Origin of the sequence: Paenibacillus cellulositrophicus (genome assembly GCF_009363095.1) — a bacterium.
Taxonomy (GTDB): Bacteria; Bacillota; Bacilli; order Paenibacillales; family Paenibacillaceae; genus Paenibacillus_AQ; species Paenibacillus_AQ favisporus.
On sequence record NZ_CP045295.1, the window covers coordinates 5641508 to 5699178 of the forward strand.

50 protein-coding genes (2 of these 50 running past the window's edge) are annotated in these 57671 nt (G+C 52.2%); 37 read left to right on the plus strand and 13 right to left on the minus strand.

Annotation, left to right across the window (positions count from 1 at the left end):
* Nucleotides 1-345 carry the 3' end of an ABC transporter ATP-binding protein gene (locus GCU45_RS25780; RefSeq protein WP_152401532.1) on the plus strand. Its footprint begins 555 nt before the window's first position, so only the last 345 of its 900 coding nucleotides appear in the window; the start codon falls outside the window, past its left edge; it ends in the stop codon at nucleotides 343-345.
* Nucleotides 346-444: 99 nt separating this feature from the next.
* Nucleotides 445-3180 carry an endo-1,4-beta-xylanase gene (locus tag GCU45_RS25785; RefSeq protein WP_152401534.1) on the plus strand — a complete coding sequence of 912 codons (2736 nt, stop codon included), beginning with the start codon at nucleotides 445-447 and terminating at the stop codon, nucleotides 3178-3180.
* A 127-nt stretch (nucleotides 3181-3307) separates the two neighbouring features.
* On the opposite strand, the gene GCU45_RS25790 is transcribed toward GCU45_RS25785, so the two are convergent.
* Nucleotides 3308-4069 (minus strand): helix-turn-helix domain-containing protein, encoded by a 762-nt coding sequence (locus GCU45_RS25790; protein ID WP_152403334.1) that lies wholly within the window; start codon nucleotides 4067-4069, stop codon nucleotides 3308-3310.
* A gap of 285 nt (nucleotides 4070-4354) precedes the next feature.
* On the opposite strand from GCU45_RS25790, the gene GCU45_RS25795 reads away from it, so the two are divergent.
* The 9 genes from GCU45_RS25795 to GCU45_RS25835 all read left to right on the plus strand — a co-directional run bounded on the left by GCU45_RS25795 (nucleotide 4355) and on the right by GCU45_RS25835 (nucleotide 17117).
* Nucleotides 4355-5749, plus strand: coding sequence for an ABC transporter substrate-binding protein (locus GCU45_RS25795; RefSeq protein ID WP_152401536.1), 1395 nt, complete (start codon nucleotides 4355-4357; stop codon nucleotides 5747-5749).
* Between the two features lie 94 nt (nucleotides 5750-5843).
* Complete coding sequence (locus GCU45_RS25800; RefSeq protein WP_152401537.1) at nucleotides 5844-8726, plus strand: extracellular solute-binding protein; 2883 nt, start codon at nucleotides 5844-5846, stop codon at nucleotides 8724-8726.
* A gap of 12 nt (nucleotides 8727-8738) precedes the next feature.
* The gene (locus GCU45_RS25805) at nucleotides 8739-9698 is read left to right on the plus strand and encodes a carbohydrate ABC transporter permease (RefSeq protein WP_152401539.1); all 960 of its coding nucleotides are present in this window, start codon (nucleotides 8739-8741) and stop codon (nucleotides 9696-9698) included.
* Between the two features lie 13 nt (nucleotides 9699-9711).
* Entirely contained in the window at nucleotides 9712-10575 is an 864-nt protein-coding gene (locus GCU45_RS25810; protein WP_094599220.1) for a carbohydrate ABC transporter permease, read from the plus strand.
* Nucleotides 10576-10591: 16 nt separating this feature from the next.
* The gene (locus GCU45_RS25815; protein WP_152401540.1) at nucleotides 10592-12058 is read left to right on the plus strand and encodes a hypothetical protein; all 1467 of its coding nucleotides are present in this window, start codon (nucleotides 10592-10594) and stop codon (nucleotides 12056-12058) included.
* Entirely contained in the window at nucleotides 12048-12674 is a 627-nt protein-coding gene (locus GCU45_RS25820; RefSeq protein ID WP_152401541.1) for a Yip1 family protein, read from the plus strand. The genes GCU45_RS25815 and GCU45_RS25820 overlap by 11 nt, the downstream gene beginning before the upstream one ends.
* Before the next feature lie 17 nt (nucleotides 12675-12691).
* Entirely contained in the window at nucleotides 12692-15247 is a 2556-nt protein-coding gene (locus tag GCU45_RS25825; protein WP_152401543.1) for a DUF5696 domain-containing protein, read from the plus strand.
* Nucleotides 15244-16152, plus strand: a complete 909-nt coding sequence (locus GCU45_RS25830; RefSeq protein WP_076169185.1) for a carbohydrate ABC transporter permease — start codon at nucleotides 15244-15246, stop codon at nucleotides 16150-16152. The genes GCU45_RS25825 and GCU45_RS25830 overlap by 4 nt, the downstream gene beginning before the upstream one ends.
* Nucleotides 16153-16169: 17 nt before the next feature.
* Nucleotides 16170-17117: a carbohydrate ABC transporter permease gene (locus tag GCU45_RS25835; RefSeq protein ID WP_076169184.1), complete on the plus strand. Its 948-nt coding sequence runs from the start codon at nucleotides 16170-16172 to the stop codon at nucleotides 17115-17117.
* Nucleotides 17118-17237: 120 nt separating this feature from the next.
* Here the strand turns inward: GCU45_RS25835 and GCU45_RS25840 are convergent, their stop codons facing one another.
* Complete coding sequence (locus GCU45_RS25840) at nucleotides 17238-18014, minus strand: helix-turn-helix domain-containing protein (protein ID WP_152401545.1); 777 nt, start codon at nucleotides 18012-18014, stop codon at nucleotides 17238-17240.
* 177 nt (nucleotides 18015-18191) lie between these two features.
* Between GCU45_RS25840 and GCU45_RS25845 the strand changes: the two genes are divergently transcribed.
* The 3 genes from GCU45_RS25845 (at nucleotide 18192) to GCU45_RS25855 (ending at nucleotide 22789) form a co-directional block, all read left to right on the plus strand.
* The gene (locus tag GCU45_RS25845; RefSeq protein WP_152401546.1) at nucleotides 18192-20006 is read left to right on the plus strand and encodes a family 43 glycosylhydrolase; all 1815 of its coding nucleotides are present in this window, start codon (nucleotides 18192-18194) and stop codon (nucleotides 20004-20006) included.
* Between the two features lie 17 nt (nucleotides 20007-20023).
* Complete coding sequence (locus tag GCU45_RS25850) at nucleotides 20024-21559, plus strand: glycoside hydrolase family 43 protein (RefSeq protein ID WP_152401548.1); 1536 nt, start codon at nucleotides 20024-20026, stop codon at nucleotides 21557-21559.
* Between the two features lie 231 nt (nucleotides 21560-21790).
* Nucleotides 21791-22789 carry an endo-1,4-beta-xylanase gene (locus tag GCU45_RS25855; RefSeq protein ID WP_152401550.1) on the plus strand — a complete coding sequence of 333 codons (999 nt, stop codon included), beginning with the start codon at nucleotides 21791-21793 and terminating at the stop codon, nucleotides 22787-22789.
* Nucleotides 22790-22869: 80 nt separating this feature from the next.
* On the opposite strand, the gene GCU45_RS25860 is transcribed toward GCU45_RS25855, so the two are convergent.
* Nucleotides 22870-23712, minus strand: a complete 843-nt coding sequence (locus GCU45_RS25860) for an AraC family transcriptional regulator (RefSeq protein WP_152401552.1) — start codon at nucleotides 23710-23712, stop codon at nucleotides 22870-22872.
* Nucleotides 23713-23840: 128 nt separating this feature from the next.
* Between GCU45_RS25860 and GCU45_RS25865 the strand changes: the two genes are divergently transcribed.
* The 5 genes from GCU45_RS25865 to GCU45_RS25885 all read left to right on the plus strand — a co-directional run bounded on the left by GCU45_RS25865 (nucleotide 23841) and on the right by GCU45_RS25885 (nucleotide 28827).
* The gene (locus tag GCU45_RS25865; protein ID WP_152401554.1) at nucleotides 23841-25337 is read left to right on the plus strand and encodes an alpha-L-fucosidase; all 1497 of its coding nucleotides are present in this window, start codon (nucleotides 23841-23843) and stop codon (nucleotides 25335-25337) included.
* Nucleotides 25338-25486: 149 nt separating this feature from the next.
* Nucleotides 25487-25843, plus strand: coding sequence for a VOC family protein (locus GCU45_RS25870; RefSeq protein WP_152401556.1), 357 nt, complete (start codon nucleotides 25487-25489; stop codon nucleotides 25841-25843).
* A gap of 64 nt (nucleotides 25844-25907) precedes the next feature.
* Nucleotides 25908-26432 carry a P-loop nucleotide/nucleoside kinase family protein gene (locus GCU45_RS25875; protein ID WP_152401558.1) on the plus strand — a complete coding sequence of 175 codons (525 nt, stop codon included), beginning with the start codon at nucleotides 25908-25910 and terminating at the stop codon, nucleotides 26430-26432.
* 254 nt (nucleotides 26433-26686) lie between these two features.
* A complete protein-coding gene (locus tag GCU45_RS25880) occupies nucleotides 26687-28162 on the plus strand; it encodes an FAD-dependent oxidoreductase (protein ID WP_244364271.1) in 1476 nt (491 codons plus the stop codon).
* Nucleotides 28163-28230: 68 nt separating this feature from the next.
* Nucleotides 28231-28827 carry a TetR/AcrR family transcriptional regulator gene (locus GCU45_RS25885; RefSeq protein WP_152401562.1) on the plus strand — a complete coding sequence of 199 codons (597 nt, stop codon included), beginning with the start codon at nucleotides 28231-28233 and terminating at the stop codon, nucleotides 28825-28827.
* Nucleotides 28828-28951: 124 nt separating this feature from the next.
* On the opposite strand, the gene GCU45_RS25890 is transcribed toward GCU45_RS25885, so the two are convergent.
* Entirely contained in the window at nucleotides 28952-29956 is a 1005-nt protein-coding gene (locus GCU45_RS25890; RefSeq protein ID WP_152401564.1) for an aminoglycoside phosphotransferase family protein, read from the minus strand.
* 249 nt (nucleotides 29957-30205) lie between these two features.
* Here GCU45_RS25890 and GCU45_RS25895 point away from each other — a divergent pair, with 249 nt between their 5' ends.
* The 5 genes from GCU45_RS25895 to GCU45_RS25915 all read left to right on the plus strand — a co-directional run bounded on the left by GCU45_RS25895 (nucleotide 30206) and on the right by GCU45_RS25915 (nucleotide 33831).
* Nucleotides 30206-30919 (plus strand): glycerophosphodiester phosphodiesterase family protein, encoded by a 714-nt coding sequence (locus tag GCU45_RS25895; protein WP_152401566.1) that lies wholly within the window; start codon nucleotides 30206-30208, stop codon nucleotides 30917-30919.
* A 309-nt stretch (nucleotides 30920-31228) separates the two neighbouring features.
* Nucleotides 31229-31495, plus strand: coding sequence for a CD3324 family protein (locus tag GCU45_RS25900; RefSeq protein ID WP_152401568.1), 267 nt, complete (start codon nucleotides 31229-31231; stop codon nucleotides 31493-31495).
* Between the two features lie 146 nt (nucleotides 31496-31641).
* Nucleotides 31642-32184 carry a GNAT family N-acetyltransferase gene (locus GCU45_RS25905; protein ID WP_152401570.1) on the plus strand — a complete coding sequence of 181 codons (543 nt, stop codon included), beginning with the start codon at nucleotides 31642-31644 and terminating at the stop codon, nucleotides 32182-32184.
* 164 nt (nucleotides 32185-32348) lie between these two features.
* Complete coding sequence (locus tag GCU45_RS25910; RefSeq protein ID WP_152401572.1) at nucleotides 32349-32846, plus strand: RNA polymerase sigma factor; 498 nt, start codon at nucleotides 32349-32351, stop codon at nucleotides 32844-32846.
* The gene (locus GCU45_RS25915) at nucleotides 32833-33831 is read left to right on the plus strand and encodes an anti-sigma factor (RefSeq protein ID WP_167527227.1); all 999 of its coding nucleotides are present in this window, start codon (nucleotides 32833-32835) and stop codon (nucleotides 33829-33831) included. The genes GCU45_RS25910 and GCU45_RS25915 overlap by 14 nt, the downstream gene beginning before the upstream one ends.
* 77 nt (nucleotides 33832-33908) lie before the next feature.
* On the opposite strand, the gene GCU45_RS25920 is transcribed toward GCU45_RS25915, so the two are convergent.
* On the minus strand, nucleotides 33909-34859 hold the full coding sequence (locus tag GCU45_RS25920; RefSeq protein WP_152401576.1) for a helix-turn-helix transcriptional regulator: 951 nt from the start codon (nucleotides 34857-34859) through the stop codon (nucleotides 33909-33911).
* A gap of 127 nt (nucleotides 34860-34986) precedes the next feature.
* On the opposite strand from GCU45_RS25920, the gene GCU45_RS25925 reads away from it, so the two are divergent.
* The 7 genes from GCU45_RS25925 to GCU45_RS25955 all read left to right on the plus strand — a co-directional run bounded on the left by GCU45_RS25925 (nucleotide 34987) and on the right by GCU45_RS25955 (nucleotide 41506).
* Complete coding sequence (locus GCU45_RS25925) at nucleotides 34987-35505, plus strand: DinB family protein (protein ID WP_152401578.1); 519 nt, start codon at nucleotides 34987-34989, stop codon at nucleotides 35503-35505.
* Between the two features lie 214 nt (nucleotides 35506-35719).
* Complete coding sequence (locus GCU45_RS25930; protein ID WP_152401580.1) at nucleotides 35720-36574, plus strand: class I SAM-dependent methyltransferase; 855 nt, start codon at nucleotides 35720-35722, stop codon at nucleotides 36572-36574.
* A gap of 154 nt (nucleotides 36575-36728) precedes the next feature.
* On the plus strand, nucleotides 36729-37355 hold the full coding sequence (locus GCU45_RS25935; RefSeq protein ID WP_152401582.1) for a hypothetical protein: 627 nt from the start codon (nucleotides 36729-36731) through the stop codon (nucleotides 37353-37355).
* Between the two features lie 70 nt (nucleotides 37356-37425).
* Nucleotides 37426-38430: a phosphotransferase enzyme family protein gene (locus tag GCU45_RS25940; protein ID WP_152401583.1), complete on the plus strand. Its 1005-nt coding sequence runs from the start codon at nucleotides 37426-37428 to the stop codon at nucleotides 38428-38430.
* 238 nt (nucleotides 38431-38668) lie between these two features.
* Nucleotides 38669-39700 (plus strand): ROK family protein, encoded by a 1032-nt coding sequence (locus GCU45_RS25945; protein WP_152401585.1) that lies wholly within the window; start codon nucleotides 38669-38671, stop codon nucleotides 39698-39700.
* Between the two features lie 11 nt (nucleotides 39701-39711).
* The gene (locus GCU45_RS25950; protein WP_152401586.1) at nucleotides 39712-40944 is read left to right on the plus strand and encodes an MFS transporter; all 1233 of its coding nucleotides are present in this window, start codon (nucleotides 39712-39714) and stop codon (nucleotides 40942-40944) included.
* 1 nt (nucleotide 40945) lies between these two features.
* The gene (locus tag GCU45_RS25955) at nucleotides 40946-41506 is read left to right on the plus strand and encodes a sugar O-acetyltransferase (RefSeq protein WP_152401588.1); all 561 of its coding nucleotides are present in this window, start codon (nucleotides 40946-40948) and stop codon (nucleotides 41504-41506) included.
* A gap of 116 nt (nucleotides 41507-41622) precedes the next feature.
* Here GCU45_RS25955 and GCU45_RS25960 read toward each other — a convergent pair whose 3' ends face one another.
* Nucleotides 41623-44199 carry an Ig-like domain-containing protein gene (locus tag GCU45_RS25960; protein ID WP_152401591.1) on the minus strand — a complete coding sequence of 859 codons (2577 nt, stop codon included), beginning with the start codon at nucleotides 44197-44199 and terminating at the stop codon, nucleotides 41623-41625.
* A gap of 252 nt (nucleotides 44200-44451) precedes the next feature.
* Here GCU45_RS25960 and GCU45_RS25965 point away from each other — a divergent pair, with 252 nt between their 5' ends.
* Nucleotides 44452-45258 (plus strand): AraC family transcriptional regulator, encoded by an 807-nt coding sequence (locus GCU45_RS25965; RefSeq protein WP_105443942.1) that lies wholly within the window; start codon nucleotides 44452-44454, stop codon nucleotides 45256-45258.
* Nucleotides 45259-45396: 138 nt separating this feature from the next.
* On the plus strand, nucleotides 45397-46194 hold the full coding sequence (locus GCU45_RS25970; protein WP_152401593.1) for a TetR/AcrR family transcriptional regulator: 798 nt from the start codon (nucleotides 45397-45399) through the stop codon (nucleotides 46192-46194).
* Between the two features lie 70 nt (nucleotides 46195-46264).
* Here the strand turns inward: GCU45_RS25970 and GCU45_RS25975 are convergent, their stop codons facing one another.
* Entirely contained in the window at nucleotides 46265-47812 is a 1548-nt protein-coding gene (locus GCU45_RS25975; RefSeq protein ID WP_152401594.1) for an MFS transporter, read from the minus strand.
* A gap of 267 nt (nucleotides 47813-48079) precedes the next feature.
* Here GCU45_RS25975 and GCU45_RS25980 point away from each other — a divergent pair, with 267 nt between their 5' ends.
* Entirely contained in the window at nucleotides 48080-49009 is a 930-nt protein-coding gene (locus GCU45_RS25980; protein ID WP_152401596.1) for a phosphotransferase family protein, read from the plus strand.
* On the opposite strand, the gene GCU45_RS25985 is transcribed toward GCU45_RS25980, so the two are convergent.
* Complete coding sequence (locus GCU45_RS25985; protein ID WP_244364273.1) at nucleotides 49004-49501, minus strand: hypothetical protein; 498 nt, start codon at nucleotides 49499-49501, stop codon at nucleotides 49004-49006. The two genes, GCU45_RS25980 and GCU45_RS25985, sit on opposite strands and share 6 nt — an antisense overlap.
* On the minus strand, nucleotides 49501-50286 hold the full coding sequence (locus GCU45_RS25990) for a hypothetical protein (RefSeq protein ID WP_152401598.1): 786 nt from the start codon (nucleotides 50284-50286) through the stop codon (nucleotides 49501-49503). Before GCU45_RS25990 ends, GCU45_RS25985 begins: the two co-directional genes overlap by 1 nt.
* A gap of 115 nt (nucleotides 50287-50401) precedes the next feature.
* Between GCU45_RS25990 and GCU45_RS25995 the strand changes: the two genes are divergently transcribed.
* Complete coding sequence (locus GCU45_RS25995) at nucleotides 50402-51043, plus strand: CBO0543 family protein (RefSeq protein ID WP_152401600.1); 642 nt, start codon at nucleotides 50402-50404, stop codon at nucleotides 51041-51043.
* 164 nt (nucleotides 51044-51207) lie between these two features.
* On the opposite strand, the gene GCU45_RS26000 is transcribed toward GCU45_RS25995, so the two are convergent.
* Complete coding sequence (locus tag GCU45_RS26000; protein ID WP_425281230.1) at nucleotides 51208-51639, minus strand: VOC family protein; 432 nt, start codon at nucleotides 51637-51639, stop codon at nucleotides 51208-51210.
* Between the two features lie 204 nt (nucleotides 51640-51843).
* Here GCU45_RS26000 and GCU45_RS26005 point away from each other — a divergent pair, with 204 nt between their 5' ends.
* Nucleotides 51844-52725 (plus strand): sigma-70 family RNA polymerase sigma factor, encoded by an 882-nt coding sequence (locus GCU45_RS26005; protein WP_152401604.1) that lies wholly within the window; start codon nucleotides 51844-51846, stop codon nucleotides 52723-52725.
* Nucleotides 52726-52827: 102 nt separating this feature from the next.
* Here the strand turns inward: GCU45_RS26005 and GCU45_RS26010 are convergent, their stop codons facing one another.
* A complete protein-coding gene (locus GCU45_RS26010) occupies nucleotides 52828-54513 on the minus strand; it encodes a glycoside hydrolase family 13 protein (protein WP_152401606.1) in 1686 nt (561 codons plus the stop codon).
* A 45-nt stretch (nucleotides 54514-54558) separates the two neighbouring features.
* Nucleotides 54559-55344: a glucose-1-dehydrogenase gene (locus tag GCU45_RS26015; RefSeq protein WP_152401608.1), complete on the minus strand. Its 786-nt coding sequence runs from the start codon at nucleotides 55342-55344 to the stop codon at nucleotides 54559-54561.
* A gap of 232 nt (nucleotides 55345-55576) precedes the next feature.
* Between GCU45_RS26015 and GCU45_RS26020 the strand changes: the two genes are divergently transcribed.
* On the plus strand, nucleotides 55577-56410 hold the full coding sequence (locus GCU45_RS26020) for an SDR family oxidoreductase (protein WP_152401610.1): 834 nt from the start codon (nucleotides 55577-55579) through the stop codon (nucleotides 56408-56410).
* A gap of 65 nt (nucleotides 56411-56475) precedes the next feature.
* Here the strand turns inward: GCU45_RS26020 and GCU45_RS26025 are convergent, their stop codons facing one another.
* Nucleotides 56476-57671: the 3' portion of a response regulator gene (locus GCU45_RS26025; protein WP_152401612.1), read on the minus strand. Its footprint extends 298 nt past the window's final position; the window shows 1196 of its 1494 coding nt (coding positions 299-1494); its start codon lies beyond the right edge, outside the window — the gene reads right to left on this strand; it ends in the stop codon at nucleotides 56476-56478.

A 57671-nucleotide genomic window follows, 5' to 3' on the forward strand; every position in this document is an offset into this window, starting at 1 on the left:
TTGAATCGGGCCATCGGCATTACGATAGTGATCGTGACTCATGATCCGGAGTTGGCCCGCAAGGTCGACCGGGTTGTTCAGATCCGCGACGGCAAGACATCGGCCGAGATGATCCGCAGGATCTCTTATTCCGATGTGCTGACGCAAATGGACGCCGACACCGCCCGGCGGGAAGCCGAGAGCCATATCGAGTATGCAGTGCTCGACAAGGCTGGCCGGCTGCAAATTCCTGCCGGTTACCTCGACACGGGGAGCTTCAAGGACAGCAACAAGGTGCGTGTCGAGCTTGAAGACGGGTGTATCGTTCTGTACCCGGCAAACGAAAGGCAGACGGTCTCAACTTAACCTGGTTTTATTTATGGAATGAAGCGATCCATTACATGGCCATGGAATGCCGTAATGAGGCGTTTTAATGGAATAGATGACATGAGGAGAGGTGGATTCATGAAGAAACATCGAATCAAACGTTCCATACTGCTGATGCTCGCGCTTGTTCTCGTATTGGCCCCTTTATCGCTCGGCACACGCCCGGGTCTGGCCAGTGCGGAGCAGGAGTCGGCCGGCCCGCTATCTGAAGGCCGCATGGGAACAGCCGGAACGAGCGATGCGGCAGCAAGCGTTCCGGTAAGCATCTCAAAAGATTTTGAGGACGGGACGCTTCAAGGCTGGTACGGGCGGGGCGGCAACGAAGTCCTGACGGTTTCCCCGAATGCAGCCCATACGGGATCTTACGGCATGCAGGTCACCGGTAGAACCCAGGGCTGGAACGGCCCGCAGCTCGACGTGACCCCAATCATGGAAACGGGAAAGACGTACCATTTATCGGCTTGGGTCAAGCTGCCTGCCGGCACGGCAAGCTCGCCGGTATCGATTGTGGTCCAACGCACGACGGATGGCGCCAATGCCTATGAACTCGTCAAATCGGTCCAGGCGAGCGACAGCGGATGGGTCAAGCTCAGCGGAGAATATACCTTGCAACACCCGATTGAAAGCCTAGCCGTTTATATCGAATCCTTCGATGTTCCGACGCTTGATTTTTACGTGGACGATGTCGTGATTGAGCGCGCTCCGGATCCGGTTCCGATCGAGATTCAGAAGGACATTCCGAGCCTGAAGGACGTGTTTGCCGGCCAATTCAAGCTGGGGACGGCTGTGCTGGTCAATGAAATCCAGAATCCGAACAGCCCTGATGCGGAGCTGGTCCGGAAGCATTTCAACAGCCTGACGGCCGGCAACGAGCTGAAATGGGACGCCACCGAGCCCGCGGAGGGTCAATTCAATTTTACGGCAGCCGATAAAATTGTAAGCTTTGCCACGGAAAACGGGATCGCCATGCGGGGCCACACGCTCATCTGGCATTCTCAGACGCCGAAATGGGTGTTTTACGACAGTGACGGCAACCTCGCCAGCAAGGAGCTTCTATATGCGCGGATGAAAAAGCATATCGATACCGTCGTCGGCCGGTACAAGGGGAAAATTTACGCTTGGGACGTTGTAAACGAGGTCATTGAGCCCGGCGATCAGAAACCGGGGGGCCTCCGCAACAGCTTATGGTATCAAATTGCAGGCGAGGAATTCATTGAGAAGGCGTTCATTTATGCACATGAAGCCGATCCGGACGCCAAGCTGTTCATCAACGATTACAACACGAATGATCCCGTGAAACGGCAATTTCTGCATGATCTGATTAAGCGTCTGAAAGCCAAGGGGATTCCGGTTGACGGAGTCGGCCACCAGACGCATATCGGGATCGAATATCCCCGGGTGCAGGAATTGGATGATATGATTCAGGCGTTCCGGGATCTAGACATCGATCAGCAAATCACCGAACTGGACATGAGCATCTATACGAATGACACGGAGGCCTATGAGACGTTCCCAGCCGAGCTGCAAATCAAGCAGGCTAACCGCTACAGAGAGATCTTCGACGTATTCAGGAAGCATTCGGATCAGCTCAGTGCCGTCATATTCTGGGGCAAGGATGACCTGAACACCTGGCTGCGCACGTTCCCGGTCGTTCGCAACAATTGGCCGCTGCTGTTCGATGAACGGCTGCAAGCCAAATACGCATACTGGGCGCTCGTCGATCCGGCGAAGGTTCCGGTTGAAACGAAGCGCACGAAAGCTCTGGAGGCCAGCGTGAAGATTGACGGCCAGGCGGAAGCGGTATGGAATGTGGCGCAGGCGGTACCGATCCAGACAGGCGGCAAAGCGGCAGCGACATATAAGACATTATGGGGCGCAGGACATCTATACCTATGGGTCGATGTCGATGATGCCACAGTCAACGGCAATGATTCCGTCGAAGTGTACATTGACGGCAATAACGGCAAAACGAATGCTTATGAAGCGGACGACAAAAAGTATACGTTTCGGCGCAGCGGCGCGAATCCGCATAAACCGGCCGAGTATAACGTGGTGAAAACGGAGAAGGGATACCGGATCGAAGCCTCGATCCCGGTCGACGGTGCGCAAACCGGAAAGGAAATCGGCTTTGACGTCCGTATTCGCGACCGGTCTGGTTCAGCGGAAGAGCTGGCGTCCTGGAACGATATTCATCACAGGCAGGATACGGATACGTCCGGGTTTGGCGTATTGACGATGGTGGAAGGTCCGCGAACCGCCAAAGCTGTAAAAGGAACGGCGGTCATCGACGGAGACATCGATGACATTTGGAACAAGGCCGAGCAGATCGTAACCGACCGCTGGGTCAGCGGATCTTCGGGCTCAACGGCCAAAGTTCGAACGCTTTGGGACGATCACCGTCTGTACGTGCTGGCCGAGGTGACCGACTCTCTGGTGACCAAGCGGAGCGCCAATGCGTGGGAGCAGGATTCGGTTGAAATTTTCATCGATCAGAACAACGCACGAGCCGCTTCTTATGACAGCGACGACGGGCAGTATCGTGTGAACTTCGATAACGAGCCGTCGGTCAGCCCCGGATCGCTCGGCGCCAATTTGACATCCGCCGCGAAGCGGACCCCGACCGGCTACATCATTGAGGCCGCTGTCGATTGGCTCGGAACACCTCCAAAGGCGGGCAGCCTCATCGGGTTTGACGTGCAGGTCAATAATGACGGAAACGACGACGGGGTTCGCGACAGCGTGGCGATCTGGAATGATACGTCGGACAGAACGTGGCAAAACCTGTCTAACATCGGACTGTTAACATTGGAATAACCCCAGTGAGTGGGGGAACGAATAAAGGCCGCTCCCGGATAAACAACCGGGAAGCGGCCTTTGGTTTTAGGGAGCAGGTGGTCAGGCTTCATCGAATATACGCCATGTACGCCGAAATACGCTTAAATCACGCTGTTATGATCAGGGTCTTTCTATATTTGTTAGCGCTTACACCAGTATACGTTTTGAACTTCTTATAGAACCAGTCCATCTCGGTATAACCGACTTCATTAGCGATTTCATACACCTTCATATCGGTATTCTCCAGCAGGAATTTTGCCTTCTCCATGCGCTGCTGAAGCAGATATTCCTTGAAGGTCATCTTCTCTTCAACTTTGAATTTCTGGCCGAGGTAAGAATAGTTGAAATGAAAAATATGGGAGATTTCCTTCAGCGTGATGTTCTGATGCAGGGCCTCTTCCACATACGCCTTCACCTTGTCGATGATACCGGCCGAAGAGATGGCGGAGGCAGCTCCCTGAACGGATCCTACCCATGGGACCGGTTGATGACCGGAATACGGCGCTTCGTCCATCTCCCGCTTCACGGTCTTCAGGCTAGCCGCGAATTCCTCCGGCGTTACGGGGTCGGGCAGGTAGTCGTTCACCTGATAATACAAAGCCTTCCGGGCAAGCTGAAACTCATTGCGCCCGCCGATCAGAACGATCGGGACACGGCTTTTCTCCCGGATACGGCCACAGAGCTGAAGTCCTTCTTCCTCCGAGGCTCTCATGCTGATCAGCACCAGCTGATGATCCTTGGCGGATAGCATCGACATCGCCTCGGCAGCTGCAGCGGCATGGCACTCCAATTCAAATTCCGCTTGGTGTCTGTCCAGCATACGCTTTATCCATTCCTTCGCATGATGATCGGGATCAACAAGCAGCATCTTATACACGATATTCCCCCCTGTTTCTTTTTCGTAAATCATTGGCTCCGGTGAAGCTGCTTATCTCTCATTATGAAAAAGAACCCGATACCCAAACAATGTGCTTTTCTTTATATTGCTATCCATTGTTTACTTATTGGCCATTTGTAATGTAAGGGGTTACAAGCAACCTATATTTTGACGGGTAGAATATCTAACTTACCACAGGTTGTTGCTCTTTCAATGTAAGCGCTACACTTTGAATGTAATTGGGATGCAAATCACTTTAACGGGGGGATTAGAGGAATGCGTATGGGAAAAATGATGCTGCTGCTCTGCACACTGTTACTTGTGCTTTCGGCGTGCAGCAGCGGCGGCTCCAAAAGTGGGTCAAGCGCCGGTACGGCGGAGACGAATACGGAGACGGGTACCGAGACTGCTGCAACCAACACCGACAATAAAGGTGCGGAAGAGAAGGATGCGGAGCAAACGTACAAGACGCCTGACATGGATTTCGACATGGGCGGAAGAACGATCAAGGTCGTATCGTGGTGGGATATGACGATTCCGGAGGATAACCCGGATAACATCCAGCGCAAAAAAAATCTGGAGGAGCTGGAGAAGAAGCATAATTTCAAAATGGAATACGTCGCGATCGATTACGGCGAATACCAGCAAAAAGTGACGGCTTCCCTGTTGGCCGGCGAACCGCTTGGCGACATCGTCAGATTGGGCAAAACCTACACGATTCCGGCACTTGTGAAACAGGACTTGTTGTGGCCCATCGATGAGTATACGAAAAATCCGGTAGCCTTTAACCAAAGTGTGACCAATCAATACATGCAATATAACGGTAGGGGTTACGGTTTTTCGGAAGGGCAGGGCAACAATGTCATGGGTATTTTTTACAACCGGACGCTCATGAGCAAGCTTGGCTTGAAGTCGCTTCAAGATTATGTCAATGAAGACAGCTGGAATTGGGATACGTTTTTGCAAGTGGCCAAAGAAGCCAACAAGGATACGAACAATGACGGCAAGCTTGACTCTTGGGGGCTCGCTAACCCGGCGCCGCTCGAATTTGCGCTTGCTTCCAACGAAACGAGCTTGACGAAGGATAACAAGCAAAACCTGGAAGATCCGAAAACGACCGAAGCGCTTAATTTTATTTCCAAGATTGCGACCGAAAAAGTGGCCAGACCAACGGAAGGCGGCGACTGGACGGAGCCGGGCCAATTTTTCCGCCAAGGCAACACATTGATGTACACGGGAGCGCTCTACGAACTTAGCGGTTTCAAGAAGGATATGCCTGACGCGGATATCGGATTTGTGCCATTCCCTAAAGGGCCAAGTGCAAGCTCGTACCACTCTTACGAAGGCCTCTATCAATCCTTGTTCATTCCTAAGGCTGTAAAGGATCCGGATAAGCTGCTCTATATTTGGGAGAAAATCAACGACATCGATTCGATGTATGACTATCCGGACCAGGCTTCCTATGAGACCTCGTTTACGGACGAAAACGACATTAACAATGCGAAGGAAGTCGCCGCCAATTTGATTGTCCTCGACCACTTCACATTCCCGAACTTGAAGTTCTATGATTTCCTCGGCGAAATCACCAGTGGAACCTCGGTGTCTACTGTGGTGGAAAAGTACAAAGCGCCGTTCCAGGCAGCCATTAATGAGGTCTACGGATCGAAATAATTTCACATGTTGAAGCAGCAGTCCCTATTAGAAATTTTTTTCTAACGGGGACTGTTATTGACATGACATGTCTCTTGCTTCAGGAGGGAGAAGCGTGAACAACCGAAAGAAGAGCTACGTCGCTGTCCTGCTCGTCCTTGCCATACTGGTGTCCATTTGGGCATTCTACCCTTCCGGTTCATCCGAAGTGCGGAGCGTTCAAGCCATGGCCGATTTTGCGGCTGTTACGGGATCGGGCGGAGATGACGGCGGCTACGATGCATATGTGAAAGCCCATTCGGATGCTAAGCGCCCGGATCAGGTTATCCGGGTCGAGGGCGAGAGCTTTACCCAAACCGACGGGCCGGGATTCGAGGTTGTCCATCCGTCAGGGGAAACCGCCGTCCTCACGCCGGAGTCGGGTTCCATCAGCTGGAACGTGCCCATCGAACAAGCGGGCCTGTACAACATCCGAATCCGGTATTTGCCGGTTGAAGGCAAAAGTTCCGCGATCGAACGCGGATTGACGATCAATCAACAGCTGCCCTTTAAGGGCGCCGACCTGGTTACGTTTGACCGGGTCTGGGGCAACCGGGACGACAAGATCGGTCGCGATGACAGAGGGAACGATCTGCGTCCGAGTCAGGTAGAGAAGCCGATCTGGCAGCTCGAATCCGTCACCGACCGCAGCGGTTATTATGACGAACCCTATTTGTTCTATTTTGACAAAGGCAATCAAAGCGTGACCTTGACGGCATTGCGTGAGCCTATGGCCATCGATTATATCGAGCTGTACCAGGAAGAAGCATTAAAGACATACGCAGAAATCAAGAGCGATTATTCAACCGAAGGGCTGCAGCCGGTCAAAGACCAATACACCCTGATTCAGGCAGAGGATGCGGTGTATAAGTCCTCTCCGACCTTGTACCCGGTTTCTGACAGATCGAGCCCGACGGTTATTCCATACGATGTGTCCAAAATTCGGATCAACACGATCGGAGGGCTGAACTGGAAGCTGCCCGGACAATGGATCGAGTGGGAATTCGAAGCGCAGGAGGACGGCTTGTACCAGATCGCTTTAAAAGAGAAGCAGGATCAGCTGCGCGGCGTCTTCGCCACGCGAAGCCTGACGATTGACGGAAAGGTTCCGTTCAAGGAGATGAAGCGGATTCCTTTTGAATTCGGCAGGGACTGGAGCATGTACGTCTTGGGAGAGGATGAGCCGTACCTGTTTCATTTGACCCAAGGCAAGCACCGGATTCGCATGACGGTTTCCCTTGGCGAGCTGGCCCCGCTGATCCAGACGATCGAGTCAAGCGTGCTGCAGCTGAACGAAATGTACCGCAAAATTTTGATGATCACGTCCAATTCGCCCGATCCGTACCGGGACTACCAATTGGAGAAGCGGATCCCGGAAATGGCGGAGGTATTCCGCAAACAAGCCGAAACGATCCAGAGCGTGGCCGATTACCTGGAACAAACGACAGGCGAGCAGAGCGACAAGGTGGCCATTTTGCACACGATGGTCAAGCAGCTCCAAGAGATGGCCAAACGGCCGGATACGGTTGCGAACCGTTTGGAGGCCTTCAAGACCAACGTCGGCGGCTTGGGTACATGGATTCTGACCGTCCGGGAACAGCCGCTTACGCTGGATTATCTGGTCGTTTCCTCGCCGGATCATAAGCTGCCGAGAGCGGACGCGTCGTTTCTGCAAGTGGTGAAGCATGAAGCCGGGTCGCTCACCGCTTCTTATACCGAAGATTACGACAGCATCGGCAATACCGGCAAGCAGAAGCGGTCGACGACGGTTTGGATTACGACGGGACGGGATCAGGCGCAGGTGTTGAAAAACCTGATCGATGATTCGTTTACCCCGAAATCGGACATTTCGGTCAATCTGAAGCTCGTACCCGCCAACATCCTTCTGCCCGCGACGCTCGCCGGGGAAGGGCCGGACGTGGCCATGCAGATCGGCGAAGACGTGCCCGTGAACTATGCCATGCGGGGGGCGGCTGCCGATTTGTCGAAATTTGCCGATTATAACGAAGTCGCATCCCGCTTTCGCGACAGCGGATTGGTGCCTTACGAATATGACGGGGGCGTCTACGCGCTGCCGGAGCAGCAGTCGTTCCCGATGCTCTTTTACCGCAAGGATATCCTGAAGGAGCTTAACCTGGAGCCGCCCCAAACGTGGCAGGATATTTACAACATGATTTCGGTTCTGCAGAAGCACAACATGGAATTTTATCTGCCGATCGAGGCCGCCAACGCGAGCCTGGTGCCGAACCCGACGTTCTCCATGCTGCTGTACCAGAACGGCGGCGAATTCTACCGGAACGGGGGCAGAAAGAGCGCGCTGGATTCCGAAATCTCCATGGATGCCTTCAAGAAATGGACGCAGTTCTATACGAGCTACAAGTTCCCGCTGCTGGCCGACTTTCCGAACCGGTTCCGGACCGGCGAAATGCCGATCGGCATCGCGGATTATACGACGTACAACATGCTGACCGTCCTCGCGCCGGAAATCAAGGGGCTCTGGGAATTTACCATGGTACCCGGCACGGAGAAGAACGGCACGATCCATCATGAAGTGGCGAGCCACACGACCGGCGTGATGATGCTAGAGGGCGCACGGGATCAAGAGGCGGCTTGGGAGTTCATGAAATGGTGGACGGATAAGGATACCCAAATCGCATACGGCCGCGAGATGGAAGGGCTGATGGGCGAGGCTGCCCGTTATCCGACAGCTAACGTCGAGGCGCTCGAGGAGCTGCCTTGGCCGGTTAAAGACTATCGTAATTTGGAGAATCAGTGGAAATGGGTCCGGGGGATCCCGCAGGTTCCGGGCGGCTATTTTACCGGCCGGCATCTGGACAACGCATTCCGCAAAGTCGTCAACGCCAGCGAGAATCCCCGCGAGGCTTTGTCGGATTATCTCTTGTACATCAATGACGAAATTGCGGTCAAGCGGAAGGAATTCAATTTACCTGAACAGTAAGGGGGGAATCGGATGCAAGCCGAAACAACCAGCCCGCCCGCCGTTTCGAGCCTCGTGCAGCCGAAAAAGCAGTCGCGGCTGGCCAACGTTTGGAGAGAGCTGAAGAAAAACAAGCATTATTACATCCTGATGAGTCCGTACATGCTGATCTTTTTTGCCTTTACGGTGGTTCCGGTCGTTTTCTCGATCGTTCTGAGCTTCTTTTATTTCAATATGCTGGAATTCCCCCGGTTTGTCGGGTGGCAGAACTACTCCAGATTGTTTTTGAATGATGACGTCTTTATGATCGCTTTGAAAAATACGCTGCTGTTTGCGGTCATTTGCGGACCAATCAGCTACATTGCCTGCTTTCTGTTTGCATGGATTATCAATGAGCTGTCCCCGAAGGTCCGCGCGTTGATGACGCTTGTTTTCTATGCGCCATCGATTTCCGGCAACGTTTTCTTTATTTGGCTCATTATTTTTTCAGGCGACAGATACGGCTATTTGAACGGCTTTTTAATTAAATTCGGCTTTATGCTGGAACCGATTCAATGGCTGACGAACGAGAAGTACATTTTGCCGATCATCATGATCGTCCAGCTGTGGCTCAGCCTGGGCACCAGCTTCCTGGCTTTTATTGCGGGCCTGCAGACGATCGACAAGTCCCTGATTGAAGCAGGAGCGATCGACGGCATCCGCAACCGCTGGCAGGAGCTATGGTTCATTACGCTGCCGTCCATGAGGCCGCAGTTGATGTTCGGCGCGGTTATGCAGATCACCAGCTCGTTTGCGGTGGCCGATATCTCGGTGGCGCTCGCCGGTTTTCCCAGCGTCAACTACGCGGGACATACGATCGTCACGCACTTGATGGATTACGGAACGATCCGCTTTGAAATGGGGTATGCGTCCGCGATTGCGACGGTGCTGTTCGCCATGATGCTCGGTGCCAACAAATTGACGCAGCGATTGCTCAGAAAGGTAGGGGAGTGATTTGGTGACGAGAATGATGGCCGCCTTTCGCATGCCGAGAAGGCTGAACCGCTCTTTTACCGTCAGCTTTATGCTGTTTGCGTTCCTGGCCGTATTCGGCGCATTCATGGCGCTGCCGCTGATCTACGCCGTTAATAATGCTTTTAAACCGCTGAACGAACTGTTTCTGTTTCCGCCGCGTTTCTTCGTGAACAATCCGACGATGGACAACTTTTACGATCTGGTGGCGTTAATGGGAAATTCCTGGGTTCCGCTGTCACGGTATATCGTGAACACACTCTTCATTACGATTGTAGGGACCATCGGCCATATCCTGCTGTCGTCCGCCGCGGCCTATCCGCTGGCAAAATACCGTTTTCCCGGGTCCAAGATCCTGTTCTCGATCGTCGTCATGTCCTTGATGTTTTCCGGGCATGTTACGGCGATTCCCAACTATATGGTGATGTCTTGGCTCGGCTGGATCAATACGCACGCATCGATTATCGTCCCGTCGCTTGCGTTCCCGTTAGGCTTATTCCTGATGAAGCAGTTCATGGAGCAGATTCCGGATGCCCTGCTGGAAGCGGCCAAAATCGACGGGGCGAACGAATACCGGATTTATTGGACGATCGTCATGCCCAATGTGAAGCCTGCTTGGCTAACGTTGATGATTTTGCAGTTTCCGATGCTCTGGGGCTCAGACGGAGGCAATTTCATTTACAGCGAGAACCTCAAGACGCTTCACTACGCCTTAGGCCAAATCACCGCGGGCGGGATTGCCCGTGCCGGCGTGGGAGCTGCCGTCGCGCTGATTCTGATGGTCGTGCCGATTACACTCTTTATCATTTCGCAGAGCAACGTCCTTCAGACGATGGCGACCTCCGGAATGAAAGAATAGAGGGGAGACTAGCACGATGCGAATGAGCATACCGAAAGTGAAAAAGTACCTCCTGGTGGCTGCCCTCTGCTGCCTGCTGGGGACGAGTATAGGCGTAAATGCGGCTCACGCCGAAGGCAGCGCCTCCTACAACTATTCCTTCTGGAATGACACGACGCCGGCTCCTGCCGCATATGAGGCCACGTCCTTGTTGAACGGCGCGCAGCTTGGCGTGGGCCCCTTCAAAAACCCGAGCGACATCCACGTAACGGCCGACAAAGAGATTTACGTGCTCGATTCCGGCAACAACCGCATCATCGTCCTCGACGAGCATTTTAAGCCGGTTAAGGTGGTGGATTCCTTTGACCACAAGGGGAAAAAAGATACGTTCAATAACCCGCAAGGGATCTTCGTGACCGACCGGAAGGAGCTGTTTATCGCCGATACGGGCAATAAACGGGTGGTTCATCTGGATTCAAACTTAAGGGTGGCGGGGGTGCTTGAAGCGCCGAAGTCCGACCTGCTGCAGGCCAATTTCGATTTTCAGCCGGTTCGGGTAGTTGTTGACACGGCGCAGCGGATCTACGTCATGTCGACCGGCGTATTTGACGGTTTTATGGAATTCAATCCGGACGGGGCGTTCACCTCGTTCATCGGCGCTAACCGGGTGACGGTTGATCCGGTGGAGCTGTTCTGGAAAAGGATGTCTACGCAGGCGCAGCGGAGCCAAATGGTGATGTTCACACCTACCGAATTCACGAATCTGGATATGGATGACGAAGGCTTCATTTACGCAACAAGCGGTGACTACTCGAATAATCCGATCAAAAAGCTGAACGCTCAGGGCAACGATATTCTCCGGCGGACGGGATATCTCAGCCTGATGGGGGATATCCGGTATTCAAAAGATGTCGGCCCTTCACGGCTCATCGATATCGATGTCACCGACAGCGAAATGTATTCGGTCCTCGACTCCAAGCGGGGCAGAATCTTCACTTACAGCGGGGATGGACATTTGATGTACATATTCGGCGGCTTGGGCAACCAAATGGGCCAATTTAACACTCCCGCGGCGATTGAACGGGTCGGGGACGATTTTCTTGTGCTGGATAAGGCATTCGGCGAGATAACGGTATTTCAGACAACAGCGTACGGCCGGATGTTGAACGAAGCGGTCCGGAGCTACTACAGGGGCGATGAGGAAAAGGCGTTTGATCTCTATCAACAGGCGATCAATATGAATGCGAACCTGGAATTTGCTTATTCCGGCGTGGGCAAGGCCCTCCTTCGGAAAGGGGACTACAAAGGGGCTATGCAGTATTTCAAGGAAAGCTATGATCAAGCCAATTATTCAAAGGCGTACCTGCTTTACCGCAAAGAGGTGATGAGAGAATACTTCCCGGCAGTCATGACCGGATTGATCGTGCTTGCCGCAGCTCTCCTGCTCTTCAAAAAGCTCCGGAAGCGGATGAGGAGACAAGGAGGTGTTACGATTGAATCGTGAGCTCGTAAAATACCCGTTTTATCTCATCGTGCATCCGTTTAACGCCTATTGGGACCTGAAATACGAACGAAACAAGCGGCACATGCTGATCGCTTCCTTGATCATTTTGTTTTTGATGATCATCACCAATGTCCTTAGCAACCAGTACAGCGGCTTCCTGGTCAAAATCACCAATCCGGATGATATGAACAGCCTGATGGAAGTAGTGTACATCGTTGTCCCGGTCTTGTTCTGGTGCGTGGCCAACTGGTCGCTGACGACGCTCATGGACGGCGAAGGGAAGTTCGTTGACATTTTTACATCGACGTGCTTTGCCCTCGTTCCGATGATGATTATCAACTTCCCGTGGATCTGGCTCAGCAATGTCATATCGCTGCAGGAGACGGCGTTTTATAACTTCTGCAGCACCGCGGCCTTCCTCTGGTCGGCGTATCTTTTGTTCGTCGGCAACATGACCGTGCATCAATACTCGCCGTCGAAAACCATCGGGACGATCCTCCTGACGATCGTGGCGATGGGCTTTATGGCTTTTATCTGCCTGCTGTTTTTCGGACTGATTCAGCAGATGATTTCGTTCGTTCACGTCATTTATCAGGAAATCATGCTGAGAAACTAAAGAAAGGAGGAGAAACCATGCGCAAAGCCAGAATCGCCCTGTGGCTCCCGGTACTGATCGCGGGGATCGCGCTAGCCGGCTGTGCCGATTCGAACGCCGCCCGCTCCGGGGCCAATGATGCACCGGCTGCAGCCCAATTCACCAAGGGCCAGCCTTTGAAGGCGGCTTTCACCGACGCCCGCGCAGCCGGCATGAAAGGCGTAGCCGAAAATGAACGACTGCGGCTGTTCGTGGATGAGAGTACGGGCGCTATCGCTGTGTTAAATAAGGAAACCGGAGAGACGTGGTACAGCAACCCGCCGGAGCAGGGCAAGGACCCGCTCGCCTCGGGGGTGAACAAAGCCAACCTTTCTTCCCAGCTCAAGATCGATTATTACAACAATTTCGGCCAGGTGAATTCCATCAATACGTTCACGGACAGCGTCTCGCATAAGCAGATCAAATTCGAACCGATCCCAAGCGGGGTAAGGGTCACGTACCAGTTCGGAACCGCCGTGAAGTCGGCGGCCGATTTGCCGATGATGCTCAGCAGCGAGCGGATCGAGGCGATGCTGGGCAAGCTGGACAAAACGGGTCAGCGGGCTCTGAAAATCGCCTATAAAGAAGATCCGGATAAAAAGGTCTATGTCCGTAACGACAGCGCCTTAAATGGACTGCAGCTCGATCGCGCCTTCAAGGCATTTGACGATGCCGGATATACCGAAGAGGACCTCATGAAGGACATGGAGGAGCTGCATTTTACACAGGAGAAGCCGGAACCTCGGATATTCCTCGCATCGATCGAATATGCTCTGGACGGCGGCAGCCTAGTCGCCAAAATCCCTTCATCCGGTATTCAATATCCGAGCGCATATCCGATCGGGAATATTTCCTTCCTCAGTTTTTTTGGCGCCGGCAGTTCCAAGGAGAAGGGGGCGATCTTCGTGCCGGACGGATCCGGTGCGCTCATCCACTTCAACAACGGGAAAAAGCAGTATCCCGCTTACCAGCAGCCGGTGTACGGGGAAGACCTGACGATGAAGACGACCGAGGATGCCAAGACCGAGCAGGCGGTCCGGCTGCCGGTGTTCGGCATCATCCGGGAAAGCGGCGCGATCCTCGGCATTATCGAGGAAGGCGCATCGGCTGCGGCCATTCATGCCGATATCAGCGGAAAGCTGAACAGCTATAACTATGTATATCCCAGCTTCAATGTCATGAACAAAGGAGAAGTGACACTGCAAGCGAACGGCCAGGAGCGTACGCTCCCCAGGTTCCAGGAACAGGCGATGAAAACGGATTTTACGGTCCGGTACGCGTTCCTGAACAAAGAGGAGGCTTCTTACCAAGGCTTGGCCCGCTACTACCAGCGTTATTTGGAGCAGCATGGAGGTCTCCCTAAGCCAGAAGAGGCTGCCGCAGGTACGACAGATACGCCGTTCTACCTGCAGCTGGTCGGCGGCATCGCCAAAGAAAAGCATGTCGCCGGCATTCCTTACCGGACGATCGAGCCTCTCACGACGTTCGAACAGTCGGAGGATATCATCAACCAGATGAAGAGCCGCGACATCTCCAACATCAAACTGAAATTTTCGGGCTGGTTTAATGGCGGATTGGATCATGAGGTTCCGGATCATATTTCGGTCGATAAGGCGGTCGGCGGCAGCAATGGTTTGCGGGGATTCTTATCGTTCACGCAGGATCAAAGGGTTTCTTTCTTTCCGGATGTTGCCGTTTTGACCGCGAATACGGGAAAGGGATTCAACGAGAACGCGAATGCTGCGAGAACGCTGAGAGGCGTTCCTGCCGCTCTCTACCCGCTGGATCAGGCGCTCAATCGGAGGGACCGGGATAAGCCGCCTTCTTATGTTGTATCACCTCGGCTTACTGTTCCCTATACCAAGTCGGTGCTGGAGAGCTTGAAGGGGTATCAGACCGGCGGCATTTCACTCCGGGATCTCGCCGATCAGCTCAACAGCGATTACCGCAAGCACAATCAACTGGATCGCACGCAGTCCGAGAAACTATCGGTTCAGGCGCTGGGCAGCATCTCGCAGCAAAATTTGAAGGTCATGGCGGACGGCGGCAACGCTTATGCGCTTCCATTCTTGTCGGATATTACGAACGCACCGATGTCCGGCAGCCGATTCAAGATCGAGGACGAAGAGATCCCATTCTATCAAATGGTCATTCGGGGGTCCGTCGACTACACGGGAAGCCCGTTTAACTTGTCAACCTATACGGATGAACGGCAGTATATCCTGAGATGCCTCGAATACGGAGCGGGCGTGTACTTCGAATGGATCCATGAACCGAATGACAAAGTAAAGGATACGGATTATAACGACTTGTATGCCGTCCATTACAAGCAGTGGATCGACCAGGCTGCCGAAATGTACCGCGAGGTGAACGATGTGCTGAAGAACGTCCGGAACGAGCCGATCACGGGCCATGAGAAGCTTGGCGAAGGCGTGTTCAAGACCGTGTACGGGAACGGCATATACGTCATTGTGAACTATAACCGTACGGATGTGACGGTGGACGGCCAAACGGTGAAAGCCGAGAGCTATTTGACGGGTGGTGTGCAATCTTGAAGTCGATCATGAAAATCGGCGCGAAGCGGCGGACGTACGCCGAACAGAAGGCGCTTTGGGGTTTTATCTACGTTTTGCCGTGGCTGCTCGGATTCCTTCTCTTTTTCCTGATACCCTTAATTTCCTCATTAAGGTACAGCTTCAGCTCCATCGAAGCCAATGCTAACGGCATGAACATCAGCTTTATCGGCATCTCCAATTACGTGGAAGCCCTTACGGTCAATACGAGCTTTAACCGTACGCTGACGACCTCGATCGTAAACATGGTCATCAACGTGCCGCTCATTGTGATCTTCAGCCTGTTTTTGGCTGTACTGCTGAACCAAAGGTTTGTCGGCAGAGCCATTGCCAGATCGATCTTTTTCCTTCCGGTCATCCTGGCGTCTGGAGTCATTGCGAATTTGGAGACGTCCAGCCTCGTTCAGGCTATCAATGAGCAGAACGCCGGCGGTGCCGTGAGCGGCCTGGGGACCAGCGAGCTGACGCGGATCATGGTCAATTCCGGTGTCAGCGATAACATCGTCGCGTACCTGACGAGCGCCGTGGATCGCATCTACCAGATCGTCAGCCAGTCGGGCGTGCAAATTCTGATCTTCCTGGCAGGGATCCAGTCGGTATCCCCCCAGCTGTATGAGGCATCCAAGATCGAGGGAGCGACCGGTTACGAAGCGTTTTGGAAAATCACGCTGCCCATGGTCAGTCCGCTCATCCTGGTCAACGTGATTTATACGGTGATCGACTCGTTCTCCCGGAGCGAAATGACGACACTGATCAGGGAAACGGGATTTACAAATTTCAATTTCGGCCTCAGCTCAGCGATGGCCTGGATTTACTTCCTGGCGATCATGGTTATTTTGCTAATTATTACGTTTTTCATTTCCAAAAGAATTTTCTATCAAGAATAGAAGGAGCGTGAGCAGCGTTGATCATCGCCCGTTTGTTGTCGCTCGAAAGCTGGAAGCGCTGGCTGTGGACCGTCGTGCGGCTGGTCCTGATGGCAGGACTGTCGTTTGTCATTCTGTACCCCATTCTTCAAAAGATTTCAACGGCCATCAAGGATAAGAGCGACCTGTATTCGCCGATCGTCGTCTTTATCCCGGAGCATTATTCGCTGGACAATTTCAAAAAAGCCATCTCGATCATGGACTATTGGCACACGCTGTTCAATACGTTTACGTTATCGGCCATGACGACGATCCTGACGGCCGTGTCCTGCGCGTTTGCAGGCTACGCTTTCGCGCGGCTTAAATTCAAAGGCAGCAATTTGCTCTTTGGAGGTGTCATCCTGACCATTCTGGTGCCGCCAACGACCATTCTGATACCGATCTACATGAATTTGAAGGATTTCAGCCTCATGGGGCTGATCCCGCTGCTGACCGGGAAGTCGGTGAACCTGCTGGATTCGTACTGGCCCTTCTTTCTAACCTCAGTCACCGCAAACTCGCTGAAGGCGGGTCTGTACATTTTTATTTTCAGGCAGTTTTTCCGGGGTATCCCGAAAGAAGTGGAAGAGGCGGCTTATATCGATGGGGCGGGCGTAAGCAAAACTTTTATGCGCATCATGCTCCCGAATGCCGTTCCGGCCATCGTTACCGTGCTGTTGTTTTCGTTCGTATGGCAGTGGAATGACAGCTTCTTTACGACAACGTATTTAACGTCGGGCAAAGTGATGTCCACCCAACTGGCGTCGCTGCCGCACAACCTCTCCATCATGCTCGAGGGCGGGGTTGCGACCAACAAGGATCCTTTCTATATGAGCATGGTCCAGGATACCGGCATATTGCTGGCGATCCTGCCGCTGATCATTATTTATTTGTTCGTGCAGCGTTACTTTGTGGAAAGCATCGAACGGACCGGCATCGTCGGGTAAGGTTGGGTTATGGTATTAACAAAAAAGCAGCATGCGGGACCGCATGCTGCTGCTCTATTTTATTTATCTATAAGGAGAAGGTTTCTATTGGAAACGGATAGAAAGCTGCTTGATTTAATCTCAAGGCCGTAAATCACCCGATTGCCGGTACTCACGAGGCGTGCAGCCCACAATACGCCGGAATTGTCTGGAGAAATGCTCGACATTTTTGTATCCGCACAGCTCGCTGATATCAGCGATTCGGAGCGATCCGTGGATCAACCTTTCCTTGGCGAGGCGGATCCTGCACTGGATAACGTCGTCCATGCAGGAAATCCCGAAAGTCGCCTTATACAGCGTTTGCAGGTACCCGGGGCTCAAGTGAACGTCATCGGCCATGGAAGGGACGCTCCATTCAGCGCCGGGACGGTTATGGATCGCCTTGCGCAGATTCAGCAGTTTCTGGTAATGCGGCGAATTTTCCTTGGATTGAAAAGCTTCGAGCAGCTTGTTGAACAAGATCCGAAACAGGTAGTCGATCGAGAGCTCCCGGTAATCGCAGCTGAAAAAATTTTCGGTGGCCAGAAGCTGAAACAGCTGGCGGCAGTACCCGGGATCCGGGACCGGAATCGGAACGCCCTGCGGAAGTGTTGTTTCCAAAACGTAGGATTCGTCCGTCTCGAAACGGACCCAGTCATTCACAAATTGGCCTGAGCAGGCGCGGTACATAATCTTTTGCTGAGGGGGAAAGAGAACGGCACAGTTTGCCGAATACTCCCGGATTTCTCCTTGAACCCAGAACTCGGCCGGCGTTTGCGTAAGAATCAGCAGCCAAAAATCATGTCCTTCCGGAATGTCATAAATAAAGTCTCCGGGATGGGCAGCATCATATCCGACATAGTAAATGGATGTCGTCATCACGATCTCCAATCTTAGAATAGATCAAGTTTCTGTCAGCATAGATCATTCATTGCTGAGATGTCCTAATTTATAATTTCATAGTAAACCCAATATAAAGTCAATAGAATAATCAGAAATGGCGTTACTCCGTCAGCAAATCCGTATTTGAAATGATCAATAAAGGTGTGGCATGCCATGATATTGAAAAGCGAATTTATCAAAGTACTATGCTATACCCGCACTCCGCAGGAGGACATCATCTATGCACCTAGACTGGCATACAGCATGCATCTTGCCTACAGCGAGGACGGCAGGCATTTCCATGCCTTGAACCATAATTCAGGCGTTCTGTTCGCCAAGGCAACGAACCATGATAACGGGACGCTCCGGGCCAAAAGCCTGAAAAATCCGTACCTCTTCCGTATGGCCGACGGAAAATTCGGTGTCGTTGCCGTACGGACGGAGGCGGATGGACAGCAGGATGAAGAGAGCCGAGGAGCGGTGCTGTTCTTTACTTCCGACGATTTGCTGCAGTATCAAGAAATCGGGCTTGTCGATTTGAAGAGCGATGCTTACGCCCATGATGTCGCTTGCGAGTACGATGAATCAAGCCAGGCATACGTCATCCGGTGGAGCGACGGGAAGGGCGGCAGCTACCAAAATAAGATTCAGGACCTTTATGATTTGGCTGGCGCCGGGACTCCGGAAAAAGCGGAGGCGTTTACGCTCGAAGCCGTATCGGCAGACATTGAAGGCGTCCAGCCCCGTAACGTGATCCGCGTTCCGCGGGAAACGGCACAACGCCTCGTATGCCGGCTTACGGTTCCCGAGAATGTCGCCATTGAAGTTCCGGATAGCATCAAGGCGGCATCGGCCATGGATTTGAAAGCGCTCAAAGCGACCGCGGTATACAGTGACGGCACCACGGCCCCCAAAGCCGTAGACTGGGATACGGCAGCGGTTCGCTGGGATCAGGCGGGAACCTATCGGGTGAAGGGAAGGGTTCGTCAGGAGCATTATGCGTTTCCGATCGCGCCGAACCGGGCGGACCCTTGCATCGCGAAATGGAACGGCAAGTATTATTTCATTGCGACCAACGACGCCGACGGCAACCGAACCTTGTATATCCGGGAAGCAGAGACGATATCCGGTCTTGTTCAGGCCGGCGAGTCTTTAATCTTGGATACACAAACCTATGATCACATTAAAGGGCTGTTATGGGCGCCCGAGTTCCATATTATCGAGGACGGGCTGTACATTTTTCATGCGGCAACGACAGGCGAATTTTTCTATGAAGAGTGCCACGTGATGAAGCTGCGCGAGGGTGGGGATCCCACTTGCGCCGCTGACTGGTCGATGCCCCGGCGCGTCGTCAGGAAAGACGGTACCGAGTTATGCGAGGCGGGCAAGGTGATCTCCCTGGACATGACCGTCATCCAGGTGAACGGGGATTGTTATGCGGCTTGGTCGGAGCGGCAATTCGTGCCTGTAGATCTTGGCGCCTGGGTTTATATCGCGAAATTGGATCCGAAGGAGCCGTGGAGGCTGGCGAGCGATCCGGTGCTGCTGACCAAGCCGGACTTTGGCTGGGCCAATAACCATACCTTTGTCGATGAAGGGCCGTTTGCTTTGATCCGGGACGGCAGGATTTTTGTAACCTTTTCGAGCGCGGCGGTAGACGCTACTTATTGTGTAGGCCTGCTGACCGCCGACGCGAATGCGGACCTGCTGGATCCCGGCAGCTGGACGAAGGGCAATTATCCGCTGCTGACGTCGAGAAGCGTCCCGGGCGAATACGGTCCGGGCCATAATTCTTACATTACCGATGACGATGGCGTCACTTGGAACGTATACCATGCCCGACCGGGAGTAGAGGGGCCGAGAGGCTCCGGAATCCGCCGCGTTCATTTCGGCATGGACGGATATCCGGTGCTTGATTTAACGGAAGAAAGGGATTTGAACCCGGCTTTGGCCGAGGTGTCGATCGAAATCATTGTACAACGCGATTAGGAAGGGGCAGAGAGAACATGTATCCAAATCCGATTATATGGGCCGATTATCCGGATCTTGACGTGATCCGGGTAGAGGATACCTACTATATGGTGAGCACGACGATGCACATGATGCCGGGCTGCGTCATTCTGCGATCATATGACCTGATTCAATGGGAGGTGGCTTCACATGTGTACGACGTATTGGACAATACGCCGGCGCAGCGGCTCGAAGACGGCCAACATATTTACGGCCAGGGCATGTGGGCGCCATCTTTTCGTTACCACGAGGGAAAATTCTACGTCATCTTCGTGGCGAACGATACCCGCCGGACTTACCTGTACACGGCAGATAGCGTAACCGGTCCATGGACGAAGCAATACATCGAGGGCTTTTATCACGACTGCTCCCTGCTGTTTGACGATGACGGCCGGTCGTACCTGATATACGGCAATACCGAGATTCGCCTGCTCGAATTGAAGGAGTATCTTTCCGGTCCCAAACCCGGCGGGCTGAACCGCGTTATCGTGAAAGATCGGGAGCCGTATCATCTCGGGTACGAGGGTGCCCACTTTTATAAGATCGATGGCAGGTATTATGCTTTCTTTATCCATATTTCGAAGGCTTCAGGGCGCCGAACGCAGGCCTGCTTTGCGGCGGATTCCCTGGAGGGCGAATTTACGGGCGGAGAGGTCTTTAATGACGATATGGGGTATTTCAATTCAGGCGTAGCGCAGGGAGGCATCGTGGATACGCCGGACGGGAAATGGGTGGCTGTGCTGTTTCAGGATCACGGCGCCGTCGGCCGGATTCCGGTGCTTGTTCCGCTGCGCTTTGAGAACGGTTTTCCGGTATTCGCCAAAGCAGCACCCCCAATGATCGAGCTGCCAAGCACAAGACCGGGGTATACCTACCAGCCTTTGGTTGGAAGCGATGACTTTGATTACACGCCGGACGAAGACGGCAAAGTACGCCTGAAGGATGTTTGGCAGTGGAATCATACGCCTGACGATGCATTATGGTCCGTAACGGACAAACCGGGAGCCTACCGGGTCACATCCGGCAAGATCAGCCCCAATTTGACGTTTGCGGTCAATACGCTGACGCAGCGCGCCATGGGACCGGCATGCGAGGTGACAGTCACGCTGGACGGCAGCGGGCTGAAGGATGGCGATTATGCAGGTTTATGCTTTTTGATCGGTACGTACGGCTTGATCGCCCTGACCAAGGAGGCCGGCCAATTCTACCTGGTGATGCTGGCCAGGGAGGCCAAAGATCACTCCATTTTCGGCAAATTGGTCGACGAAGAGCCCGGGACCGAGCTCGCCAGAATTCCCGTTTCCGGAAACACCGTCACACTCAAGACGATCGGCAATTTCGTGAACAATGCGGATGAGTGCATGTTTTATTACCGGGATGGTGCGGATTGGAGGCAGCTCGGGATTACGCACAAGATGGTATACAAGCTGGACCATTTTATGGGATGCCGCATCGGTCTGTTTTTGTTTTCCACCCGCGAGGTCGGAGGGACGGCGGATTTTTCCGATTTTCAATACCAGGTGCTGAAGTAACCCGACTTCCGTTCGCTCCTTATCCAAAAGGGGGGGCCTGTGGGAATGTCCTCGTTTGAGCTGGATGTTATTTTGAAAGTCGCAAGGTGTGGTCGAAGACAACCATACTTTGCCGGGTGAGGACACGGTCAATGGCAGGTTGTTGCGTGATCATGAGGAGGCTTACACTTTGGGATGAAGGTGTCTTTCATGAAGCATTGGCGTGTAGAACTTCTCTAGGAGGGGATAGGTATGATGAGGTTGCGCGAAGCGTTTAAAGAACAGTTTTTGATCGGGGCCGCCGTCAATCCAGTGACGTTGGACTCGCAGCGTGATTTGCTTATCGAGCATTTCAACAGCGTGACTGCCGAAAATGAAATGAAATTCGAAAGGTTGCATCCTGCGGAGGACCGGTATACGCTTGAGGCGGCAGACCGTATGGTGGCCCTGGCTAAAGCCAACGGCATGGGAGTAAGGGGCCATACGCTGGTGTGGCACAATCAGACGCCGACATGGGTGTTTGAAAATGAAGACGGCAGCCAAACGGATCGGGTGACGCTGCTGGCCCGCATGAAATCTCATATCAACACGGTCGTATCCCGTTACCGGGGAGAACTCTATGCTTGGGACGTGGTGAACGAAGCGGTATCCGACAGCGGCAGCGAGTTGCTGCGGCCTTCGAAGTGGCTCGATATCATCGGCGAGGATTTCATCGCCAAGGCGTTTGAGTACGCCCATGAAGCCGATCCGGAGGCGCTGCTGTTCTACAACGATTACAACGAGGCCGATCCGGTGAAAAGCGAGAAAATCTACACGCTCGTCAAATCGCTGCTTGAGCAGGGGGTACCGATCCACGGTATCGGGCTTCAGGCGCACTGGAGCCTGTATCACCCGTCGCTGGATCATATCCGCGTGGCGATCGAGAAATACGCCAGTTTGGGCGTGAAGCTGCATATTACGGAGCTGGACGTTTCGATGTTTGCGTTCGATGACCGGCGGACCGACCTAACGGCTCCAACGGAAGAGATGCTGGCTCTTCAAGCGGAACGTTACGGTCAATTTTTTCGGTTATTCCAAGAATACAGCGAATATATCACTTCCGTCACTTTTTGGGGCGCTGCCGATGATTATACCTGGCTGGACCATTTCCCTGTACGGGGCCGAAAGAATTGGCCATTCTTATTTGATGCGAAGCATCAGCCCAAACCGTCTTATTCGGAAGTGCTGAAGACAGTGGGCTTGACTCTTTAGGCAAGGCAGTTTTTCATTGGAATGGTGCTTGTACAAGCACCATTTTTTTTCGTGTTAACGGCAGCTGCACCAGCTTTTCATTAAGGTGATACCGTTTGATGGGAATTGAAGGTCATCCGGTATGCGGTCGGCGAGAAGCCGGTCGACTCCTTGAAAATTCTGGATAAGTAGGAGATATCGGATATTCCGATCCGGTCGCCGATTTCAGATAACGGGAGGTTCGTCGTCACAAGCAGCAGTTTTGCTTCCTCCAGCCTTCTTTTCTTGATGTATTGGATCGGGGAAATCCCGAACTGGCGTTTAAATACACGGATGAAATAGTTGGGATGCAAATGAGCCTTTTCTGCCAAGTCCGCAATGGTCAGGTTGTGACGGTAGCTGCTCTGAATATACGAAATCACCTGCTCGAGAGGTTCGGGCTCCGTCGAGCCATGGAGGCTGACCTCGGAGGAAACCGCATGCTCAATATAATAAGAAACCAATCTTAGCATGGCTGATTTCACAAGCAGCGGACCGCTAATGGAAGCCGCAGCATCGCTGTCGAGCAATTCGCGGAACAGCCGGATCGCATCGCTGTCATTTTTTGTGTCCACATACAGTGGGGTTTGAATCAGGTCAAAGAGATTGCGGTCTCCAATCCGAGCCGTAAAATGGCACCAATATTTCGTGTATCTGGGCCCTGAAGTGTAAGAATAGGACTGTTTCACGCCATGAGGCATAAGAAACCATTGTCCGGGTTTTGGACGGAATTCCGAATCGCCGATTTTCAGCCATCCCTCCCCGTCACAGATCAAATAAAACTTGTTAAAGTCCGGCGTATAGTCGAGCTCCCGCCAATCCGTCCATACCTGGTTATATCCCATCGATGAGACCCGTACGTCCAGATTTTCCATATACAGCCTTGCTAGTGATTGGTTGCTCATATATATTCCCCGTTCTATATAGAGTAGATAATTTTATCCAACAGAAGGTTAGGATTCTGTATTCATTCATGGTATGAGGATTGCTAGGATTAAATCAATTCCTGATTCGAGCAAAGGAGGCAATACCGATGAACTGGAACGAAATCGCCGCAGGCCCCTATCAACCTACCTTTGAGTCCCTCCGCCAATTCGAATGTCCGGAGTGGTTCCGGGACGCCAAGTTCGGGATTTGGTCGCACTGGGGCGCCCAGTCCGTACCGATGTACGGAGACTGGTATGCACGGAACATCTACATCGAAGGTTCGGAACAATACCGATACCATGTCCGTCACTACGGGCACCCATCGAAATTTGGCTATAAAGATCTTGTGCAGCTGTGGAAAGCGGAGGCGTTTGACCCGGATGCCTTAATGGACTTATACACGGCAGCCGGGGCCAAATATTTCGTGGCGCAGGCGATGCACCATGATAACTTCTTCAATTATGATTCTAGCATCCATCGCTGGAACTCGGTCAATATGGGACCCAAAAAAGATATTGTCGCTCTGTGGAAGGATGCCGCCGCACGGCGTGGGCTGCCTTTTGGCCTAACGGAGCATCTCGGCGCCACATTCAGCTGGTTTCATTGGAATAAAGGCAGCGATAAGGAGGGGCCATATGCCGGCATACCTTACGATGGGAACGATCCGGCGAATGAGGATTTGTACCTGCCCAATAAGGAACACCATCAAGGCAGGATACAGGCTGATTCGATTGCGCCTTGGTATACATCCAATCCATGGTGGCATCGTCACTGGTTTTCCGTGATGAAGGAAATCATTGATAAGTATCAGCCGGATCTGCTGTACTCGGACGGCGGGCTGCCGTTCACACCAGGCTACTGGGAAAAGCCGGAGCTGTCCCTGGATGATCCCGCCTACGAGGCTGGACTGCGCGCTGTCGCACACCTGTATAATACGAGCGCGGCGATTCATGGCGGCGTGAACCGTGCGGTCTATAACCAGAAGGATCGGCGAAAAGAAATATACGCGATAGGCGTGCTGGATATCGAGCGGAGCCAAGAGCCTGACATTAAGCCTGAGCCGTGGCAGACCGACACATGCGTAGGGGACTGGTTCTATAATGTGAGGTCTGTGTATAAAAAGCCGGGGCATGTCATCGAAATCCTGGTCGATATCGTTTCTAAAAACGGCAATCTTCTCTTGAATATTCCGCAGAAGCCGGATGGTACAATCGACGACGAGTGCACGCATATCCTCAGGGAGATGGCCGAGTGGATTCGAGTCTGCGAAGAAGGAATATTTGGCACCCGCCCATTCCGCGTGTCAGGCGAAGGCCCTTCACAGGTGGTCATTGACCATTTCACCGAAAACAAAGTGGAATGGACAGCGGCAGATTACCGATTTACGCAGAAGGGGAATATGCTCTACGCCTTCCAAATGCGCTGGCCGGAGGATCGTCTGGCCGTCATTCGTACGTTGACCCCGGCTGACAAAGTAAAGTCCGTGCGGCTGCTGGGGGTGGGCGATGTACCGTTCGAACAGCCTTACGGAGCTCTGGTGGTTTCCCTTCCGGAGCATAGGCCGACAAATCATGCCCACTGCCTGGCTATTGAGCTCGGGTGACACGCCGATGATCCATTTGGACCGGCATCGCTGGCTGAGTTAGGCATATAATCAGTATAAAAATATAATACTCGTTGGATTACGCCCTGCGGCTGTTATAATGATGCCGTGGGGCGTTTTTAATAACCATTGTTAAGGAGATGATGACGATGAAAGCGCTGAAGCTAAGGCCTTTTGTTCCGTCCGGTGAGAATTACCCGCTTGCTGTGCAGTTCTATGAGGATTTGGGATTTGAAAAAATCTTCACCAGCGATGAGCTTACGATTTTCCGGATGGACGAAACGGAATTCCATTTACAGAACTATCAGAACGCTGAATTGCAAATGAACTATATGCTGGAGCTATGCGTCCAGGATTTGGATGCGTGGTGGAGCCATCTTCAACACTCCGGTGTCATCGGAAAATACGGCGTGAAAGCCAAGCCTCCTGAAATCCAGCCGTACGGCAGACGCGCCATCCACCTGCTGGATCCCGCCGGTGTTCTCTGGCATATTACAGAAGTCTGAACCCGGCCGAGTTGGAAAGGTTAGACGCAGCTGATGACTTTTGCAGAGAGGAGGAAGATGACATATGGACGGTGATACGAAGCAAATCTATCTGATCTCCGGTCCGCTCGGGGTTGGAAAATCGACAACGTCGAAAGAACTGGCGCGACTCGTGGAACGCTGTGTGCTGATCGAGGGCGACGATTTACTCCACATGCAGATGACGGAGCCTGCCCCGACATGGGAGGAACGTCTGAGCTTGGCCTGGATGAATATCCTTTCGGTCACCAGAAACTTTATCCAAAACGATTTTCACGTCGTGATCGACTTTGTCGTCGAAGATGAATTCGAGTGGTTCTGCCGGCAGATCGCCGATTTAAACGTACAGCTCAAATATGCGGTACTGCACGCAGACGAAGAAACGATAGCGGAGCGGCTCCATAAGAGAGGGGATATCCATTCACTGGACCGGTCACTGTTTTTGCTAAATAAACTGAAGTCAGCAGCAGACAATGCGGATTATCTTGTGGATACGAATCAAAAGGATCCGGCCGAGACTGCCGCAGGAGTGATCCAACATGACAGGTTTCACGTTCATATTGGAATGTAACGGAAAGCATGGTTAAACAACGGCTGCCGCAGGGATAGACTGCTATTCTTCAAGTCTTCGTCGGCCGCCGTTTTGTTGTGCCCGAAAGTGTCTGAACAGGCAAATGCTGATGCATAAAAAAAGGGGTTGACAATAACTGTTAATCACCGCATAATGACATTGACTGACTGAGTCAATCTAATTTACGGGACTTCGTATTTTTTTGGAATATTATTGACTGAATGAGTCAATCTAAACTAGGGAGGAATCATTTTATGGTTACCAAGGCGAACACAAGCAAAGCCATCGTCATCGGTGGAGGTATGGCGGGACTCATGACCGCACGCGTGCTCTCGGAACATTTCAAAGAGGTACTGATCGTCGAAAATGATGCCTATCCGACAGGGCCGGACGTCCGGCCGGGAACGCCTCAGGCATTCCATCCGCATCGCTTTACGGCGCGGGGGAAAGCGGTCATCGAACGCCTCTTTCCTGGATATGAGCAGGATATGATCGCGAACGGCTGCCCGTCTTCCCTGAACAAAAACGCGTATTTTATGAACCAGTACGGCACCCTGGAAATGAAGTACGACCGGGATGATCTTAAATTCAGCAGAGCGATTCTGGAGTGGGTCATCCGCCAGCGGACGGCAGCCATTTCCAACGTGAAATTTCTGACGAAACACCAGGTGACGGGGTTGTTAACGAGCCCAGACGGAACCGAGGTAATGGGGGTGCAAGCCAGAGACCGCGAGCAGTCCGGCAAGGAGAAAGCCCTGATGGCCGACCTGGTTATTGATACGAGCGGGCGATCTTCAAAGCTGTCGGGCTGGCTTACGGATCTGGGCTACGAGGTTCCCAAGCCGGATCTGTTGAAAGTTTCGCTCGGGTACAGCACCCGCCGCTATAAAGTACCGCCGCATCTGACTCATTTGATCGATGAATGGGATGTCATCAATATTCAAGGGCAGCCTGCGAGCGGTACGTATACAAGTGTTTTCTCTTTTATCGAAAACGATACGGCAGAAGTGCTGCTCGCCCGTCCGGGCGGGAATTACCCTCCGACGGATTCCGCCGAATTCGAGAGCGCCTTGGAGCAGCTTCCGAGCCCGAAAATCGCAGAACTCGTCCGCGATTTCGAACCGATGGCGTCACCCAGACCTTTCCGCGTTCCGGAATTGTACTGCCATCGATACGAACAGATGCCGCAGTGGCCGCAAGGCTTGCTGGTCTTGGGAGATGCTTACTGCATCTATGACCCGATCTTCGGTCAAGGGATGACGGTCGCGGCCATCTCTGTCGAAATCCTGGAGGCTTGTCTGCGGGAACAGCGCGATGAGAAGCGGCCGGATTGGGAGCAAGGCGTGCTTCACCGAATCAAGGAGGCCATCGAGCCGGCGTTCTGGCTGAACTGTACGGCCGATCTACGGTGGAAGGGGGTCGAATACCATGGGGCGGATTCGGGGAAGGGGAACGCCTTCAACCGAGAATATATGGAGCTGTTCCTGAGATATGCGGTCAGCAAACCCGATTGGAAGTTCTATGGACTCTATTGGGCGGTCAATACGTTAGCGGTTTCCCCCCGAAACATTTTCAACCCTGAAACAGCGGTCCAAGTGTTAACTGATTCGGAAGAAGGTAGGGAACTGCTCTCCAGTCTTACAGCGGACAACAGCCAACCCGTGGAAACGATTCTCGAAGAAATGCTTCCGCAGTTCCCGGAATCGGCGTTCGAGCTGGTCAGACCATAGCGATAGCCAAGATGGATTTGATATACTGGTAGAAAAAACGGTAGCTTCCGGTAAAGGGGTTCTTGACATTGGCACCATTAAACGAAGAGCAATTGCACCAAATTCGCGATGAACGAAAAGAACAAATCAAGGCGGCAGCGCTTCAGGTGTTTGCCCGCAAAGGCATCCTCAGCGCAAAAATGAGTATGATCGCGGAGACGGCAGGCATCAGCAACGGGCTGCTGTACCATTATTTTAAATCCAAAGACGAATTGTTCACGTCGCTCGTTCAGGAGGCGATGGCCGAATCGGAAGCGGCGCTGCGCAGTATCTATGACATGCCGGGAACGCCGCTCGAGAGAATCAAGGCGTTAACGGCTGAAATCCTAAATGAAGGCGGCGCGCCGTATTTCATGCTGATTCACCAGTCCATCACGTCCGACGGCGTGCCCGAGCAAGTCAAGCAGCTTCAACAGGAATATTCCATGGATTCCTCTGTCGATATACTGCTTCCGTTATTCAAGGAGGGGCAGCAGGCAGGGGAATTGGTGGAAGGAGATCCCCGGGAACTCATCGCTTGTTACTTATCTGTCCTCTCCGGCGTAATGGTCGTCAATTCGAATGGAAGCGGGGTATATCGAATTCCGAAGGTCGACATGCTGATGGGGCTGATTGCCCGGAAATAAACGCAGTTTGTACAGCGTGAAAAAACTCTTTCCAACCCGTCTATCAAGGCGGTTGGAAAGAGTTTTATGATGTGTTCTCCGTATTCAAGAACAGCAATCCGTTTCTACCTCTAACGCTGCCTGCTTATCCAGCTCCATACTGGGCGAGATACTGCGGATACGAGCGGAGATGGACCGCTTTGGCTTTGCGCTGGGCCTCTTCCCGATGTTCCGGGACCTCCTCCGACTCGACGTAATCGGCCAGTACGTCAATGACGTCGTCCAGCAACTTTGCCCGAAAATACAGCTCAAGCCGCTCGGCAACCGCATCTCCTGCCGCCACCAGAACGCGTTCCCTCCAAACCGGCCATGATGGGCCATGCCTTAGCGGCCATAACATAACCGAATAGTCCATCGCCGCATCTCCCTGGCCGGAAAGATCGTCCCAGTCGATGATCCGAAAGCTGTCCTTGCCGCAAGTCAGCAGGTTGTTTCCGTTCAGATCGTTATGAACCACATCGCGCGCAGGGAGCCCAAAAGCGGGAGTATGACGGACGGTTTCCCTCAGCCTTTCGATCTCTTCTCCAAACCACAAAAGGGTCTCATCCGACACGAAGTCCCGCAGCAGCTCCCGGGATCCGCGGATTCCTTCCAAGTCTTCCGTAAACCTGGATATGTACTCATCTTCAAAGGCATCCGCAAAAGTGCGGGCTTCCGCTTCAGACAGCATTCCGCGAAGAATGCCGTCGTGATGCAGCCTGGAGGCGGTCTCGATGACGCCCGTCAGAATAGCTTCCGAATTCGCCGCTTCCGCCAGCGGGACCGCATCCTCGATATATTCGAACACAAGGCCGTATGGATACCCTTCTACGATCTCTCGGTCAATCCTGTGGACCAGCTTGGGTGCGGCGTAGTGTTCGGCAAGATAATCGCTGACGCCCGCCCACTGCTGCAGCCGCTCGCTCCGATCGGGCGGAGCCAGCTTAACGTGAAGCCGCGTGCGGCCGTCCGACAAGCGGAGAGACAAATTGCCGAAGCCTCCCGGATTATAGATGTATGAAGCCTGGATATGATGGGGATCTAAGCCGATCGCACCGGCATTCGCCGATGCCCATTTTTCGATGAGTCGTTCTGCCAGCCTTACATTCATAACAGCCTCCTGCCTCCTTGCTTTCTTTTGGGATATACCGGATATTGTAGCATGGAATGGGTCCGATTACCCGGCTGTCAAGAAGCAGGAAAAAACCATTCGTTCACGAATGGTTTTTAATATGTTAACGACGCTGCCGCTGCGGGTCATTTTCCCCTGTTTGTAAAAATACTTTGACAAAGGGGTTATGCTCGGTTCGATTAAAGGATGAGGACAGCAACAAAAATTCGGATCATGGGGTGAAAACAGGTGAATCAGCAACCGAAGTATGTAGCCCATCGGGGGCTTAGTATGCAGGCGCCTGAGAATACCGTCGCGGCTTTTGAACTGGCGGGCCGGTCGGGGTTCTGGGGCATCGAATGCGATACCTATTGCACAACGGACGGCCGCTGGATTGTCCATCATGACCGTACCGTCGACCGGATGACGAACGGAACGGGGAGGACGAAGGATTTCGCGTTTGCCGAGATCCGCGAACTGAGCATCACCTCCGGAAATGGGATCAGCGATTATTCCGGCCTGCTAATCCCGACGCTGGAGGAAGTGTTGTCCGTCTGCGTCAAATACGGCATGCACGCATTTGTCGAGATTGAGGAATACCACCAAGATCGCGATCTGGAGAGGCTCGTTGAGCTGGTCCGCGGCTCCGGCATGATGGGGCAAATGAGCTTCATCTGCTTCAATGCCAACGATCTGTTAAAGGTGCGTGCCATCGATCCGGCGGTGCCGCTCGGCTTTTTATCAGCCAACCCGCCAAGCGCTGCAGACCTCGAGCTCATCGGCCGGCTTCAGCCCGCTTTTCTGGATTACGACTACCGTTCGACGACGCCGGATGACGTACGATACTGCAGCAGGGCTGGAGTTGACGTGTCGATCTGGACTGTAAACGAGCGGGAGATTTCGCGGCCGTTTGAGGAGGCGGGTGCGGCCTATATTACGACGGATACGATTTTGTGGGATTGAAAGAGGAGTCTCATTTTAATTATAAAAAGGAATCCTCAACCCCCATGTGGAAACTACTAGGCAGATGAATAACCGAAAGAGAGGAATATCGCGATGATGCCGGCTCAGGACCTACTGAATCCAAAAGCTTACCCGATGCAAAGTTTACATCTTTGCTCCATGCAGAGTCTATATGACAAACAGCGGCGGTTGTTTTGCATGGAGCCTTATCTATTAACCGCATCATTTTCAATTCATTAGCAGGATGTTTGTCATGCAGGCTTTGCTACCTTACCATCTGCAACTCACTTAGATGAAAGGGCGAAGCCAATGAAATATGTATCTGCGAGCGACATTTTACCTGAACAGCTGCTTCAGGAAATTCAAAAATACGTCCAAGGCAGGACGATCTATATTCCTTCTCCGGAGGATGGCCGCAAAAAATGGGGCCAGCTTTCGGGACAGCGGGATTATCTGCGGAAACGCAATCTGGAGATCAGGCAATCGTTTCGTAAAGGAAATGGTGTGGAGCAGCTCTCCCAGTCCTATTGCCTCGCTGAAGAAACGATCCGGAAGATCGTATACCAGAAAAATTAATGCCAGGGGCTTGCGTGTGATCAACAACCAACGCGAGCCCCTTTTTGTATCCTAAATGGTTATGTGTATTCTCTGCATATTGTTTCAAAGCGCCAACCGATATACTTTACGGTAAAAGATAAAAGGCTCTTTGAGGAGGATCCAACATGGCAGAAATAACGGTTGAATTAAGCAGGCGTGATACACAATTGATCATCTACAATCTCTACCCCCTGTATCTTCACGATTTAGCAGGGATCCGTAACGTGCTTCCCAATCGGTATGGCGTCTTTGAAGACAGTGATGCCTTTCAAACGCTTCAGCAGCAAATGCCCGAGTTTGATATTTGGTGGGAAAAAGAGGAGTGCCTTTTTCCTTTTTTGATTCGGGTCGACGAAGTGCCCGCAGGATTCGCATTGATTGCCACGCCGCCTTATGTGGAGGATGACAGCGACTTTTTGGTGAACGAATATTTTATACTGCAGCCTTTCCGGGGTCAGGGGGTTGCCGAGGAGGCCATTACCCAAATCTTCAACCGGTTCCAGGGAAAATGGCTGATCTACACGACTCCGACAGAGAGGAATTCAAGGACCATTCATTTTTGGAGAAAAACCCTGGCGCGTTATACAAACAACAGGTTCACTGAAGAGGACAAGGAACTGCGGGCTGAGATCGGGGCGGCAAAGGTGTTCAATTTTACAAACAAATAAGTAGTCAGGCGGCTGATCGATAAGATCGGCTGTTTTTTTGTTCTAATTCATGGCTGTTGCGATCCACCAATGGGTCCGATTCTACGAGAGGGAAAATCTTTTTTGCCGCACTTGTATACATATGCACCTACCCAAACGTTGTACTGCTTGGAGGGAGGTTGAAAGTGGATAATGATCAGATGCTGCGGCTGATGCAGGATAAAATGAAACAGATTCAGCGGTACCTGATTCGCCTGGGGGCAAGCAGGGCTGACGCCGAGGATATCGTCCAGGACGCGGTGTATAAAGGTCTCCTGTATATTGATTCCATTGGGCCTGATAAATTTTCGGCGTGGCTGTATCGGGTCGCACTCAATCGATATTACGATATGCTCCGAAAACGCAAACGAATCGAGATTTCGATGGAAGAGGCGACGGTGGAAGGCAGTGAAATTCCAGAGGAAATCCTGCTGCGAAAGGAACGGAGAGAAGAGATCGAAAAGGTGATGGAAGAGCTGACTCCGATCTATAAACAGCTGCTTATTTTAAAATACGAACTAGGTTTTAGCTATAAAGAAATCTCTGAACTCATAGCCATTCGCGAGGAGAAGGTGAAGACGTACTTATATCGGGCACGCAAACTATTTCAGAAAAAATATGGAGGACTGCATGATGAACGATAACGAATCCAGCTTTGATGATGGGGCGAAGCTGTCGGCTCTCGTCAGGAAGGCACGCCGCAGAACGATGCTGAGGAACGCAATCATATCGTTGGGAATTACGCTATTTATCCTTGCGGGAGGGTGGTTTGCGAATTTACAGCTGCAGTACAGGAGCTCGGAACATGCGATGCGTGATATTGAGATGCTTAAAGTGATCAGTGGTCCCAACCAGTATATAATTAGTTTCCAATTTAACTACGGCTTTCTTCACGGTACACTCGGGTATCGGACATATAAGCTTGTGGATGGAGTCCCGGTCATCTGGGGGGAAGAAAACTACGAGTTCAGTTCCTGGGGAAGTTTCTCTTTGCCTCCCGGCGACTATTCAGACCTGTCGCTTCTTGACCCAGATATGGAGGCCAAAGGATTTCATTATTCACGTCCCTATAACCGCTATAATGGCGAGAGAGAGATGCTGTTCTATCTTCCGATTGTAAAATATGCGAACTATCTTAACGAGCTTCCGCAGCTTAAGGACATGGATGGACGGAAGCGGGTTGAAATGGGCATTTCTTTTGATAAAAATTATACGATGAAGCAGATCAAGTCGATGCTTCCGCCAGGCGTCCATCCTGTATGGTATTGGGTAGACACTTACTCGGATATGAAGCCATATACGGCCGCTAAAATGCCTGATGGATCCGTTATTGATCCGTTTCCCGACTGGGCGAGCAGCGTATACGGTTTTGGAGTTCATCCGGATCGTAATGATGTTTCTGAAAAGGATTTTCTTAGCGCACTGGAATACGGAGTGCATCACAATCGAAAATATAAGCAGGAATTTAAGCGGATTTATGATTATTTACGCAAGGATAAAGAACAACCGGAAACAAGCGACGTGCGCCTGTTTGGCGTTGTCGTGACGGGAACGGCCGAAAGCCTGAAAGCTTTGCAGGGTCAGCCCTATGTAAAAGCAGCCGTCATGGGTGCAACCGTCGACAGATGAATGAAGTGTCCCGACTTAATCAGGAAAAGAAGGTATCCGCTAAGTGCGAACGGCTGCCTTCTTTTTAACTCATGGGATCAAAAATAGCATTTTGTGATCGTTTCTATTTTTTGCCGGATATAAGCTACAGCCTCGATAGGCTCCACGATTTTTGCTTCTCCCCCTAAGGGCCAAATCAAATCTGCAAAAAACGCGATCTTTTGGGCTGGAATCCGCATGCGTAAAGTCCCACTTCCATCTTCATGAACTGCTATGTGAGCACTGAACCAGACGTTGGTTTCAAGCGAACGTACGCCTTCTTCTGTTAATTCGACGATCAAATCGCACTGCTGATTAAAGCGGGTCAAATCCGGTGTGATCCAATCAAATACCGATCGTCCGCTCAGATCCTGCCGGTCAGGAGAGGCATCGTTCAAACTTGCTGAGCTGATTCGGTCTGCGCGGAAAAGCCGGTAGGTCTGGCGGAGGAAGCAATAGGCCGGACAATACCAGTATCCTTCGTTCGCATAGAGGCCGACGGGCTGGATATCTCTTTGTGTGACGCCATCGCCGGATTTATACGCAATGGTCACGACGCTGTCGTTCATGATCGCTTGCAGCAGGGTCTGGAGGCAGTCAGCGGACATCGTCCGATGAGGATTCCAAATGACCACCCGATTTCGCAGCCGGTCGATCTGCTCTTTCGTATCGGCAGGCAAGTAGTGATAAAACTTGTGAATCGCTGCAGCCGCACTTTCGTCAAAGGGAACGGAACCAAAGTACTGCAGGGATTGGCAGGCAAAAAATACGGCGACCGCTTCGTTCTCTGAAAAGGCAATCGGCGGAAGCATCCGTTCTTGAAGCAGCCGGTAACCGCCGCCGCGCCCCTGTACGGAATAGATCGGAAACCCTACCTCGCTCAGTTCCTGCAAATCCCGGGTAATCGTCCGCGGAGACAAGCCGAACTCGTCGGCGAGCTCCCTGACCGTAAACGACCTTTTGGCGTTAATCACCATCATTAACTGAATCAAGCGCTGTGATTTGATCAATACACGCTCATCCCTCGCCACATATTTTTCTTCCATATTATCACATAAAATAAGCCAAGTTCTGACTTATTTAGGTGTTATATTCATGCTCGTAATGATCCTCTGCCCCGAAGAAAGGATGAGAGAAATGAATCCGGAAGTATCCCGCATCAAGGATTTGCTGTTTGAAGAGATGGAGCTTGCGCTCACGACGACCACCTCGCTGCTCTCCATGATCGAGGAGGAGCACTGGGAGTATCGTCCTCGCGAGAACATGCGGAGCTTAATCGAGCTTGCCCGCCATCTTGTTCAGGTCCCCGAGCAAGAACTGGCCATTTTGCAGGAACAACCCATGGAGCAGGTTAGAAGTCTGGTCATGTCCGTTATGCATGTAAAAGACGCAGCCGCCCTGTCAGAGGTCATGCATCGCGGAGTCTCAGCGTTAAAAGACTACATGAACGACTTGGATGAGGCAGACCTGCTGCACAAATCGACCGCCCCTTTTTTTGCCAAGCACCAGCCGTCTGTCCAGATCAAATGGTTGATCGAGATTACGACACATATCTATCACCACCGCGGCCAAATGTTTACCTATATGAAGCAGCTTGGCATCCCGGTTTCGATGTACGATCTGTACGGACCGGCGTCAAAGTCGTGGACGTTATGAACCATAGGCGGGAAATAGTTGTGCAGATGGAACAGTGTAGAAGAAATAAAAAACCGGCACAAAGTGTGCCGGTTCCATGCAACGCCGGGTTGCTAAAAAAGCCATAGATACATAATAGTCTATAAAAAAATTGAAAATAAGTCTATTCCTTTTTTGGGATAGATTGTATGTTATATAAGCGACCGCGGCGCAAATACGTTAAGGGAGATCCTTCATGGAGCCATATTATTGGGATGGTCAAATCGAGTATTTAAAAAGGTCTACTGCCTTGTATTATAACGATGATTATATTGATTTTCTGATTCATCGCGTATGGAACATTGTTGATCCCGTTCGAATCGTAGATTTTGGATGTGGTTATGGGCATTTGGGGCTCCGATTGCTGCCTCTGCTGCCAGCCGGTTCGGAATATGTCGGTGTCGATGCCGGTGTTAAGCTGATAGAGCATGCAAGAGAGCTCTTTCGAAATCTACCATACCGGTCGGAGTTCATTGCCGCGGATTTTAACTCAGTATGCTTTGATGAGGAATTTGATCTTGCCGTATGCCACGCGGTACTGCTGCATATGAACGACCCGCTTAGCACGCTGAAAAGAATGAAAGCTTCTGTCAAACCCGAAGGAAAAGTTGCTGCATTCGAGCCTCATTGGATCGGAAATAGTGCAGGTTTCCACTTGGATGGCATTGATCAGTCCACGGTGATTCCATTGGGGCAGTTGCAGGAGTTGTTTGAGCGAGACTTGAAACGCACCGGTAAGGACGGAAACATCGGAATCAAGCTGCCTTTATACTTCAATCGGTTGGGATTACGTAATGTCCAATGCCGGTTGAGCGATAAAGTAAACATTTATGATCCCACAGCGAAGATAGGTGCCGATATTTATGAAGCTATGCAGTTCAGTAGCCCGGGGGAGCGTTCAGCATTTATTGATATCCTGTTAGAGAGAGGAATGTCAATGGAAGGGGCCATCCGACAATATGAATGTGAAAATGCAATGTCGGAGTTATTTACCTCATCAACAGCGGCCACCTATGCAGCGGGTATGAAAATCACCTTCGGAACGGTGTGAGTGATAATCCACACAATAAAAACTATGAAGCAGATCAAAGCAGCGGATCCCAACGATCGGCTGCTTTTTTTCGCTAACCGTTCCGGATAACCTCATTTTATAACGCACTGTATGGTACAATTTGGAATTATGAGAACATCTTTGGGGAGGTAACATGCGCTTAAAAGCATGCATATTGATCATCTTATTCGTCTTAACGGGATGTTTTGCAGAGAGTAAGGAAACGACGTCACCTGAGAGGGAATCTAGCCCTGCCAAAATAGAGCTGGTACCCGTTGATTTGTTTAAGGGGGAGGCAGCCAAGTTTCAGCCATTCGTCGGGGCGATGTCCGGTGCATTTAAACTGAAATATGAAGGGAGCAAGCCAAACGCTAATTTGGACATAGACATTTGGAAGGACGGTCAGAAAGTAGATTCTATAGGCTGGATAGGGGATGTGTTTTACAGCCCGGATGAGCAAAGCAATAACGAAGTAGAAGTGATTATATCCATTGACACGGTAACCATGGGGGAGAAGGACGAGTCTGCAATCATAAAGGTCAGCACGATTGGCCGCTCAGGATCTAGCCTACTCACATTTCAGATTCCTTGGGACAAAAAGCTGACGGCCCGAGGATTGATCCAGGATGCGGAGCCGCGTTCGTTTAGGGCCGATCAGGCCGTGCATGTGTTTGGCATGCAAGCCACAAGCTCTAATACCATGCGTACATCGGATCTTTCAACGGAATCGTTAAGCCAAACGAAGTGGGCACTCGTATTCACCTTACAGTTTGAAGAGTAATAACCTTTAAGGTAAAGTTCTAGCGTGTTTCCTCATTTCTTATGAAACTTTATATTCACAAGGAGAAATCATGGACCCCCAAATAAAATTAATGTTCCTGAACGAGCATGCCGCAGAAGGTGCTGCCCGGTTTGGCGTTAGCCCAAAGGAGCTGACTTTCATCGGAGGCTTTCAAAACTTTATTTATTCCTACATAAATGGCGATTCAAAATATATCCTCCGTTTCACCCCGAGCACGCTTCGCACATGGAAAGGACTTGCGGCTGAGATCGAATGGATTCGTTATCTTTCGGAGAATGGACTGCCTGTCTCAGAACCAGTATCTTCAATTGACGGGAAAGACATCGAACGGGTGCAAGGAAATGCCATTGATTTCTACGTGACGTCATTCAGGCACGCGAGTGGTCGTAAAATCGGGTACCCGGAGTGTTTAGGAAACGCCCTGCTTTATGAACAATGCGGACGCATCACCGGCCATCTTCACGAACTGTCGAAGCGTTATAAGCCAATTCTCAGAAGACATACTTGGAAGTCTAATGAATACCTCTTGCAAGCCAAAAATGTGCTGCCCTCAGAACATCAACCGATACTTCAGGCCCTGGATGAGCTTAAAGCACAGCTGGCTGTCCTGCCAGCTTCGGAGGATCAATTCGGGTTGATCCACGGGGATATTAATGTCGGGAATTTTATGGTGGATGAAGCTGGAGGAATCACACTTTTCGACTTCGACGAATGCCAGTACAGCTGGTATGTCGAAGACATCGCCGTCCAGCTTTATTATTTGCTGTATGTTTATGGGGAGGATTCGAAATCCGAGCGGAAAGCGCAGTATGAACTTTTCGTTAAACATTTCGTGCGTGGCTATACCGAGGATGGGCGTACTATGCCTGATGGCTGGAAAGACCATCTGCCGCTCTTCCTTAGACTGCGTGAAATCATTGTATTCGTCGGTATGCACCGGAGCTGGGATTTACGTGAACCGGACGATTGGACCCGCGATTTTTTGCAGGATAGTCGGATGCGAATCACGAATGGAATTTCCTTAATCGATGAGTTCAGTCCGCCACATGCATGATAACCACTGTCACGCAATATAGCAGCTACATTTCTGCCGGCTGATTTTAATAAATCGGCCGGCTTTTTTGCGCGAAAAAAGCGAATAGCTATATCACTCGCCCCGTACGAACCTCGGCAAAAGGATATCCAGCTTTAGCACCCGATCAGGATCAATGGGTAGACAGAACCAACAAAATCATTTATGTTATTACTTATTAAAAGTATTTTAATAAGTCCGGAAGGGGAGGTTGGCGGCAATGAATCCCGTGACGCACAATACGATGCGAGTCAAAAAGATGAATCAGGAGCTCGTGCGGCAAGCGCTCAAATCGATGAAGCAGGGTACCAAGTCGATGGTGGCGCAAATGACCGGATTAAGCGTGGCGACCTGCGGCAGCATTCTGAACGAAATGCTGGAGACCGGTGAACTGCTCGAGCTGGATCGGGAGGAATCGAGCGGCGGCCGTCCGGCCAGACTGTATCAGTATAATGTGAACTATGCTTATATCGCCTGCGTGATCATCCGGGCCGGCGTGAAGGAGCACTCTCTCACGTACAGGGTTGCCAACCTAGCCGGTGAAGCGGTAGAGGAAGGGCAGCGGGAAGCGGGCCGGATCGATGTTGCAGCGATTGAGAAACTGATCGACGGGCTCATCTCCCAATACCCGCAAATCCGGGCGGTTGGGATCGGCGTTCCGGGTGCTGTTTATCAGGGCGTCATCAATGTCAGCGATATTCCTGAACTGACTCATGCCCCGCTGGAGGCGATCATTCGCGACAAGCACGGGATCGAGGTCATTCTGGAGAACGACATGAACTCGACCGTGTACGGCTTTTACCGGAAGCAGGAATACGACAGCGAGAAGTCGATTGCAGTCGCAACGTTTCTCGAAGGGAGCTTGCCGGGCGCCGGGCTAATCGTCGATGGGCATATTCATCGGGGGAATACCCGCTTTGCCGGTGAGATCGCCTTCTTACCGTATGGCATTTCGCAGGCGGAGCAGCTGCGGCAGCTGCACGACCGGGAGACTTTCCATTCTCTGGCTGCGCATGCGGTGTCCAGCCTGATTGCGATCATGAACCCGGAGACGATCGCTCTGACGGGAAGTCTGGTGCAGGCAGATGATATCCATCTGATCCGCCAGGAATCCCTGAAGTATATCCCGGAGCTGCACATGCCGCAGCTGGCGCTGCTGGAGCATCCGGATGAGGACTACATGTACGGGCTGACGACTATGACGTTGGAAAGCCTGGCTTATTCCCTGCAGTTGGTAGAGAAACGGAGGTGAGGGTCAGCCTAATGACATCTGTGAAAAGTAAACCGCATCCGGGAACGGTCCGGAATATTCTGTTTCTGCTGTTTGCCCTGCCGGGACTATCCTTTGCGTCATGGGTCTCCCGCACGCCTGACGTTCGGGACACGCTTCAAGTCTCCACCGCCGGGATGGGGATGATTATATTTGCGATTGCCGCCGGCTCTTTGTTCGGTCTGCTTACGTCAGGTTCGATCGTAGCCCGGAAAGGCGCACGATTTGTCATCCTGATCAGCTCTTTGCTGATTGTGGTTGGCTTCGTCGTTGCGGGAATCGGTACGTCGCTGGCTTCGGTCCCTGTGGTTATTATCGGCCTAATTATTTTCGGCAGCGGCTATGGTACGGCGGAGGTTGCGCTCAATGTGGAGGGCTCAGCCGCGGAAAAGGCGTTGAACCGGACGCTCTTACCGGCGTTTCACGGCTTTTTCAGTGTGGGGACGCTTGTGGGCGCAGCACTCGGCGCTGCCGCGGTCGCCATCCATCTTCAAGTGATGGTCCATTTCACGATCCTTGCCTTAATTATGGCGGCAGCTGTGCTCTATAGCTGGCGTTATCTGCCTGAGGAGTCTGGGAAGGAACCGGCGGGTGCTGGAGCACCTAAAGGATCGGCGCTTCAGCAGCAGTTAAGGATGTGGACGGAGAGGCGCAGCTTGCTGATTGGAGTCATCGTTTTGGGCATGGCGTTTGCCGAGGGTTCCGCCAATGACTGGCTGCCGCTGACCATGGTGGATGGCTACGGGGTGAGCTCGCTGACAGGTTCATTTATTTACGGATTGTTCGTTGCGGCGATGACGCTGGGACGGTTTACGGGCGGATGGGTTCTGGACCGTTATGGCCGGGTGCCGGTGTTATCCGGATGTGCCGTGGCGGCCATTTTCGGATTATCGCTGGTGATCTGGGGGCCGAATGACGTTGTGGCCTCCATAGGCGTTGTCCTGTGGGGACTTGGAGCTTCCCTTGGTTTTCCGGTCGGACTGTCGGCGGCGGGGGATGATCCTCAAGGCGCTGCTGCAAGAGTCGGAGCCGTGGCGACTACAGGCTACATCGCTTTTCTGGTGGGCCCGCCTGCGCTTGGCTTTCTTGGAGAGCATTTCGGGTTATTGCACGCACTGATCGCGGTGCTGATCGGCATTGGGATCGCAGGTTCTCTATCTAGAGCAGCCAAGCCCGTGCAGCTGCACCAAACATTACATCAAGATGAGAGGGGACTTCACTCCTAAGATGAAAACAGAAAAACAAAAGATGCTGGACGGCGAATTGTACGTCGCTGCCGACCCTGAATTGACGCAGGAGCGGGCATATGCCCGGCAAATGACCCGCATGTACAACCAGACGACCGAAACGGATGAAAAATTGCGGCTGAAAATCCTGAAGGAGCTGCTCGGTTCAACCGGGAACTTCCTGGCGATGGAGCCCAACATCCGCTTTGACTATGGCTACAATATTCACGTCGGTGAGCATTTCTACGCCAACTTTGACTGTACCATCTTGGATGTGTGCGAAGTGAGGATCGGGGACAACTGCTTGTTTGGGCCCGGGGTTCACGTCTATACCGCGACTCACCCGGTGGATCCGTACGAAAGGATCAAGGGACCGGAATATGGCAAACCCGTAACGATCGGCGACAATGCATGGGTCGGCGGGAGGGCGGTCATCAACCCGGGCGTAACGATCGGCAACAACGTCGTCATCGCTTCCGGAGCAGTCGTGACCAAGGATGTTCCGGACAACACCATCGTGGGAGGCAATCCGGCGAAAGTCATTAAAACGATCGAAGCCTAAGTTGTGATAAAAAAAGAATCGCCCGAGCGGAGAACGGCCGCCGGGCGATTTTTACATACCGTTAAAAGAGTTATCTCAGAGAGATGCCCATATGAACACATCCCGTCGATTTAAGCTTAGTTGCTTATGGGGGAAAAGTGATCTTCGAGTTTCACATTCGAGAATTTGGCAAAGTTTAATTGCTCGATCGCATTGGCCACATCGTTGCTGTCCACGGCAAAACCGACATAGACCGAATCCTTCATCGCGATGGTTCTCTGACCGATCGGCTTCCATTCCTTGCCGTCCGTCGATCCGTAGGCGTAGAAGGTGTCGCCATTCCGGCCGAGCTTGAGCCAGTAGCCCTGCTCGACGCCGCCGATTTTGAACGGAATGTCGGGAACCAGCTGAATACCGGCTTCCTGCGCGCTGGATGCGCTGTCCAATGTTTCGGTCAACGGATCAAAGCCTGAGCCCTGCTGATCTCTTCCCGTTAGATAAGCCGACCAGCTTGTTTCTTTGGACAGCTTCACCCAGGATAATCCAAGGGCTGCAGTGGCGCTGTTATCTTGCAAATCTTCGCGGATCATCAGTCCGGTAAAGGCGTGATTGTCAACGGCTCCGATGGCTTCCAGCTTCGCGGTGAACTCCATGTCTCCGGTCATTTCCTTATATACAAAATGAAAATCGTCTTTCGCAGCATCGTATTCCGGCGATTGCTTGGTGCTTCCTTCGCTCGTTCCCAGCTTGCCGTTGCCTTTAACGGTGATCACGCCGTCCGTCAGACTTCCGGTTCCTTTAATGTCCGGGAAGCCGATATCGGCCGATGCCCAGCCTGCATCAGCCAGCGAGCGCGGGGCCGTGTTGACATGGATGGTGGCTGCGGTCGTTTGGGCCGCATTTCCGTCCGTGTCCGTCACTCTGGCCGAAATATTGTAGGAAGCATCCTGAAGGCCCTTGATGGTATACACATAGGCGCCGCCTTTTTTCACCGCTTCTCCAAGGTACTGCGATCCGTTGTATACGGCCACATTGTTGATTTTATTTCCGAATTTGGAGGAGGCTTTGACGTTGACCTCAATGTCCTCTCCCAGTGCAAACTGTGCATTGTTCAGCGGCGCCTCAAGTGTGGCATCCGGATTTTCGGCCGCATGGTCCATGTCGGCCAGGCTGTTGAGATACAGCTCAAGCCAGGTGTAGCCCGTGTCGGTTACCGTCTTATAGGCATCATGAATGCCCCAGATGTTGTTTTTCTTCTCCCATTGGTCGTCGATTCCGTTCCGATTCGTATCAAAATCGGTGCCGTGCTGCTCCTCGATCACGCCGAATGGGGTGACATACCCGCCAACCTCGTTTTCGGTGTTGATGTATCTGCCGAGGCCCAGCTCCACTTCCGCGACGATTCTTGCGTCGATGGCGTCGCGGCGCGGGTAGGTGGCTCCAGCCTTCTGCAAAATGGCCTTCAGCAGCGGCTCGTTCGCTTTTTCCACGCCATGCTGCACGTAATCGTCAAACGCCGGATTGGTCACCCCGTGATTGACTCCCGTGCTGTCCGCAGAGAGATACGGTTTGGACGCAAAAGACGTCGACTGGTCTCCGCTGGTGTCACCGGAGCTTTTCACCAATGGGGACGATCCGTCGAGCCATCCCGTCAGCTTGCCGTTGATCCGGTTCCCGGCGATGTAGAAGCCGCCAAGCTTTTTGGATTCGCCCGCATCGATGACCCGGTCGGTTACATTATCCCGTGTGCCTGGACCGGCGATTTCGATATTGTTCATATAATTCGTAAAGGTGAACCCTCCGCCGTAGGTGCCGTTAAAGCCCCAGTTATAGATCACATTGTTGGAGAGCTGCACGACCGCCACGTGATCGGCATCCGCCGCGCCGGCATACCCGCCGCCGAGCCTTGGGTTCCGGGAAGTATGGCTGGCATACAGATTGTGATGGAACGTCGTTTTGTCTCCGCCGGCGATGCCGCCGTAGCCGTGTCTGCCTTTGGAATGCCCGGACAGGGTGAGGCTCTCCGAAATGAGGGACCATTGGACGGTGCCGTTTTCGCCCCTGTACAGCGACAGCGTTTCATCGGTATTCCAGCTGAAGGAGCAGTGGTCAATGATAAAATAGTTATTGTCCCTGCCCCAGAGCGCATCCATCGAATCGCTGCCGTTGTACACGTTGGTCGCCCCCGGCCGGAAGGAGAGGTACCGGAGGATAATGTTCTCCGAGTTGCTGATGTTGGTGTCCCAACCTGCAAGGGTAATGCCGTTGCCCGGCGCGGTTTGCCCGGCGATGGTCAGGTTTTTAATGTTTTTGAACAGCAGGGAGCTTTCCAGCTCGATCGTTCCGGATACGTTAAAAACAATCGTGCGGCCTTCTTTCGGCGTGGACATAATCCCATAGCGAAGCGATCCCGGGACCGCCTTTTCGTTGGCGCCGTAATCCTCCAGGGTGGTGACGATATAAACGTCGCCCCCGCGGCCGCCGCTGGTATAAGCCCCGCCGCCTTCCGCACCCGGAAAAGCGGGAATCGATGCACCCGCAAACTTCTGCTCATCCGCCGACTGAGCCGAAACCGAACCGGAATGCGGCATTCCCGCAAATGGAAGCGCTACCATAATACTCAACACAACAGCCATGCTTTTCATTCCTTTGTTCTTCTGTTTCATCCGCTTGCCGTGTAACATAAATGCACCCCTTACTGTTCGATTTGTCATTCGATCACACTTCCTCCCTTCAACGGCATATAGAGCAGGAAGCCTGGCGGCATTCTGTGTTTTCCGCTCCATGGAGCCGCTTACTGCTCTTACTTTAAATCTTTTGGGCTGCTTTTACCTGCCAAAAACGAATTTTTTTGTGCCAGAAGTTGCGACCGGTGCTTGTGCAGATACAGACATCCGTATTATCTTTTTCATAACAAACCATGCTTGGCTGCCAGGGTTCACATCAGACTGAAACGGGGGATCGAAATGAAAATCAAATACCAGCACAGGGACCCGCAGTTTCATTTATTCATTTCAACCAATAATACCTATCCTCTGCATCTGCATAAAAACGTCGAAATTGCCATGGTCCTGTCCGGCGACATCCGTGTCCACATCGATCAACAAGAGTACGTCCTCTCCGAAGGGGACATGGCGATCATTTTCCCTAATCAGCCGCACGGCTATCAAACGATTGACCACAGCCAAATCCTGCTGATCTTCTTTGACGCTTCATTTCCGGGAGATTACACAGGAGATTTGCTTCATTATGTTCCGGACCACCCGGTCGTCCACAAACATCCGGTCGTATCAGGCACCCTGACCAGCTTGTACAAGCTGTATCGCGAACCTGGCGACAGCCGATTGCTCAAGGCGTACATTTCGGTATTATTAGGGCATGTGCTGCCGCTGCTGTCCCTGAAAAGGGTGGATTATACGAAAGATATGGATCTCTTCCAAAAGATCCTTGCTTATATCGACCTTCATTTTCTGGAGGCCATCAACTTGGACACGCTTTCCAAAAAACTCGGGATCAGCAAGTTCCTCATTTCGCGAATTTTCTCCGAGCAGTTTCACGTCTCGTTCCGCGATTATATCAACGGCCAGCGGGCGGCCTACGCCCACATGCTGCTGCTGTCCACCGCCGATCCGGTCACCGAGATTGCGTTTGACTCCGGCTTCAACAGCTTGCGTTCGTTTTACCGCGTCTTCAAAAAGGAATACGGCATGACTCCGAACGAATTTCGCCGAAGCCTCCTGGAGGGGATGCCTAAGAACGAATCGGCTCGGTGAGTGAAAAAGGCGGGGGCCGGAAGAATGGGGAAATGACTCCCGTGAATTTTCAAAATGCAGTCAAATGTGATATACTGTTTATGGTATAAACATTTTTTTTGAGCGCATAATGGCTTAGGACACTAGGGGGTAGATCTGATGAGTAATGAAGAAGTGACACCGGAAGAAGCGGCGAAGATGCTTCCTGCCGGCGCAGCGCTGAGCTGGGGACTGGTGAAGCCTCCGCAGCGGGGGCCCAAGCGGGAGATGAGCATCGACCAGATCGTGTCGAAGGCGATTGAAATCGCGGACCAGGACGGCCTCGCCGCCGTTTCGATGAACCGGATCGCGTCGGCGCTCGGTTTTACGGCGATGTCCCTTTATCGTTATATTCCAAGCAAAGACGACCTGCTCATCCTCATGCAGGATGCGGCATGCGATATTCCGCTGACTCCTGAGCGTCCCCCGCATGAATGGCGGGAGAGCATGCGAGAGTATGTACTCGGAACGGTCGCTATTTTTCGGAAACATCCATGGTATGGGGATATTCCGATCCTCGGCATTCCGATCACGCCTAACAATTTACGGATCGTCGATTGGGCGCTCCGGCCGCTGCGGGACATGCCACTGGACCATTTCGAGAAAATGTCGATCGTTCTTTTGCTGAGCGGCTATGCCCGTAATTGCGGGATGCTCCAACGCGATATCGACCGGGCCGTTCAGGCCGGTTCGAGTGAGGAGGAGTTCAGCGGAATCAATTACTCGGCGTCACTTCGGACGCTGGTGAAGCCTGAACCATATCCGAACCTGTACCCGATCGTCATGTCCGGGGTTTATTCGGGCGAGAACGAGGCCGAAAACACCGTAGGCGATGATTTGGAATTCGGGCTGGAGCGGATGCTGGACGGGATTGAACAGTATTTGAACCGGAAAATCAGCGGCAGCATACACAAATAAAGCTGCCGCTAAAAAAGGCTGCTTCCAGGGATGATTCCTTGGAGGCAGCCTTTATTCATTTGCGCTGATCTTACGCAGCGGTGTGGACGGCCTTCTTCTGTTCGCGAAGCAATACGAGCGTGACTGCGGTGGCCAGGAGCAGGATGACGCCGGAGATCAGGCAGGTGGCGTGCATGGCGGTGATGAACGCTTCACGGGAAGCCTTCATGACCTGCGCCGCAGCATCCGCCGGTAAATGCAGGGCGGCGGCCGATGCGCCAGCAATGGTCTGCCCTGCTGCCTGGGCCGCATCCGGCGCAAGTCCTGGGGGCAGGAACGGGGTGACCGCGTGGCGGTAAATGGCCGCAAGGACGCAGCCTAGGAGCGCGATGCCGAATGCGCCTCCGAGCTCGTTGGACGTTTCAATGAGGCCGCCGACGGCTCCCGCTCGGTCGGCCGGAGCGACGCCCACGACATAATCGGTGACGAGGGTCATGACGGATACGATTCCCGCGGCGACCAAGGCGGCGCCGACGAGCAGCACGGTCAGCGGTGAGAAGCCTTCCAGGCGGACCTGGGTCAGTACGCCGAATCCGACTGCCGACAGGAGAAAGCCGCCGGCCATGACGCGCGGTCTTCCGTAGATTTGCGACAGTTTACCGGCAATCGGTGCCGCTGCCCCGACCACAACAGAAGGCGCCACGCTCCAGAGGGAAGCGACGAAGGGGGAGTATCCAAGAACCGACTGGAGGAACTGGGTATTGATGAGCGAGCTGGCCATGAGCGTAAACGTAGCGATAAAGTTTACGAGGATCGAACCGCCGGTCCGCCGCTCCATCAGCGCACGGATATCGAGCAGCGGATTAGAGATGGTCAACTGGCGCCGTACGAACAGAATGCCGATGAGCAAGCCTGCGGCAAGCAGTGCGGCGGGAAGGATGGCCCAGCCGTCTTCCGCCAGCGTCTTCACGCCGTAAGTCACGGGAAGGATCGCGGCGAGCGCGAGAGTCGAGCTGAATACATCGACTTTGACTTTTGCCGTGCTGCGGGACTCCGGCAGCAAAAACGGCGCGATGATGAGCAGCAGGACCATGGCGGGGATATTGATGAGGAACACGGATCCCCAGGAGAAAGAGTCGAGAAGCAGGCCGCCGATAATCGGCCCGACGGTGACGCCGCCCGCCATGACGGCGCTCCAAATGGCCATCGCCTTCGTCCGCTGCGCCGGGTCCTGGAACATCGTGCGGACGAGCGCCAGCGTTGACGGCATGAGGGTCGAACCGGCGATTCCCAGAATCCCGCGGGCCAGGATCAGCGTTTCGGCCGACTGGGCGTACGCTGCGAACAAAGAGCTTAGGGCGAATCCGACGGAACCGATCATCAGCAGGCGCCGTCGTCCAATCCGGTCGCCGACGGCGCCCATCGTCAGCAGCAGCCCGGCAAGGATGAAGCCGTAAACGTCGAAAATCCATAATTGCTGGGTGGCGGTCGGCAGTAGATCCGCGGCAATGGCCGGTGCCGCGAAGAACAGGACGGATACGTCCATCGAGACGACCATCAGCGGGAGACAAAGGATGCAAAGTGCGATCCATTCTTTGCGGCCGGCCAATTTGGCCGCGTCGGGGTTTGAAATGCTCATTTAAAATCCCTCTCTTTATTGTTTATTGTATAAACAGTAACTTTTAAAAACAGTATATTATATAAACAGTATATGGTCAACACAAAAGAAATATATTTTTTCACGGGTAAGAGCGGAGTTCTATGGAGCATTGAAGAGCCGCATGATAAACCGTATTTTTATTGCCCGGCCCCATTTTTCTATGAGACAATCCGGGATATAATGGGTTCAATCCGGAATCGCGGGTAACCGATCGAACGATATGGAAGTGAAAGGGAGGCGGAAAGCATGACCGAATACGAAAAACCAATCGTGGACATCACTTTGGTCGAGGAGATGATCAGTGAGCATCTGGGTGATGGAGCGATAGAAATCACGCCGCTGCAAGGGGGGAACTTAAGCCGCGTTTTTTCCTTTAACCATGAAGGTCAAGGGTACGTGATCAAGTTCAGCGACCTGGAGGGGGCGTACCAGTCGGAAATCTACGTATCGAATCTGCTGTCCAGCCAGGGCATACCTTTCCCCCGGTGTATCGGACATGGGAAAACAGGGAATCTCGAATATTCCATTTTGGAAAAGATAGAAGGCCGCAATCTGGCGGATTTTTCGGCTGAGGAGCAGCGCTGCCGGCTTCCGGAGCTTATTCGGATTTTGACGCGCTTGAATCATATTGACCTGCGTGGAGCCCGTGGATACGGCTGGATCGGGGCGAGTGGTGACGGTGCGTTCCCAACCTGGAAGGATTATTGGGAATCCGTCTATGCGGAAGACCAAACGGGCAGCTTCTGGGAGAACTGGTACGCTTTATTCCATAACTCCTGTTTGGAGAAAGAGGTATTCGATGAGATTTACAGCCGGTTAACGGCGTATTCACACTTTAACGAGCCGCACCGCTATTTTATACATGGGGATTTTCACCAGTGGAACATCTTGTCTGACAGCAGCCGGATTACGGGGATTTTGGATTGCAACTGCGCTTACGGCGACTTTCTTGTGGATCTGGCCATTTTGGACCGGCACATGGACGGGCACAACGTCGTACAGGCTTATCAGGACCATCAAGCGCAAGCCGGAATCGTCATCCCCGATTTCAATGAGAGATTAAAGGGCGCTTATTACTTCAAAGGACTGGACGGACTGCGCTTCTATGCCAAAATGGGATGGACCGACGCCTACGCATATACTCGCAATTTCCTTCTGGGCCTGGACAAATCATAAGTCTGTTGTAACGGGCTCGGATGGAGCGGTTTGCATTTGTGTTTTGGCAACTCCGAGTGCCCTGTTCCCCCACAGCGTCTGCTCAACAAACGGGGCTTGCTCCGCTCTGCATTGGACGATCAATATCACTTCACCGGTTGTTGTCTTGACCGTTCGGATCTTTTTTCGTTTCACAAGGTTTTTTATCAAATCGTAAACAAAGCCAACAGCAAATCCGACAGCTGCTCCAATTAGCCCCCAAAAGACCGGACCCCAGTGGAGAACAAATCCTCTGGATACCCCGATGGTCCCACCCATCATGGCCAGGATGAGCCCGATATCGACTAACGAGGTTCCGTCCGTACCGTGCATCGTATCAACCAACTTCATATCCACCGAACGATTATCCAGGGGGACAGCGTAAATATGGACGCCCTCGTTTTCTTTAAGCTTGCTTATAGCCAGCTCGACATAGTGTGAATGCTGAAATGTAGAGAAAAATTGGATTCCCATTAGATTTTTTCTCCCTTATGCAGAACAAAATTTTGCGGCTGACAGTTTTTTTTCAAATAATCGGCTTGTTCCCAATCAAACAGTTTTGTCAGCTCTACGGCATTGGTATAAGAGTCATACATGGTAAAGAAATAGACCGAGGGGAAGTAAAGGAACCACTGAACTCCCATCACTTCTCTAGATTTCGGGAAGTCTCCCAGCAAAAAGTAATGCAGCGCTTCGATCATATTGGACTGAATGACAATCATCATAGTCATAACAAGCGTCAGAACAGCAGCTAAGATTCGATGAATATATAGCTGTCCAAGACTTGGAATTGTCATTGCCCAGACTAACGCAATCCATGGCTTTTTCTTGTCCAGATAATTGACCTCGAAGGGGCTCATCGAAAAATTCGGGTATTTGGCATTTTCCCTTTTCGCGAGCAGGTGAATCTTATTGATATCGACTGTGGTCCGGTAGCTGTCCCATATGGCAAATAAATAAACGGGGATATAGAGATATATGTACTTTTCATTTAATACAGCCTTTGCGTGGGCGATATCTCCGTTAAAAGAATACACAATGGCAGTATTCAGCTGAGTCTTTTGGTTGATATAAAATTCCCAAAAAAACAATGCGAACCCGGAAATGAATTTGTGTAATAAGATGTGGCCGAATCCAGGAAACGCTACGGACCATAACGCTACGACCAGGGGATTACGCTGGTGAAGCTGGATGGTGCCGAACGTCGTGACAAAGGCATGATAATAACGATTTTTATATTTGGCTCTAAAGTTATCCACTTATCAACGCTCCAATGGAATACAGTGTAATCGAATTTTTTGTCAATTGGCGAAAGATTATTCTTCTTTGGGAGGTATAACGCGATTGGCTTAAAGAAGACATGGAATTAGCGGGATGACTTTGGGGAAGTTTAAGGACAATCCATGGACGATGAATGGTGCAAAAAAAGGAGCTGCATTACTTTTGTCAGACCGATATCCTTCCTTTGAAGAAATCAAAGATGTAGATCGTAAACTTACTGAAATGAGAAGACTGTATTATTATCGCCATGACCTGTTTTCGATTCAATGGTGGTTTTTGTTGGTGCTTTTGATTGTGCCATGGATCATTTGGTGGAAAGTAGTCGATAAATCAAGACTGAAGGATATTTTACTTTATGGTTTTGCAATAACCATCGTTATTGTCCTTCTGGATGATATTGGAAGTGAGCTGGGATTATGGTCTTACCCTCATCAAGTCTTCAGGCTGATTCCTCGCTTAAGCCCGATTGATTACTCCGTATTGCCTGTCATCCATATGTTGATCTATCAGTATTTTAGAAGTTGGAAGTCATTCTTTGTCGCCAATGTCATACTGGCCCTAGGGGCTGCCTTCATTGCAGAGCCTCTCTTTGTCTGGATTGATATTTATGACATGGACCATTGGAAATCTATTTATTCGTTCCCGCTATATATAGCTAAAGCCTGTTTTGTTAAGTGGTCGCTGGAGTTCATGCTATCCAAGGCAAACCGATCACAACAAAAACCTGCGAACTAAAAGAGGGCATTGAGCCCGCTTTTAGTTCCAGGATACAATATTGATAGACAATAACGCATCGAAGGCGGATTCGATGCGTTATTTTATGATTTGTTATACGATTCCGCTTCCTGAAACCGGTCAGCTTAACCTTCGTGAAAAGGGGGAACTGTGACCATAGATTGCTATTGTCCTTTGGCGAGGATCCGGAACGTGATACCGAATGGATCCGTCACATTGCCGTAAGCGGGACTGAAGAAGCTGGCTTCAAGCGGCGTATTCACTTGACCGCCCTGTTTCAAGGCGTTAAAGTATCGGGTGGCCTGATCTTTGTCATCGGTTTGCACGACGATAGTCACTGGCGAGCCCTTTTGGTAGCTGCTGCTGGTAACAAGGTCGGACAGTTGGAGCTGCGATTCACCGATGACCAAGACCGCAAAGGATATCCAGTCCTTTTTCTCCGGTGACAGCGGGGACTCCGGATTTTCCGGTACATCGCCCAGCCGTTGTGCATAGACAACCTTGGCTTCCAGCGCTTTGACGTAAAAATCGATAGCCTCATTTGCTTGACCATTCATTTCAATAAAAGGGATTAAACTCGTGCTCACAACAATCATCTCCTGTACATGTTTTTTTACCGGGATACCGACGGACCTTTTATTTGGCAGCGGGATTCCCTTCACTACCCATGTCGTTCACCGGCAGGTAAACGTGACCGGAAAGGTTAAAATATTTTTTTGCGATTTTTTTTACGATTTCGGTCACATCCGTTAGATTTCTTGCGACATATTAGTAATAAGGAAAAGGAAAGGTTGGGGCGCGTGAACAATCACAACGGGCTTGCAGAACAATTCGAATCGCATCGGAATCACCTTCAGTTTGTGGCTTACCGAATACTGGGATCACGGAATGAGGCGGATGACGCCGTACAGGAGTCATGGATACGTCTTAGCCGTTCGGATATGAGCAGCGTGGAAAATATCGGGGGATGGATGACGACGATCGTCTCGCGGGTCTGTTTGGATATGCTCCGAGCCCGTAAATCACGGCATGAGGATCTGACGATAGATCGTGCACCAGAGCCGGTTACCCACTTCCGTGACGGAAGCGACCCGGAGTATGAAGCGCTGATGGCCGATGCTGTGGGGCATGCCATGCTTGTGGTCTTGGGAACATTAAGTCCCGCCGAACGAATCGCTTTCGTGCTGCACGATATTTTCGGCATGTCTTTCGCGGATATTGCTTCCATCTTGGAAAGAAACGAGGCGGCAGCCAGAAAACTTGCCAGCCGTGCACGTCAACGGGTGAAGGGGGATGAATCGGCTTCAAGAGCAGAAGAGCTCAGGCGCAAACAGGAGCTGGTGGATGCATTCCTTGCTGCATCGCGCGCCGGAGATTTTGAGAAACTTCTCTCTATCCTGGACCCGAATGTCCTGACACGAAACGATCCGGCATTTCCGCCGGCCGCAAACGCGCCGGTTGTGGTTCATGGTTCGCAAGCTGCGGCCAAGCAATTCGCTGGCCGTGCCCAAGGTGCCCAGCCTGCGCTCGTGAACGGTTCTGTAGGCGCCGTTATAGGTCCGCTTGATCGAATCCTGTTCGTACTCGTATTTACGGTAAAGAATGATAAAATCACCGAAATCGAAATGATTGCCGATCCGGCGCGCCTGCGCCAGCTTGACCTGGCCTTGTTGAACGATTAACGGGTATAAAGAACACGGAGAAAAGATCATTGAAGCAAGGAAAAGGCACCGTTTGCAGCCGTAAGGCTTGCAGCGGGTGCCTTTTTTCTTGCCAAACCCCGGTCAGGACAACCGGTATACTCTGGCTTCATAGGGGCGCAGTTGAATGCGGTCTCCTTCCGCGTCAGGCGGCAGATCGTAATTGCTAATCAGCAGGTCTCGCGACATACCCCGCAGCGTTTTCGGCCATTCCATGACCGGCGTATCATCAAAAAAGTTAAGGATGACCAGGACGGTGTCTTGCTCGAGCGTACGGGTGTAAACATAGAGATCCGGATCCAATGGAAGCAGCAGCTTGTACTCTCCATAGATCAACGCTTTATGGGTCTTGCGAAGGGAGAGCATCCGCTTGTAGTAATGATAGATGGAATCCGGGTCATTCATCGCCGAAGCCACGTTCACATCCGTATAATTGGGGTTGACCTTGATCCAAGGCTCGCCGTTTGTAAAGCCGGCTTGAGGCCCGTCGTCCCACTGCATCGGGGTGCGGGCGTTATCCCGGCTCTTCGCCTGGATGGCCAGCATCGTCTGGTCGATCGGCTTGCCTTGAAGATGGGACTGCTCATAGTAATTCAAGGTTTCCACGTCCCGGTAGTCGCCGATTTGGTCAAAGGCTGCATTGGTCATCCCGATTTCTTCGCCCTGATAAATGTATGGCGTCCCTTCCAGGGTGAGTATGAAGGTCGCCAGCATTTTGGCGGATTGGACGCGATACTGCTTGTCATTGCCGAACCTTGAGACGGCTCTGGGCTGGTCATGATTGCCGAGGTAGTTCGCATTCCAGCCCTGGTTATGCAGTGTAGTCTGCCACCGGCTCATTATTTTTTTGAGCTCCAGCAGCGTCCATGCCCGGGATTCCCACTTACCGGTGCCGTTTGAGGCGGAGTCCAGCGTCATATGCTCGAACTGAAACACCATGTTCAGCTCATGGCGCTGGTCTCCCACATACTCCAATGCCTGCTCCGGGCCGAGTCCCGAGGTTTCGCCGACGGTCATGATGTCGTAGTCCATCAGCACTTCCTCGTTCAGCTTTTTGAGCATAAAATGGACTTTTTCCAGGTTGGAGAATAGCTGGTACGCCCTCACAACAGGGAGATGCTGCGGATTGTCGGCATCCGGCAGTCCTTTCGCCTTTACGATGTGGGCGATGGCATCAAAGCGGAAGCCGTCCACGCCTTTTTCGAGCCACCACCGGATCATTTGGTACAATTCATGTACCATTTCTTCGTTTCTCCAGTTCAAATCGGGCTGATGCTTGGAATACAGATGCATATAGTATTCGTCCGTCTCCGGATCCATCTCCCACACCGAGCCGCTGAAATAGGACTCCCAGTTGTTCGGGTACAGGCCGTTGACTCCTTTGCGCCAAATATAAAAGCTTCGCTTGGGGTTGTCGGTCAATGATTTCGATTCCTTAAACCAGGGATGCTGGTCGGAGGTATGGTTCAGCACCAGGTCCATCATGATTTTCATTCCTCTGGCGTGGGCTTCTTGCAGCAAATCATCGAAATCCTCCATCGTGCCGAATTCAGGATTGATTGCGTAATAGTCGCTGATGTCATATCCGTTGTCTTTACCAGGAGACTCGTAAATCGGGCAGATCCAAATGACGTCGATCCCGAGGTCCTTTAAATAATCCAGCTTGGAAATGATTCCGCGAAGGTCGCCTTTGCCATCTCCATTGGTATCCATGAAGCTGACGGGATAAATCTCGTACACGGCAGCTTCTTTCCACCAGGTTTCGTTCATGTGCGCATTCCTCCTGTCCGTGCATGATACAGGTTGTATGGGGAGTTAACCGTGTCCCCCTTGAAAAGCGGGGTATTTAGTCATCCCGCCATCCGCAAACAGGGTAATGCCCGTAACATAACTGGACTCGGAGGAGGCCAGCCAGGCGGCTGCAGCGGCGATTTCCTCCGGCTTGCCGATATATCCGAGCGGGATCAGCGCCTCAACGCTTGCTTTGGCGGCAGGATCGGAAAACTTGGCGGCATTGATCGGCGTATCGATCGCACCGGGACCGAGGCTGTTGACGCGGATTCCCTTCGGCGCAAATTCCAGCGCCAGCGTCTCCGTCATCATCTTGATCCCGCCCTTGCTCGCGGCATAATGCACGAAATGGGGCCACGGAATCATCTCGTGCACGCTCGAAACGTTGATGATCCGTCCCTTGATCCCGTGTTCCAGCATGTAATCGATTGCCTCGCGGCAGCCGAGGAAAGCCCCGGTCAGATTCACGTCCAGCACCTTTCGCCAGTCCTCCAGCGTCAAGTCCTCCGAGGGGACTTCGTTTTCGATGCCCGCGTTGTTGACCATGACGTCCAGCGAGCCAAAATGCTCATGCGCGGCGGCTACCAGCTTTTTGACATCCTCTTCACGGGTGACATCGCCGTACACGCCTATCGCTTGACCGCCGCTTTGTTCAATCTCCTGGATGATGGAATTCACTTCCTGCTCGCCGCTGCGGTAGTTAATGACCACATTCATCTTTTCGCGCCCGAACCTCAGCGCCATAGCCCGTCCAATGCCGGAAGAAGCTCCGGTAATAATGGCTGTGTTGCCCTTAAGATCGTTGTACACAATCATTCCCTCCTGTCGTCCCATCAAAATGACTACAATAGTATTTAACCGGAACGGGCATAGTTCAACAGGGCGGGGTCATAACTTCCGTGCAAGAAACGGCATTATAGTATCGGGATCAGTCTATGAGTTATTTCCATTTGACAACATCGTTCGATAGGTGTAATTTATAACTAACCAGTTAGTTATAAATCTAATGGCGCATACTAAAAGAGTGGGAGAGGATTCGACAATGAATGATCGTACTTGGCTGATCACCGGCATTAGTAGCGGCTTTGGACGTCAAATGGCGGAGCAGCTTTTGAAACGCGGGGAACGGGTCGCGGGAACGGTCCGCAATATGGAGGCTGTGAATGATTTGCAAGCAAAATATGGCGACCTATTATGGGTTTCCAAGCTGGATGTCACCGATACGCCCGCCATACACCGGGTTGTGGACAACGCTTTTCATGATCTCGGCAGCATTGACGTCGTGGTCAACAACGCGGGATACGGCCTTTTCGGCGCGGCAGAGGAATTGACAGATGAGCAGATACGCCATCAGCTTGAAACGAACCTGATCGGATCCATCCAGGTGGTGCGTGCGGCTCTTCCTCACTTGCGGAAACAAGGCTATGGGCGGATCCTCCAGCTGTCGACCGTAGGCGGCCAGGCCGCTTTCCCGGGAAGTTCATTATATCATGCGAGCAAATGGGGAATTGAGGGGTTTGCCGAATCCGTCATGGCTGAAGTTGCCCCTTTTAATATAGGCGTCACTATTGTGGAGCCGGGCAGTGCAAGGACAAACTTCCGGTATCAAAGCTCCACGCTGGCACCCAAGATAGATGCTTATGAGGTCTCCCCGGCCATCCATGCGCGGCGGATGATCGAAGAAGCCAAGGCACCCTCGCTAGGGGACCCTGCCAAAATGGCTGCTGCGATGATCAACAGTGTAGACCAGAATCCGGCGCCTAAAAGAATCGTGCTGGGCAGCGACGCATATTCGACGATTCACAAAGCTCTTACCGAGCGGCTGGCGGAATTGGAACAGCAAAAGGAGCTCGCTTTTTCAACTGATTTTGACTGATTTCCATTTGAACATAATAAAACAAACAAGCGTCCTGACGATTCAGGGCGCTTGTTTATTGGCGGCTATTTCCACTTTTTATATTCATTTGGCGTGACGCCGACCACTTTCTTAAACAGCTTATTAAAGTAAGCGGGATCCGCATATCCCACCTCCGCTCCGATTTGATGCACCTTCATGTTCGTCTCGGTCCGCAGAAGGCGTTTGGCGTTTTTCAGACGCACGTGGGTGATGTACTCGGTCAGCGTCAGACCGGTCTCCTGCTTGAACAGCTTGCTGAGGTAGCTCGGTGTCAGATACACCATGGCCGCCAGTGTGTTCAGCTCGGCATGCTCGCTGTAATGCTCGGCGATCCAGCGCTTGACGATCTCTACGGCTTTACCGCCCATTTCGCTGCGCAGTCCGTACACTTTCTCCAGCGCCGACCTGAACGCCTCCACAAAACATTCTTCCATGTCGGAGAAGCTCATGCAGGCTCGCAGCTGCGTCTCCAGCCGGGCGCGGGCTTCTTTGCTCCGAATCTCCCTATACTCCTGCACTTCCCGGGATGCCATATCCTCCAGCTGACTGCAGACACGGACGATCGTCCCGGTACCTGCACGCTGCTCTTTCAGCCGCTCAAAGCACTGACGGACACATTCCAGCACGACTGGAATATGGAGGAGCTGCAGCTGCTCGGCAAGGTTCATGCCGCGGACGGCATCCTCCGCTTCGACGATATCTCCGAAAGCTTCCCCGGCATAACCGGCGGCATAATATAGGCTCGACTCTGAATATAGGCCCAGGTCACAGGCTTGCATGGCTTCTTCATAGGAGGCTCTGAGTTCGGCAGTGCCGTTGTGGCTGCGGCTGAATCCGATATGAACCGCCGTTTCCTCTTCGCTTTGTTCCTCAGCACCGCCCAGCAGACGGGCGATCCGGTCCAATTGTTCATGCCCCGGAGCTTCCGGAAAATAAAAGACCCAGGCGAGCATGCGCTCCTGGACCGAGATCCAGTCACAGACGAGCTCCGGATGCTGCTGGATCCGCCCGGCTGCGGCTTCCAGCGATCCGCCTTTCTGAACGAACGTGGCATAACAGGACAGGGGCAGCCCGGTATCTTCGGATAGATAGGGGAGGGGAGACTCGCTCAGAAAACAGGAATGAAGCAGCCGCTTGCGGCTCAAGGCTTCTTTCTCGAGCGAAGACTGATGCTCCTCGTCCAATTGGTATAATAGCTCAAACAGCTGCTCTTTGTTGATCGGCTTGAGCAGGTAGTCGA

Excerpts from the sequence above, each read along its gene's own strand:
- GCU45_RS25850 (WP_152401548.1), top strand. The coding sequence starts at position 20,024 with ATGTATCCAAATCCGATTATATGGGCCGATTATCCGGATCTTGACGTG.
- GCU45_RS25825 (WP_152401543.1), top strand. The coding sequence starts at position 12,692 with ATGCGCAAAGCCAGAATCGCCCTGTGGCTCCCGGTACTGATCGCGGGG.
- GCU45_RS25880 (WP_244364271.1), top strand. The coding sequence starts at position 26,687 with ATGGTTACCAAGGCGAACACAAGCAAAGCCATCGTCATCGGTGGAGGT.
- GCU45_RS25795 (WP_152401536.1), top strand. The coding sequence starts at position 4,355 with ATGCGTATGGGAAAAATGATGCTGCTGCTCTGCACACTGTTACTTGTG.
- GCU45_RS25865 (WP_152401554.1), top strand. The coding sequence starts at position 23,841 with ATGAACTGGAACGAAATCGCCGCAGGCCCCTATCAACCTACCTTTGAG.
- GCU45_RS25855 (WP_152401550.1), top strand. The coding sequence starts at position 21,791 with ATGATGAGGTTGCGCGAAGCGTTTAAAGAACAGTTTTTGATCGGGGCC.
- GCU45_RS25935 (WP_152401582.1), top strand. The coding sequence starts at position 36,729 with ATGCGCTTAAAAGCATGCATATTGATCATCTTATTCGTCTTAACGGGA.
- GCU45_RS25915 (WP_167527227.1), top strand. The coding sequence starts at position 32,833 with ATGATGAACGATAACGAATCCAGCTTTGATGATGGGGCGAAGCTGTCG.
- GCU45_RS25995 (WP_152401600.1), top strand. The coding sequence starts at position 50,402 with ATGACTTTGGGGAAGTTTAAGGACAATCCATGGACGATGAATGGTGCA.
- GCU45_RS25940 (WP_152401583.1), top strand. The coding sequence starts at position 37,426 with ATGGACCCCCAAATAAAATTAATGTTCCTGAACGAGCATGCCGCAGAA.
- GCU45_RS25905 (WP_152401570.1), top strand. The coding sequence starts at position 31,642 with ATGGCAGAAATAACGGTTGAATTAAGCAGGCGTGATACACAATTGATC.
- GCU45_RS25790 (WP_152403334.1), bottom strand. The coding sequence starts at position 4,069 with ATGCTGCTTGTTGATCCCGATCATCATGCGAAGGAATGGATAAAGCGT.
- GCU45_RS25950 (WP_152401586.1), top strand. The coding sequence starts at position 39,712 with ATGACATCTGTGAAAAGTAAACCGCATCCGGGAACGGTCCGGAATATT.
- GCU45_RS25875 (WP_152401558.1), top strand. The coding sequence starts at position 25,908 with ATGGACGGTGATACGAAGCAAATCTATCTGATCTCCGGTCCGCTCGGG.
- GCU45_RS25960 (WP_152401591.1), bottom strand. The coding sequence starts at position 44,199 with ATGACAAATCGAACAGTAAGGGGTGCATTTATGTTACACGGCAAGCGG.
- GCU45_RS25840 (WP_152401545.1), bottom strand. The coding sequence starts at position 18,014 with ATGACGACATCCATTTACTATGTCGGATATGATGCTGCCCATCCCGGA.
- GCU45_RS25890 (WP_152401564.1), bottom strand. The coding sequence starts at position 29,956 with ATGAATGTAAGGCTGGCAGAACGACTCATCGAAAAATGGGCATCGGCG.
- GCU45_RS26020 (WP_152401610.1), top strand. The coding sequence starts at position 55,577 with ATGAATGATCGTACTTGGCTGATCACCGGCATTAGTAGCGGCTTTGGA.
- GCU45_RS25805 (WP_152401539.1), top strand. The coding sequence starts at position 8,739 with ATGCAAGCCGAAACAACCAGCCCGCCCGCCGTTTCGAGCCTCGTGCAG.
- GCU45_RS26010 (WP_152401606.1), bottom strand. The coding sequence starts at position 54,513 with ATGAACGAAACCTGGTGGAAAGAAGCTGCCGTGTACGAGATTTATCCC.
- GCU45_RS25870 (WP_152401556.1), top strand. The coding sequence starts at position 25,487 with ATGAAAGCGCTGAAGCTAAGGCCTTTTGTTCCGTCCGGTGAGAATTAC.
- GCU45_RS25845 (WP_152401546.1), top strand. The coding sequence starts at position 18,192 with ATGATATTGAAAAGCGAATTTATCAAAGTACTATGCTATACCCGCACT.
- GCU45_RS25975 (WP_152401594.1), bottom strand. The coding sequence starts at position 47,812 with ATGAGCATTTCAAACCCCGACGCGGCCAAATTGGCCGGCCGCAAAGAA.
- GCU45_RS25785 (WP_152401534.1), top strand. The coding sequence starts at position 445 with ATGAAGAAACATCGAATCAAACGTTCCATACTGCTGATGCTCGCGCTT.
- GCU45_RS25980 (WP_152401596.1), top strand. The coding sequence starts at position 48,080 with ATGACCGAATACGAAAAACCAATCGTGGACATCACTTTGGTCGAGGAG.
- GCU45_RS25900 (WP_152401568.1), top strand. The coding sequence starts at position 31,229 with ATGAAATATGTATCTGCGAGCGACATTTTACCTGAACAGCTGCTTCAG.
- GCU45_RS25930 (WP_152401580.1), top strand. The coding sequence starts at position 35,720 with ATGGAGCCATATTATTGGGATGGTCAAATCGAGTATTTAAAAAGGTCT.
- GCU45_RS25965 (WP_105443942.1), top strand. The coding sequence starts at position 44,452 with ATGAAAATCAAATACCAGCACAGGGACCCGCAGTTTCATTTATTCATT.
- GCU45_RS25810 (WP_094599220.1), top strand. The coding sequence starts at position 9,712 with ATGATGGCCGCCTTTCGCATGCCGAGAAGGCTGAACCGCTCTTTTACC.
- GCU45_RS25985 (WP_244364273.1), bottom strand. The coding sequence starts at position 49,501 with ATGGGAATCCAATTTTTCTCTACATTTCAGCATTCACACTATGTCGAG.
- GCU45_RS25970 (WP_152401593.1), top strand. The coding sequence starts at position 45,397 with ATGAGTAATGAAGAAGTGACACCGGAAGAAGCGGCGAAGATGCTTCCT.
- GCU45_RS26000 (WP_425281230.1), bottom strand. The coding sequence starts at position 51,639 with ATGATTGTTGTGAGCACGAGTTTAATCCCTTTTATTGAAATGAATGGT.
- GCU45_RS25860 (WP_152401552.1), bottom strand. The coding sequence starts at position 23,712 with ATGAGCAACCAATCACTAGCAAGGCTGTATATGGAAAATCTGGACGTA.
- GCU45_RS25955 (WP_152401588.1), top strand. The coding sequence starts at position 40,946 with ATGAAAACAGAAAAACAAAAGATGCTGGACGGCGAATTGTACGTCGCT.
- GCU45_RS25945 (WP_152401585.1), top strand. The coding sequence starts at position 38,669 with ATGAATCCCGTGACGCACAATACGATGCGAGTCAAAAAGATGAATCAG.
- GCU45_RS25815 (WP_152401540.1), top strand. The coding sequence starts at position 10,592 with ATGCGAATGAGCATACCGAAAGTGAAAAAGTACCTCCTGGTGGCTGCC.
- GCU45_RS25925 (WP_152401578.1), top strand. The coding sequence starts at position 34,987 with ATGAATCCGGAAGTATCCCGCATCAAGGATTTGCTGTTTGAAGAGATG.